At 67.5% G+C, this 56875-nt stretch carries 56 protein-coding genes and 1 pseudogene (2 of these 57 running past the window's edge); 42 read left to right on the top strand and 15 right to left on the bottom strand.

Going from position 1 to position 56875, the window contains the following annotated elements; genetic code table 11:
* Together ACFXIV_RS33005 and ACFXIV_RS33000 are read left to right on the top strand one after the other, a co-directional pair.
* A protein-coding gene (locus ACFXIV_RS33005) for a LacI family DNA-binding transcriptional regulator (RefSeq protein ID WP_379401150.1) crosses the window boundary here: on the top strand, positions 1-411 show its 3' end. Its footprint begins 576 nt before the window's first position; 411 of the gene's 987 nt are visible here — the last part of the coding sequence; its start codon lies off the left edge, out of view; the stop codon is at positions 409-411.
* Between the two features lie 414 nt (positions 412-825).
* Positions 826-1158 carry a hypothetical protein gene (locus ACFXIV_RS33000; RefSeq protein ID WP_379401151.1) on the top strand — a complete coding sequence of 111 codons (333 nt, stop codon included), beginning with the start codon at positions 826-828 and terminating at the stop codon, positions 1156-1158.
* A 196-nt stretch (positions 1159-1354) separates the two neighbouring features.
* Here the strand turns inward: ACFXIV_RS33000 and ACFXIV_RS32995 are convergent, their stop codons facing one another.
* On the bottom strand, positions 1355-2581 hold the full coding sequence (locus ACFXIV_RS32995) for an MFS transporter (RefSeq protein ID WP_379421373.1): 1227 nt from the start codon (positions 2579-2581) through the stop codon (positions 1355-1357).
* Between the two features lie 264 nt (positions 2582-2845).
* Here ACFXIV_RS32995 and ACFXIV_RS32990 point away from each other — a divergent pair, with 264 nt between their 5' ends.
* The 3 genes from ACFXIV_RS32990 to ACFXIV_RS32980 all read left to right on the top strand — a co-directional run bounded on the left by ACFXIV_RS32990 (position 2846) and on the right by ACFXIV_RS32980 (position 6102).
* Positions 2846-4066: a family 1 glycosylhydrolase gene (locus ACFXIV_RS32990; protein ID WP_379401153.1), complete on the top strand. Its 1221-nt coding sequence runs from the start codon at positions 2846-2848 to the stop codon at positions 4064-4066.
* A 534-nt stretch (positions 4067-4600) separates the two neighbouring features.
* Entirely contained in the window at positions 4601-5344 is a 744-nt protein-coding gene (locus ACFXIV_RS32985) for a hypothetical protein (RefSeq protein ID WP_379401154.1), read from the top strand.
* Positions 5341-6102, top strand: coding sequence for a hypothetical protein (locus tag ACFXIV_RS32980; protein ID WP_379401155.1), 762 nt, complete (start codon positions 5341-5343; stop codon positions 6100-6102). The genes ACFXIV_RS32985 and ACFXIV_RS32980 overlap by 4 nt, the downstream gene beginning before the upstream one ends.
* Positions 6103-6288: 186 nt before the next feature.
* Here ACFXIV_RS32980 and ACFXIV_RS32975 read toward each other — a convergent pair whose 3' ends face one another.
* Positions 6289-6846: a helix-turn-helix domain-containing protein gene (locus ACFXIV_RS32975; protein WP_379401156.1), complete on the bottom strand. Its 558-nt coding sequence runs from the start codon at positions 6844-6846 to the stop codon at positions 6289-6291.
* A gap of 76 nt (positions 6847-6922) precedes the next feature.
* On the opposite strand from ACFXIV_RS32975, the gene ACFXIV_RS32970 reads away from it, so the two are divergent.
* From ACFXIV_RS32970 to ACFXIV_RS32945, 6 genes are all read left to right on the top strand, one after another.
* Complete coding sequence (locus tag ACFXIV_RS32970; RefSeq protein WP_379401157.1) at positions 6923-7882, top strand: TauD/TfdA dioxygenase family protein; 960 nt, start codon at positions 6923-6925, stop codon at positions 7880-7882.
* Between the two features lie 529 nt (positions 7883-8411).
* Positions 8412-8789 (top strand): YidH family protein, encoded by a 378-nt coding sequence (locus ACFXIV_RS32965; RefSeq protein WP_379401158.1) that lies wholly within the window; start codon positions 8412-8414, stop codon positions 8787-8789.
* Complete coding sequence (locus ACFXIV_RS32960; protein WP_379401159.1) at positions 8786-9115, top strand: DUF202 domain-containing protein; 330 nt, start codon at positions 8786-8788, stop codon at positions 9113-9115. Before ACFXIV_RS32965 ends, ACFXIV_RS32960 begins: the two co-directional genes overlap by 4 nt.
* 487 nt (positions 9116-9602) lie before the next feature.
* On the top strand, positions 9603-11231 hold the full coding sequence (locus tag ACFXIV_RS32955) for an MFS transporter (RefSeq protein WP_379401160.1): 1629 nt from the start codon (positions 9603-9605) through the stop codon (positions 11229-11231).
* A 44-nt stretch (positions 11232-11275) separates the two neighbouring features.
* A complete protein-coding gene (locus ACFXIV_RS32950; RefSeq protein ID WP_379401161.1) occupies positions 11276-11755 on the top strand; it encodes a hypothetical protein in 480 nt (159 codons plus the stop codon).
* 322 nt (positions 11756-12077) lie between these two features.
* Positions 12078-12527, top strand: a complete 450-nt coding sequence (locus ACFXIV_RS32945) for a GNAT family N-acetyltransferase (RefSeq protein WP_379401162.1) — start codon at positions 12078-12080, stop codon at positions 12525-12527.
* Positions 12528-12668: 141 nt separating this feature from the next.
* Here the strand turns inward: ACFXIV_RS32945 and ACFXIV_RS32940 are convergent, their stop codons facing one another.
* Positions 12669-13184 (bottom strand): hypothetical protein, encoded by a 516-nt coding sequence (locus ACFXIV_RS32940; protein WP_379401163.1) that lies wholly within the window; start codon positions 13182-13184, stop codon positions 12669-12671.
* Positions 13185-13412: 228 nt separating this feature from the next.
* Between ACFXIV_RS32940 and ACFXIV_RS32935 the strand changes: the two are divergent.
* From ACFXIV_RS32935 to ACFXIV_RS32910, 6 genes and pseudogenes are all read left to right on the top strand, one after another.
* Positions 13413-13499: pseudogene (locus ACFXIV_RS32935) on the top strand (hypothetical protein); the annotation flags it as partial.
* A 296-nt stretch (positions 13500-13795) separates the two neighbouring features.
* The gene (gene dprA, locus ACFXIV_RS32930) at positions 13796-14953 is read left to right on the top strand and encodes a DNA-processing protein DprA (RefSeq protein ID WP_379401164.1); all 1158 of its coding nucleotides are present in this window, start codon (positions 13796-13798) and stop codon (positions 14951-14953) included.
* Positions 14937-15515: a zinc ribbon domain-containing protein gene (locus ACFXIV_RS32925; protein WP_379401165.1), complete on the top strand. Its 579-nt coding sequence runs from the start codon at positions 14937-14939 to the stop codon at positions 15513-15515. The genes dprA and ACFXIV_RS32925 overlap by 17 nt, the downstream gene beginning before the upstream one ends.
* 42 nt (positions 15516-15557) lie before the next feature.
* Positions 15558-16481: a tyrosine recombinase XerC gene (locus ACFXIV_RS32920; RefSeq protein ID WP_379401166.1), complete on the top strand. Its 924-nt coding sequence runs from the start codon at positions 15558-15560 to the stop codon at positions 16479-16481.
* 5 nt (positions 16482-16486) lie between these two features.
* Complete coding sequence (locus tag ACFXIV_RS32915) at positions 16487-17278, top strand: N-formylglutamate amidohydrolase (RefSeq protein ID WP_379401167.1); 792 nt, start codon at positions 16487-16489, stop codon at positions 17276-17278.
* 84 nt (positions 17279-17362) lie between these two features.
* Positions 17363-18124: a siderophore-interacting protein gene (locus ACFXIV_RS32910; RefSeq protein WP_379401168.1), complete on the top strand. Its 762-nt coding sequence runs from the start codon at positions 17363-17365 to the stop codon at positions 18122-18124.
* A gap of 166 nt (positions 18125-18290) precedes the next feature.
* Here ACFXIV_RS32910 and ACFXIV_RS32905 read toward each other — a convergent pair whose 3' ends face one another.
* Positions 18291-18455, bottom strand: a complete 165-nt coding sequence (locus tag ACFXIV_RS32905) for a hypothetical protein (protein WP_379401169.1) — start codon at positions 18453-18455, stop codon at positions 18291-18293.
* Between the two features lie 287 nt (positions 18456-18742).
* On the opposite strand from ACFXIV_RS32905, the gene ACFXIV_RS32900 reads away from it, so the two are divergent.
* Positions 18743-19105, top strand: a complete 363-nt coding sequence (locus tag ACFXIV_RS32900; RefSeq protein ID WP_379401170.1) for a hypothetical protein — start codon at positions 18743-18745, stop codon at positions 19103-19105.
* Between the two features lie 11 nt (positions 19106-19116).
* Here the strand turns inward: ACFXIV_RS32900 and ACFXIV_RS32895 are convergent, their stop codons facing one another.
* The 3 genes from ACFXIV_RS32895 to ACFXIV_RS32885 form a co-directional block, all read right to left on the bottom strand.
* The gene (locus ACFXIV_RS32895) at positions 19117-19626 is read right to left on the bottom strand and encodes a DUF1990 family protein (RefSeq protein ID WP_379401171.1); all 510 of its coding nucleotides are present in this window, start codon (positions 19624-19626) and stop codon (positions 19117-19119) included.
* Between the two features lie 2 nt (positions 19627-19628).
* Positions 19629-20330: a M23 family metallopeptidase gene (locus ACFXIV_RS32890; protein ID WP_379401172.1), complete on the bottom strand. Its 702-nt coding sequence runs from the start codon at positions 20328-20330 to the stop codon at positions 19629-19631.
* An 89-nt stretch (positions 20331-20419) separates the two neighbouring features.
* Positions 20420-20923, bottom strand: coding sequence for a GNAT family N-acetyltransferase (locus tag ACFXIV_RS32885; protein ID WP_379401173.1), 504 nt, complete (start codon positions 20921-20923; stop codon positions 20420-20422).
* 256 nt (positions 20924-21179) lie between these two features.
* Between ACFXIV_RS32885 and rpsB the strand changes: the two genes are divergently transcribed.
* On the top strand, positions 21180-22031 hold the full coding sequence (gene rpsB, locus ACFXIV_RS32880; protein ID WP_379401174.1) for a 30S ribosomal protein S2: 852 nt from the start codon (positions 21180-21182) through the stop codon (positions 22029-22031).
* A 108-nt stretch (positions 22032-22139) separates the two neighbouring features.
* Positions 22140-22955, top strand: coding sequence for a translation elongation factor Ts (gene tsf / locus ACFXIV_RS32875; protein WP_379401175.1), 816 nt, complete (start codon positions 22140-22142; stop codon positions 22953-22955).
* Between the two features lie 72 nt (positions 22956-23027).
* Here tsf and ACFXIV_RS32870 read toward each other — a convergent pair whose 3' ends face one another.
* The 4 genes from ACFXIV_RS32870 to ACFXIV_RS32855 all read right to left on the bottom strand — a co-directional run bounded on the left by ACFXIV_RS32870 (position 23028) and on the right by ACFXIV_RS32855 (position 25621).
* Entirely contained in the window at positions 23028-23375 is a 348-nt protein-coding gene (locus ACFXIV_RS32870; RefSeq protein WP_379401176.1) for a hypothetical protein, read from the bottom strand.
* Between the two features lie 292 nt (positions 23376-23667).
* A complete protein-coding gene (locus tag ACFXIV_RS32865) occupies positions 23668-24117 on the bottom strand; it encodes a hypothetical protein (RefSeq protein WP_379401177.1) in 450 nt (149 codons plus the stop codon).
* A gap of 84 nt (positions 24118-24201) precedes the next feature.
* A complete protein-coding gene (locus ACFXIV_RS32860) occupies positions 24202-24726 on the bottom strand; it encodes a cupin domain-containing protein (protein WP_379401178.1) in 525 nt (174 codons plus the stop codon).
* A 10-nt stretch (positions 24727-24736) separates the two neighbouring features.
* Positions 24737-25621: an NmrA/HSCARG family protein gene (locus ACFXIV_RS32855; protein ID WP_379401179.1), complete on the bottom strand. Its 885-nt coding sequence runs from the start codon at positions 25619-25621 to the stop codon at positions 24737-24739.
* Between the two features lie 106 nt (positions 25622-25727).
* On the opposite strand from ACFXIV_RS32855, the gene ACFXIV_RS32850 reads away from it, so the two are divergent.
* From ACFXIV_RS32850 to rlmN, 12 genes are all read left to right on the top strand, one after another.
* Positions 25728-26600, top strand: coding sequence for a helix-turn-helix transcriptional regulator (locus tag ACFXIV_RS32850; protein ID WP_379401180.1), 873 nt, complete (start codon positions 25728-25730; stop codon positions 26598-26600).
* Between the two features lie 158 nt (positions 26601-26758).
* Positions 26759-27493 (top strand): UMP kinase, encoded by a 735-nt coding sequence (pyrH, locus tag ACFXIV_RS32845; protein ID WP_040859803.1) that lies wholly within the window; start codon positions 26759-26761, stop codon positions 27491-27493.
* Between the two features lie 36 nt (positions 27494-27529).
* Entirely contained in the window at positions 27530-28087 is a 558-nt protein-coding gene (gene frr, locus ACFXIV_RS32840) for a ribosome recycling factor (protein ID WP_354837666.1), read from the top strand.
* 90 nt (positions 28088-28177) lie between these two features.
* Positions 28178-29071, top strand: coding sequence for a phosphatidate cytidylyltransferase (locus tag ACFXIV_RS32835; protein ID WP_379401220.1), 894 nt, complete (start codon positions 28178-28180; stop codon positions 29069-29071).
* A gap of 83 nt (positions 29072-29154) precedes the next feature.
* On the top strand, positions 29155-29493 hold the full coding sequence (locus tag ACFXIV_RS32830; RefSeq protein WP_379401182.1) for a CU044_2847 family protein: 339 nt from the start codon (positions 29155-29157) through the stop codon (positions 29491-29493).
* Between the two features lie 6 nt (positions 29494-29499).
* Positions 29500-31380, top strand: coding sequence for a trypsin-like serine peptidase (locus ACFXIV_RS32825; RefSeq protein ID WP_379401183.1), 1881 nt, complete (start codon positions 29500-29502; stop codon positions 31378-31380).
* A gap of 10 nt (positions 31381-31390) precedes the next feature.
* Positions 31391-32407 (top strand): AAA family ATPase, encoded by a 1017-nt coding sequence (locus tag ACFXIV_RS32820; protein WP_379401184.1) that lies wholly within the window; start codon positions 31391-31393, stop codon positions 32405-32407.
* Position 32408: 1 nt separating this feature from the next.
* The gene (locus ACFXIV_RS32815) at positions 32409-34814 is read left to right on the top strand and encodes an SAV_2336 N-terminal domain-related protein (protein ID WP_379401185.1); all 2406 of its coding nucleotides are present in this window, start codon (positions 32409-32411) and stop codon (positions 34812-34814) included.
* Positions 34811-36457 carry a chloride channel protein gene (locus ACFXIV_RS32810; RefSeq protein WP_379401186.1) on the top strand — a complete coding sequence of 549 codons (1647 nt, stop codon included), beginning with the start codon at positions 34811-34813 and terminating at the stop codon, positions 36455-36457. The genes ACFXIV_RS32815 and ACFXIV_RS32810 overlap by 4 nt, the downstream gene beginning before the upstream one ends.
* Positions 36458-36502: 45 nt before the next feature.
* Positions 36503-37741 (top strand): aKG-HExxH-type peptide beta-hydroxylase, encoded by a 1239-nt coding sequence (locus ACFXIV_RS32805; RefSeq protein ID WP_379401187.1) that lies wholly within the window; start codon positions 36503-36505, stop codon positions 37739-37741.
* Between the two features lie 6 nt (positions 37742-37747).
* Entirely contained in the window at positions 37748-40789 is a 3042-nt protein-coding gene (gene fxsT / locus ACFXIV_RS32800) for an FxSxx-COOH system tetratricopeptide repeat protein (protein WP_379401188.1), read from the top strand.
* A 73-nt stretch (positions 40790-40862) separates the two neighbouring features.
* Entirely contained in the window at positions 40863-41972 is a 1110-nt protein-coding gene (rlmN, locus tag ACFXIV_RS32795; RefSeq protein WP_379401189.1) for a 23S rRNA (adenine(2503)-C(2))-methyltransferase RlmN, read from the top strand.
* 245 nt (positions 41973-42217) lie between these two features.
* Here the strand turns inward: rlmN and ACFXIV_RS32790 are convergent, their stop codons facing one another.
* Positions 42218-44377 (bottom strand): glycosyl hydrolase family 65 protein, encoded by a 2160-nt coding sequence (locus ACFXIV_RS32790; RefSeq protein ID WP_379401190.1) that lies wholly within the window; start codon positions 44375-44377, stop codon positions 42218-42220.
* A 431-nt stretch (positions 44378-44808) separates the two neighbouring features.
* Between ACFXIV_RS32790 and ACFXIV_RS32785 the strand changes: the two genes are divergently transcribed.
* From ACFXIV_RS32785 to ACFXIV_RS32760, 6 genes are all read left to right on the top strand, one after another.
* Positions 44809-45024: a hypothetical protein gene (locus ACFXIV_RS32785; protein WP_379401191.1), complete on the top strand. Its 216-nt coding sequence runs from the start codon at positions 44809-44811 to the stop codon at positions 45022-45024.
* A gap of 211 nt (positions 45025-45235) precedes the next feature.
* A complete protein-coding gene (locus ACFXIV_RS32780) occupies positions 45236-45517 on the top strand; it encodes a hypothetical protein (RefSeq protein WP_379401192.1) in 282 nt (93 codons plus the stop codon).
* Complete coding sequence (locus ACFXIV_RS32775) at positions 45514-45618, top strand: SEC-C metal-binding domain-containing protein (RefSeq protein ID WP_379401221.1); 105 nt, start codon at positions 45514-45516, stop codon at positions 45616-45618. The genes ACFXIV_RS32780 and ACFXIV_RS32775 overlap by 4 nt, the downstream gene beginning before the upstream one ends.
* Positions 45619-45801: 183 nt before the next feature.
* Positions 45802-46476: a cupin domain-containing protein gene (locus tag ACFXIV_RS32770; RefSeq protein WP_379401193.1), complete on the top strand. Its 675-nt coding sequence runs from the start codon at positions 45802-45804 to the stop codon at positions 46474-46476.
* A gap of 116 nt (positions 46477-46592) precedes the next feature.
* A complete protein-coding gene (locus ACFXIV_RS32765) occupies positions 46593-47231 on the top strand; it encodes a Uma2 family endonuclease (protein WP_379401194.1) in 639 nt (212 codons plus the stop codon).
* 721 nt (positions 47232-47952) lie between these two features.
* Complete coding sequence (locus ACFXIV_RS32760; protein ID WP_379401195.1) at positions 47953-48198, top strand: hypothetical protein; 246 nt, start codon at positions 47953-47955, stop codon at positions 48196-48198.
* A gap of 293 nt (positions 48199-48491) precedes the next feature.
* Here ACFXIV_RS32760 and ACFXIV_RS32755 read toward each other — a convergent pair whose 3' ends face one another.
* Complete coding sequence (locus ACFXIV_RS32755; RefSeq protein WP_379401196.1) at positions 48492-49271, bottom strand: IclR family transcriptional regulator; 780 nt, start codon at positions 49269-49271, stop codon at positions 48492-48494.
* Positions 49272-50737: 1466 nt separating this feature from the next.
* On the opposite strand from ACFXIV_RS32755, the gene ACFXIV_RS32750 reads away from it, so the two are divergent.
* The 4 genes from ACFXIV_RS32750 to ACFXIV_RS32735 all read left to right on the top strand — a co-directional run bounded on the left by ACFXIV_RS32750 (position 50738) and on the right by ACFXIV_RS32735 (position 56050).
* Positions 50738-50896 carry a hypothetical protein gene (locus ACFXIV_RS32750; RefSeq protein WP_379401197.1) on the top strand — a complete coding sequence of 53 codons (159 nt, stop codon included), beginning with the start codon at positions 50738-50740 and terminating at the stop codon, positions 50894-50896.
* 199 nt (positions 50897-51095) lie between these two features.
* On the top strand, positions 51096-51311 hold the full coding sequence (locus ACFXIV_RS32745) for a hypothetical protein (RefSeq protein ID WP_379401198.1): 216 nt from the start codon (positions 51096-51098) through the stop codon (positions 51309-51311).
* Between the two features lie 47 nt (positions 51312-51358).
* A complete protein-coding gene (locus ACFXIV_RS32740) occupies positions 51359-54844 on the top strand; it encodes a protein kinase (RefSeq protein WP_379401199.1) in 3486 nt (1161 codons plus the stop codon).
* A gap of 42 nt (positions 54845-54886) precedes the next feature.
* Positions 54887-56050: a low temperature requirement protein A gene (locus ACFXIV_RS32735; RefSeq protein ID WP_379401200.1), complete on the top strand. Its 1164-nt coding sequence runs from the start codon at positions 54887-54889 to the stop codon at positions 56048-56050.
* Here ACFXIV_RS32735 and ACFXIV_RS32730 read toward each other — a convergent pair.
* Together ACFXIV_RS32730 and ACFXIV_RS32725 are read right to left on the bottom strand one after the other, a co-directional pair.
* Positions 56047-56475 (bottom strand): hypothetical protein, encoded by a 429-nt coding sequence (locus ACFXIV_RS32730; protein ID WP_379421372.1) that lies wholly within the window; start codon positions 56473-56475, stop codon positions 56047-56049. The two genes, ACFXIV_RS32735 and ACFXIV_RS32730, sit on opposite strands and share 4 nt — an antisense overlap.
* Before the next feature lie 2 nt (positions 56476-56477).
* Positions 56478-56875 carry the 3' portion of a hypothetical protein gene (locus tag ACFXIV_RS32725; RefSeq protein ID WP_379401202.1) on the bottom strand. It continues 946 nt past the right edge of the window, so only the last 398 of its 1344 coding nucleotides appear in the window; its start codon lies beyond the right edge, outside the window; its stop codon occupies positions 56478-56480.

Raw genomic sequence — 56875 nt, 5'->3', positions numbered from 1 at the left:
CGCGCAGCGCGCGCCGCGGTCGCAGAGTTCGGTATGCATCTCGAATCGGTGGTTGCGGTCGATCACCGCGACGGCAGCGCTGAGCGCGCCGTCGAAGCCTGGCGCGCGGCCGGTGTGACCGGTGTGGTCGCCTACAACGACACGGTGGCCGCGGTAGTTCTGGGTGCCGTGGTGCGCGCGGGGCTGCGGGTACCCGCCGAGCTGGCCGTTGTCGGTCACGACAATGCGCCGCTGGCCGAGCTTTTCGTTCCGGCGATCTCGAGCGTCACGGTCGACACCGACAGTCTGGCCCGCTATCTGGCGCGGATGGCCTTGCACGAGGCCGACGGCCGGCCCGCACCGACCGAGGTACCGGACTGGACAGCACAACTGTTTCCGCGCGAATCCACGGTCGCAGCAGGTGGTATTTGAACGATCGGGGCTCAACGCCCAGCCCGCGTTCGTACCGCACCGGCCACGGCCCTATGCGGCGACCTCGCTTCGCAGCGCCTGCACATCAGGCATCGGCATCTCGGCCCGGGCTGGTGCGCCGCTTCGGCTCCGGGGAGGAGGGCGGCGATCAGTGGCATAGATTGGTATTCAACAAATGGAATACCGGCGGTCGAACACGCAGATGAGTCAGGTGTATCGGGCATTATCGCGGATGGCCGAGGAGGGCTGGTCCGTTATGAGGTCGAGGCGCGACCCGGGCCGCAGGATGCGAAGACCTACCATCTGACCGCCGAGGGGATGACGGTCTTTGTGGATTGGCTCACCGGCCCCTACATGCCGCCGACGAAATTCACCGATCCGGAGTTCCGGGCTCGGTTGAGCTTCGCGGGATTCATGACCCAGGAACAGATACTGCAGTTGGTCGAGAACGAGCTTGTCGCACGCCGTGACCAAGTGGCACGCTTCCGCCATCGCGATCGAAGCCTGCCGCAAACCACGGAGTTTCCCATAGACCGTGATCTGGCGATCGCGATGACTGAGCTGCTGCACAGGTGGGGGTCCGACGACATCGATCCCCACATCACTCGCGTGGAGCTGCTGCGGGATCAGCTGCTGGCAGGCCGGTTCCCGGCCAGGGGCAGCGCAGTGGCCGACGAGCTGGGTACGCCGGTCCAGCGAGCCCGATTCCGGGTGGTTCCCGACTCGGCACCGACAGCGAATATTTGAGCTGGACCGTGCTGAGGCGGCTGGCGTGCAATCCCATGTATCGGGGTGTTGCCAGGTGTGCTGTTTCTGAGCCGAGACCAGGTTGGCGAAACTGCAGCCAGGTCGAGTGAGGCCGGGGGCTCAGGAGTTGCAGCGTTTCGGTATCGGCGACCTCGGGCACATGACGTCGCAGCACCTCGCACGCCGAGGCCGGGCGTCAGCGCACCTTGACCGGCAGTACTGCACAGGCTCCGGCCACCCCGATCACCGCGACGGTGACATACAGCGCGGCGTAGCCGCCGAAGCCGCTCACCACGGCCGCGGCCAGCGCCGGGGCGATCGCGTTGGGCAGCGCCGCAGCGATATTGAGCAGACCCAGTCCCTGGGCCGCGCCGGATTGCTGATCGGGCAGCACCTGGGTGGCCAGCGCCTGGTCGACCGAGATGAAGATGCCGAAGCCGATGGACAGCACGGCGAACGAGGCCACGATTCCCGCGGTTGTGGCGGTGACGGCGGGAATCACCGCCGCGGCAGCGACCACCAGGCCACCAGCAAGCACGACGGGTTTGCGGCGGCCGATGCGGTCGGAGATCAGCCCCGACAGTGCGACGGCCAGGACGAATCCGGGTGCGCTCACCATGGCGATCTTGGGCGTGAGGTTGGTGGCTTGGTCGCGGGTTAGTCCGATGTAGTCCTGCAACAGGTAGAGCTGGAACGTGTGGATCATGGCGTAGCCCCCGAACAGCAGGAGTCGGCCCGCGAAGACCCAGCAGAAATCGGGGTGGCGCAACGGATTGATCCACAGCCCCCGCAGCAGGCATCGCGTGGCGCTCCCGCTCACCGAGACAGCGGCCCGGTTGTCGCCCTCGGGATTGCGGAGGATGAAGGCGATCGTGATCGCCAGCAGCAGTACTGCGGTGACCGTGTAGCCGAGCGGGATGCTGGTCGCGAACCGCGACCCGATCACCGGTACGAGTATGCCGCCTGCGATGGTCCCGAGCCCGAACAGCGAGGAGAAGCGGCCGCGCCGTTGGATCGGGACCCGGTCGGGCTGGATCGCCGACAGCGGCCCGGCGAGGGTGTGGAATCCGACGTGCACCAGTACCGCCGAGGCGAGCAGCCACGGCACGGACTGCGCCATGCCGGTCACCACCAGCGCCGGAGCGCCGATGAGCGCGCCGATGAGCAGCCACGGCGCACGCGCGCCGCGACGGGTCCGGGTGCGGTCGGACAAGGCGCCGACCACCGGCTGCACCCCGATGGTGACGATCGCGACGACGGTGTTCACCAGGGCGAGCTGTTCGAGCTTGTGGTCGGGATCTAGCGTCTGGATCTGCAACGCCGTGAAGTAGGCGGTGATGCCGAAGGCGAGCTGCGGCACCGCAGCGGTGAACGGAGCCCAGACGAAGAGCCGGCGCAGCCCCTGGGGTGAGAGTTCCACCATGGCCGGCGCCGCGTCAGCGTCTTGGTTGGTGGGTTGAGCGGGGGCTGGATGGCGCATTCGGGTCCTCGGGATCGGTGCGGGCTTGCCGGAGTGACGGTTGACGTTCCATGTCACTAATGCCATAGTCGAGGCATATTCAACTAGTGGAATACTAGCGCGGGCTAGTAGGATGATAGCGCGGGGAAGCGCAAGGTTCGCAGCGAATCTGCATCCACTGAGATTTGAAATGCCGTTCACCGTAATGGGACTCATCGAGGAGGCGACATGGCGCGACTCGCGCGCGAATTCCTGTGGGGAGCCGCGACCTCACCGCACCAGACCGAGGGCAACAACCTCAACAGCGACTGGTGGCTACAGGAGAACAGCGCCGGGTCGTATCTGCCCGAACGAAGCGGCGACGCCGTGGACAGCTACCACCGCTACCGCGAGGACATGACATTGCTCGCCGACGCCGGGCTCAACGCCTATCGGTTCGGCGTGGAATGGGCCCGCATCGAACCGGAGCCGGGACGGTTCTCGCGCGCGTCGCTCGATCACTATCGGCGCATGATCGATACCGCGATCGAACTGGGTCTCACCCCCGTGGTCACCCTGCACCACTTCACCAATCCGCGGTGGTTCGCCGAGGCGGGCGGCTGGGTCGGTCCCGACGCGGTGGATCGATTCGCCGATTACGTCACCGCGGTGTCGCCCCTGCTCGCCGATGTCGAGTGGGTATGCACCATCAACGAATCCAACATGGTCGCGGTGATGACCGACGTGCGCCGCAGCCTGACCGAGATGGACTCCGAGGTGCTGGCGCGACTGGCCGCGGGCGCGCTGCCCACCCCGAACGAGGAGATCGGCACCACCCTCATCGCGGCGCACCATGCCGCCCGCGAGATCCTGCGGGAAAACACCCGCGCCGCGGTCGGATGGACCGTCGCCCAGCAGGCGTTCACCGCGGACCCCGGCTGCGAAGCGCAACTGGCGGAAGCCAATTGGATCTGGGAGGACATGTACCTCGCCGCGGCCATCGACGACGACTTCGTCGGCACTCAGGCCTACACCTCTCGCAGCGTCGGCCCCGACGGACCCCGCCTGCATCCAAAGCGTATGGACAACACGATCACCGGATGGGCCTACCGCCCCGACGCTCTGGGGCTGGCGGTTCACAACGCCTGGGCCGTCACCAATGGCACCCCAGTGCTGGTCACCGAGAACGGCATCGCCACCGCCGACGACGACCGCCGCATCGCCTACACCAGCGAAGCGCTGAGCCACCTGCACGCTGCCATCGACGACGGCGTGGACGTGCGGGGTTACCTGCACTGGTCCGCGCTCGACAACTACGAATGGGGCCGATGGGACCCCACATTCGGGTTGATCGCTGTCGACCGTGACACCTTCGCGCGCACCCCGAAACCCTCCCTAGCCTGGCTCGGCGGACTGGCCCGAGCGAACCGGCTGCCGGAATCGACGCTACTGCCCCGGCATGACCGCTGACGGCGGCCAGTAAACGGCGGTGGCCCCCGCCCAGCTCGCGCGGGGCCACCACCGTTCGAAGGAAATTCTGCGAGCATGCATCACCGGACAACATTCCCGAGTCCTTGAAGTGCAGTGAGGATAACTACCGCAAATTCGAGGTGAGGGTAGCAATTTCATAATCATCGACACTGGCCGAGTTTCCGCTGAGTGGGAGTATCTCTCTGAGTGGGAGTATCTTTCGCCCCGAAAGCGGGTCTTGACCTCGATAGACGCTGCCAGTTATAACCACATGCTCCCCTTTTGGCATGTGGTTATCCCCATTTGTCGGCACTTCAAATTCCGGTGAGTGGAATAGCTTCGAAAAATCTCTGAGAATTTCCTTAACCAATCACCCGGTGTGACGTAGCCTACAGGTAGCGCGCGCTAGTCATGGACCTGATGTTCGTGATTACGTTCATGCCGATGTTTGCCTCCGCCCGACTGGGCTCGTGACCAGATATCGGCTCTTCTCAGAGAGCAATGAAGTACATGAAGTTTCGACAAGGACTGTGCGTGACCGCTGTGGTTGCAACGATGTCTGTCGCTGCGGCGGCGACCGCGGCCGCCGAGCCGGCTTCCCCCCTGCCCGCTGGAGCGTCCGAGGGCGCGAACGCGGTCACCGAGGCACTGCACTACCGCGCCGTTCGCGATGCCGATGCCGTAGTGGCGTCGGTGGAGACCGGTGGATTCAGCGTCGACCAGATCCTCGGCCAGGCCATCCTGCGTGATGCGGCCGGGACTGCTCGGGACTCAGTGCCGCTGAGTTTCGTCATGGATGGGCAGCGGTACCCCATCGACGCCGCGATTTCGGCGGACGGGCGGCAGCTTCGACTGACGCCGCAGCTGCGCGCCGGGTGGGTCCCGCCGACTGCGCTGCAGCCGATCGCCTCCCCGCTGGAGAACCAGCTCGCGATGAACGACCTACTCAACTCGGTGAGCTTCGGGCTGTCGGCGGGCAGCCTGATCGGCACCATCGTCGGCGCGGTCATCGGAGTCGGTGTCGGACTTGCGGTCGCGGGCGCCTCGTGCGTGGTGTTGTCCATCGGATGCGTGCTGACCGTGCTCCCGATCGTCACCCTGGTCGGTGGTGCTGGAGGGATCGCCGGTCTGGTCCTGGGCGGCGGGCCGGGGCTGATCAACGGAGTGTGGAACTACTACACGACGATGCAGGCCGCCCCCGGGGCCAGTCAGTACGCCGACCAGATTCCCGCGTTCCGTCAGTCCGCGCCCGCGCCGGTGCCGGAGGCCGCCCGATGAGCATTCGCCGACGGGCTTTCACGACGGTGGCCGCCGGTGGCATCGCAATCGCTTGCGCCGTAACCGCACCGCAGGCGATCGCCGATATCGACACCTCCACAGCCAGGGAAACCGAGTTCCGCACCGTGGTCGCCGACGGATTGGCGGTGACCACCATCGACGCCGGAAGTTTCCAGGCCGATCAGGACGGTACGGCGATCACCGTCGTGGACCCGGCTGGGCAACCCGCGGGCCGGATCCCGCTCGCCTTCGCTCTCGACAACCGCAGATACCAGCTGCAGCCTCATATTTCGGCTGATGGCCGGACCTTGTCGTTGCTGCCCGACATCGCCGGCGCCCAGCCGATCGCGTCACCGCTGGAAAACCAGCTCGCCCTCGACGACGGTCAGGGCAAGCTCGGTCTGGCCATAGCGATCGGGCCGATGGCCGGAGCGATCGGAGGCGCCGTGATCGGCGTGGTCGTCGCACTGGCGTCCTGCGTTGTGCTGACCATCGGTTGCCTGCTCACCGGTCTGCCGATCATCGGTGTGTTCGCCGGTGCTGGTGGCCTGGCGGGAACGATCCTGGGCGGCGGCGCGGCGGCGGCCTATGCCGCCTGGAACTACCTCGACACGCTGTCCAAGGCGCCGGGCCAGAGCCAGTACGCCAAGGACGGAGAGGGCGCCAACGCCGCAGGCGTGCCCGACAGCCATCTGCGCATACCCAAACTCGGCACCGGCTCCAGTGGTGGAAGCAGCAGCGGGAGCGGAAAGAGATGACCGCCGCGGTGTGACCGCGTAGCGGAAATCGTCGGGTGTTTCGACGCGCGACACCGGCGAGCGAAACGATCCGAGCGTGCCTGGCCGCTCACGCGAGTAACCAGGCACGCCGCATCCCGCTGCTTTCGGCGAGATGCCTCGAGTACCGGGCCACGCGCTGGCGAAAGGCTCAGCGACGCGACGGTGCTACAGCCCGGAGGTGAGGATCCTGCGTGCGCGCTCGTCGGCGGCCGCCTGCAACTGCTCGAGCGTGAGCTCGTCCAGCCCGGCGGCGCTACGCAGGAACGGCCCGAACAATTGCCAGCCCAGCTCGAGGGCAGCCGCATGCGCGGCCGCCAGAGCTGCGTCGGGCCGTTCGTCGTGATACTGCTGCGCCACCTGAAACAACCGGTTCATCACCGGGAATCGATGCTGCAGCTCACCGGCCGGATATCCGTCGAGCAGACAACGAGCGATCACCGTCCAATGCAGGCTCAATCGGGTATCGGTGGAGGAGAGTTCGCGATCGGCGTGGCCGGCTCCGAGATGATCGAGGACCTCGGCGACGAGTTTGTCCTTCGCGCCGAAATGCCGGAACACCAGGCCGTGATTGACCCCCGCCCGCTCGGCGATGTCGCGAATCGACGTAGCGGTGGGGCCACGCTCGGCGAATAACGCTGTCGCACTGTCGAGGACCGCCGCGACGATGGCCTCCCGGCCTTGCGGGGGCGTCCTTCGGGAAGTTGTTGCCTCGGACGTAGTCACTCGACTACAGTAGCGTATGCCAGGCTGTAGTCGAGTGACTACAGCCATTGCTGGCAATCACGAGGAGGCATGCGAAATGCGCGACACCGTCGTTGTCGACAAGGACCCCGGCGCTGACATCGGACTCAGGCCCGTCCAGATCCCGGGGTCGCCGCTGATCAGCGGACCGTTCACGCATCTGGCCGCTGAGCGTGATCGCCTGGCGGGACTGCGCTGGCAGAACTTCGACGTCCATCAGGTCGGGTCGACGCTGGGCGCCTTCATCAGCGGGATCGACCTCCGCGTCGAACTGGCCGACGAGGTCGTCGCCGACCTGCGCCAGGCATTGCTGGACTACAAGGTGCTGTTCTTCCGGGACCAGCCGATCACACCCGACCAGCACGTGGCTTTCGCACGCCGATTCGGCGATCTCGAAATCCATCCCTTCATCCCCGCCAACACCGGCCAGCCCGAATTGGTCCGATTCGAGAAGAGCGCCCAGGTCGCAGGCTTCGAGAACACCTGGCACCACGATGTGACCTGGCGTGAAACGCCCTCGCGAGGCGCGATCCTGCATGCGATCTCGGTGCCCGCTGTCGGCGGTGACACCTTGTTCTCGGACATGTACGCCGCCTACGACTCGCTGGATTCCGATACTCGCGCCGAGATCGAAGAGCTCACCGCGGTTCACGACTTCACCCGCGCCTTCGGGCATGCCTTGTCCGAGGACCAGCGGGAGCAGATGCGGGCCAAGCATCCCGAGGTTCACCACCCGCTGGTGGCCACCCACCCCGAGACCGGACGCAAGCATCTCTACGTCAACCGGATCTTCGTCGAGCGGATCGCGGGCCTGAGCCCCGACGCGAGCAGCGCGCTGCTGGATCGGTTGTGCCGGCAGGCCGACTACCCAGAGCATCAGGTGCGGCTGCAGTGGGAACCGGACACCATCGCGTTCTGGGACAACCGGGCAGTTCAGCACTACGCGTCGAGCGACTACTGGCCGCAGATTCGTGTGATGGAACGCGCCTCGATCGTCGGGGACCGGCCGAAGCTATGAACTCCTGCGGCGGTACCGCCCGCTTCGGCCGGTGCTGCCGCCCAACCGTGAACGCCGCTGGGCCCGCGTGCGCGGTGTGTGCCCAATGACCAGAGGCACCATGGCCTCGATAGAAGACCTGTCCGTCCGACAGGAAGCCGACGGTCGCCCGAGAGCGTTGTCGCCGTAGGCGACCGCGTGACGCTTGCCCGGCAGGAACAACACCGGTATCCACCGGCGTGCCGTTGGCCCCGAGTCGTGTGGCGAACCCGGCTAACTGTTCGGCGGGCATCAGCTCGTCGCTCGAGCTGAGCAGCATCGGCCGGGGCTTACCCGCACAGGTGTGCCGTGCAGGCGATGCCGCGCGTACGCGGGGCCGCCGGTGACCGCGGGCGCCGGTGTCGTCGTCGGCCCGACATCGTCCACCCAGTCCATGCCGCCAGTGTCGTGAAATGTCATTCCACCAGTGGACTATCGCATTGGATCCAGGATCGCAGAGAAGCGAGCACCAGCCAAAATGCCCATTTCCAACCAGGGCCACCCTTCGACCTTGTGCAGCGCTGATACCGACACCGGGCCGCCACTACCGGTCGCTGACCCCGGCGGCCCGATCGACTACCGGTTCAGCCTGGCTAACGAGCGCACATTCCTGGCGTGGATCCGCACCGCACTGGGACTTCTCGCCGGTGGCGTCGCTGTCCAGACGTTGACCCAGCAGTTGCCCAACGTCGGGCTCAGGCGAGCGATCACTGCGACGTGTGCCGCTCAGGCGGTGCTGATCGCCGCGGCTGCCCACCGGCATTGGCGGCAGGCCGAGACGGCCATGCGCCGCGGGGAAGAACTGCCACCCCCGGCGCTGATGCCGTTCCTCGCCGCGACCGTCGCCGTCGTCGCGATCCTCACCACCACCTCGGTGCTGGTGTCGTGACCGCCCGCGCGCCGCGATGGCCCCCCGACCCCGGGCTTGCCGTCGAACGCACAGCGCTCGCGTGGCGGCGAACCACGCTCTCGGCGGCCGTCGCGCTGGCGGCATCAGTGCACGCGGCCCTCACGACAGCACCGGGCCCGCTCTCGGCTTACGCAACCGCGGCCACCGCGGCGCTGACGGTCGCGGCGATCGCGATCTGCGCCCAGCGACGCACACGGCAACTGCGGCAACGGCAGCCGCGCAGCATCGGTGCGCTCACCGTCGCCGTCGCCGTCGCCACCTTTGCTGCCCTCACCGCGCTCGTAGCTCTGCGTGTGGCGCTGTGAGGGCAGCCTCTGAAGCAGACCTGCAGGGTCGGCCTCGGGGCTGCGCCACTAACCGACTGCGAGCTCACCGAAATTCTCCCGGGCCAACGATGTCGACGCGGATTTGAAGCGGCACACGGGGTCTGGCGACGGCGCACAGGCTCTCGGTCCGCGAATCAGGTTTGCGACAACGCGGGCGCTGGCAGGGGATCTCGGGTAGGCCACGGCGAATATCTCACGTCGACAAGGAATTCAACGCGAACTTGAGGCCGGCGATCGTGTTCTCGGCGCGGGACATGAAGTCGAGCGATTCGAAAAGCGCAAATCCACCCAAAATTATTCCACTTGTGCCATATTCGTCCTACTTAACTTGTGGAGTAGTTGAGTTCGTCGACGATATGAGCGTGCTGAACTTCGCCACTCGCTGCGCACCTATCCCGATAGCCGGGTTACCCGCAGCGTGATGTCACGCGTCTGTCATCTGTTGAATTCCCGAAAGGGGTTGGCAATGTCCACAACTCCCGCCATCGACCCGGCCGGCGCCGCTGATCCGCCGCAATCCCCCGAGGCGACCGGCCAGCCGTCGGGCGTTTCATGGGCCCGGATGCTCACGGCGGTGTTCCTCATCGTCCTGTTCAGCCAGAGCGCCCCGATCCAGACCATGATGGCCGCGACCGCGCTGGAGAAGATCGCGGCCTCGTTCCCCAACAGCGGCACCAATATCGCCTGGACGATCATCATGTCCGGCCTCGTCGGGGCCGCCGCCGCACCACTGATCGGCCGGATCGGTGACGTATCGGGGAAGAAGCCGACCTTGCTGACCTGCGGCGCGCTGTTCGCAGTGGGAAGCGTGGTCTGCGCACTTGCCGGCAGCTGGCCGGTCTTCCTGCTCGGCCGCTTCCTGCAATCATTTGCCGCCGCGAGCGTGGTCCTCGCCTACGGACTCATCCGGGATCTGCTGCCGCGCAAGCACAGGGTTCTTGGCTTCGGCGCGATCGCAGCCGGCTTCGGATTCGCCGCGGCCTTCGCCCCGGTGTTCGGCGGCTGGCTGACTCGAACCCACAGCTGGCAGGCGGCGTTCTGGATATCGCTGGCATTCATCACCGTGATGATCGCACTGGTCGTGGCGTCCGTACCGGATTCGAAACCGATTGCGCGACAGCGCCTCAGCGTCACCGGCGCGGCCCTGCTCACCCTCGGTGCCGCACTGCTGATCGCCTATATCGACCGGGGTCAGGTCTGGGGCTGGACCAAACCCGCGAGCATCGCAGCGCTGGCCGGCGGGCTGGCGTTGCTGGCGGTATTCGTTCTCGCGCAACAGCGGGCGCGCACGCCGCTCATCGATCCGCGTGTGTTGTTCCAGACGCGCTTCCGCCTGCTCCTGGCGGTGGGACTGCTCGCGTCGTGCATGATCGGCGTCCAGACCTACGCGATCACCTACATGGCCCGCACGCCCAGCCCGGACACGATCGAAAACGGTATTGTCACAAACACTCTCGCGAAGGTCGCCCAGGCCAGCGGAGTGCGCCTGCCACACGAAGCCGTGCAGGTTAGCCTCACCCCGGGCTTCAGCTACAGCAGCGGATTCAGTTCACACGACTACGCCTTGCGCATCGCCCTGCTCCAGGGCCTGATCACGATCGCCTTCGCCGTGATCGGCGCAATCCTCGCGCGCAAGGTCGGGGCCAGGCTCCTGTTGACGTCCGCGACAGCATTGTTCGCCATGATCGGCCTCGTCGAGGCCGTCGGACCACACACCTGGGACATCCTCACCCTCACCAACGCAGTCTTCGGACTGGCACTCGGGCTCTACTACACGGCTGCCGCAGTTCTCGTCGCCCAGACGGTCCCGCAGGAGCAGGCGGGCGTCGGCTTCGGTGTGTTCAGCCTGTTCCAGGGTGTGGGCATGGCCATCGGCGGCACCCTGGTCACCACTCTCGCCGCAGCCCACCCGATGTCGGCCAGTGTGCGAATCGCCGGACGCCCGCCGCAGCTCAACGTGATCCCCAAGGTATTCGGTGACCGCGGCTTCGAACTCGGATTCTGGTTCGCCACCGCGACCGCCCTGGCAGCGCTCGTCATCGCGCTCGCCGTGCGCCCTGACCGGACCCCGGCCACCGGCGACCCCGCCGTGTGAGACCAGCCGCCACGGCGAGAAAACCGAAAGCAGAGAAATCACCGATGAGCGTCGATAAGCCGATCGCGTCTCTGCCTGGTCGGCTATCGGCTGTGCTTGGGATCATCGAGGATGAAATGCCAAGAGTCTCTGCGCCTTATCGGATCGACGATGTCGGTGGCAACGAGGAGGGGTTTGACGCCGTACCGGACACGCTGTCACAGGGTGACGCTGAGCTCCTGCTCGGATACCTGCGGTCGGCTGCGTGCATCGTTGCGGCACCGGGCGCGATCGAGGATCCTTTCGAGCCCGGTAATCCGAATGCCCGTGTGCGCATCGGCTGGATGACCGACGGCGAATGGGTGTGGGAACTGGCATGGGAAGACTATGTCGAGTTTCGCCGTGTCGCTCCGCCGATCGACTTCATCGACCACGCCAAGCGGCACGGTTGGGTTGCCCCGGAGGTATCGGAACACCTCTTGTTGGAGATGGCGCGCCAGTTCGGGTTCGATCTCGCGAGCGATTCCGGCATGCTCGACGACTAGAACAGGAGCGGCGTCAGCGCTGTGTGCACGGCAAAGCTGTGGAACGCACTATTCTGCCGCATACCGCGCTGACCGAACCGGCCAGCGCGGGGTGCCGGCGGCTGGAACCCGCTGCGGCGCAGAACGTCCGCTACTGCCGATGACGGGATGTCGGGAAGATGCGAGTTCGACAAATATTCCGGTGCGCAGGTGAAGGAGCATATGGGAGGTTTGCCAGATGTCTCATGATCATGTCGCTGCAGGTGGATGTGGTTCTCGGCCGAGTGTGCGCATAGTGCACTTGAACCGCCGAACATACGAGGCGCTCGCCGATGGAGACCTTGTGGCGGCAAATGCGGCCAGCCCGGTCCCGCTGACGGCTCATTTCGCAGGACCCGATTGGCGACGGCTGTGGGTGATGAGGGGCGCGCAAGTCGAGGAAGAGCCAACCAGCGCAGGGTGGGTCACCGGTGTCATCTGGGACGAACAACAGCAACTTGCCGTGGGCAGGGCGGGCTTTCACGGGCTTCCCGACGCATCGGGGATGGTCGAGATCGGGTATGCCGTCGATCCAGCGTATCGACGACGCGGCTACGCACGCGCAGCGTTGGAGTGCTTGTTGCGGCGTGCTGCTCGCGAACCCCAGGTGAGAACGGTTCGAGTCAGCATCGGCCCCGACAACCTGGCTTCGTATCGGTTGGCATCGCAGTACGGCTTCGTTGAGGTCGGAGAGCAATGGGACAACGAGGATGGTCTGGAGATCGTCTACGAGGTCGCCGCAGATAAGTTGTAGGTCCTTGTAGCACTCGCTCATGCCGCATACCGAGCTGACCGAACCGGCCAGCGCGGGGCATCGGAAGATCAACGGGCAGAACGCCGTACGACCGCCGGCAGTGCGCGCTATTGCCGAAGCGCGTGCGCTACTGTTCTGGCCTTACGGGCCCGGAAACTCAAACCCTCTCATGACGGAACTACTCTGACCGAGCCGCAACGATTGCCTCGTCACGCGGATGAAGTGCTCCTGGGCGAGGTGTTGCTTGTCTCTAGCCGCGGCCCATTCGTCATCGTCGATCGGTGGCCGCTCCCGCTCGAATGTGGTGCGCATAACGGCGCCATCGGCGAGATGGAGTGCTTCGGCAGCCGACACGACTTTCCTTGGTGCGATGAGGCGAAGGCGAGTGAGCACGAGGGCTTGGGCGGAGTATGCCTCATCGGTTCGCGCTTGCATCTCCGTGCATACGCTGGCGTCGTAGCCTTCGACTCGGGCAATGCGCGCATACGCGCCGCGGCTGGCGAAACTGGCGTCCAGGTATTCCACGTAGGCATCGATAAGAGCCTCTCGCAACCACTTTCGGTTCTCGCGACGGCCCGATATGTAGAGAGTCATGCCTGCAAAGGCAGCTGCTAGCGATGCTGCCACTGCACTGATAACCGAAGGCACGACGGACATGCCAACCTCCGACGAGCAAGGGATGGTAACCAATAGATTCGCACGCTTGTGCCGCTTCCCGCGCTGACCGAACCGGCCACGGGGCATCGGAAGATCGATGGGCAGAGCGTCGTATGGCCGGCGGCAGTGCTCGCTCATGCTGATGTGAGATGAGTTGTGGTACAGGCCATCCGGAATGTTATGAGGTATGCCTTAGCTTGGTGAAAGACACCGCCTCGTGTTGCCTGGACCGTCTGTGACTTGCGTGGCGGTGATGTGCCCAGCGCCCAGGACGTCCTGCAGGCATTGAGCTTTCGACAGCGAGGTGGAGCATGAGCGAGACGACGGACAACCCCGATTCGATGCGGCGTACTGATGTACGCCACGAATCCAATTCGGCCGCAGCGGATGTGGCGGCGGGAGCACCGGTCGGGCCTGCCTCTCGAAGTGCTGCCGATGCGACCGACACCGGGCTTGGTCGGTCTGGTTCGGTCTGCATCACCGATTCCGGGTCACGCGCACCCGGTCACGTCAGCGAATTCGGCCGGGGCTCCGGGTGGACGGGGGCGAAGCACGACGCGAAAGGCGCTGTGGGCGGGGCAATTGCGGGTGGGAGTGCGGATGAGCGGCGGTTGGCTTGGGTGTATTTGTCGCGGGTGGTGGAGGGGCCCTGTGCGGCGTTGTCGGCGTTGATCGGGTCGGTGGGGGTGGTGGAGGCGGCGCGGGCGGTGCGGGAGTGTGCATTGCCCGAGGTGTTGCGGGGGCCTACGGAGCTGCGGCGGGGGATCGACCGGGCGGAAAGGGATTTGGCGTATATCGAGCGGTTGGGTGGGCGGGTGGTGACGCCGGACGATGCGGAGTGGCCGGCCTGGCGGATGCTCGGGCTGGGGCAGTTGGATCCGGCGCAGGATGCGGATGCGGCTGTGCCGCTGGTGTTGTGGGTGCGGGGGCCGCGGTCGCTGCTGGAGACCACCGAGCGGGCGATCGCGGTGGTGGGGGCGCGGTGCAGCACCGGGTACGGGAATCATGCGACCGGCGAGATCGCCGGTGAGCTCGCGGCGCGGGGGTGGACGATCGTGTCCGGGGCAGCGTTCGGGATCGATGGGATGGCACACCGGGCCGCGCTGGCCGTCGGCGGTATGACGATCGCCGTGCTCGCCTGCGGTCCGGATCGGCCGTATCCCGTGCAGCACGATCAGCTGCTGGCCGAGATCGTCGATACCGGTCTGGTCGTCACCGAGTACCCACCCGGTACCTCCGCGCGCAAACACCATTTCCTGGCCCGCAATCGGCTGATAGCGGCATTCGCGGACGGTGTCGTGGTGGTGGAGGCCGGGATGCGCAGCGGGGCGCGCAACACGGTGAAATGGTGCCGCCGGCTGGGCCGGCCCGCGATGGCCGTTCCAGGCCCGGTCACCTCGGCCGCCTCGGTCGGCTGCCACCGCATGATCCGCGAGGGCGAAGCCTTCATCGTCACCCGCGCCGAGGACATCCTCGACGAAGCCGGGCCGCTGCGCCTGTCCCTGCCGGGCGCGGTCCCACCCAGCCCGGAGGACAATCTCTCCGGCGACGAGGCCCTGGTCTTCGCCGCCCTCCCCAGCACCGGTTCCCGCCTCCCTCGAGGCTTGGCCGCCGACACCGGCCTCCCATTGCCCGCGGTCCGTGCCACTCTGTCCGCACTGGAGATCGCGGGCTTGGTCGCCTGCGATGGCAACGGCTGGTACCGCACGAACCCTCCCACGACCTCAACTACCACCGCGATCGTCGCCGCCCATGAACAACATCGGTGATTGCTGTGATCCAGCTGGTTCGGATCTGCAAAAGGCGGTGGGCGACGGCACTGAGCTATCTGGTGTTTGTCGTGTGTCGTGTTGTTCGGTGCGTGCTGCTGTTCGGAAAGAGCTGAGAACGAGTTGGTGGATCTTGTTGGTGTGTCGGCTATTCGGGCTGTTGTGTCGTGCCGGGGATGCCGGGTTTTGCGAGTTGCGCCGCCAGCTCGGCTACAAGATCCGCCGTCATGGGGGCAAGCTGGTGGTGGCGGATCGGTTCTATCCCAGTTCCAAGACCTGCTCGTCGTGTGGGTTGGTGAAAGCCGAACTGGCCCTGTCCGAGCGGGTGTTCGTGTGCGATCGGTGCGGTCTCGTGCTGGATCGTGATCTCAACGCCGCCAGGAACTTGGCGGTGTTGGCGTCCACGCAGGGTTGCGGCGGGACGATAAACATGCCCGATGGAAACCATGTCAGACCCGGTTCGCCGGGCAGTGGTATCGCCACGGGAAGACCCGAAACTGCGGTTGCGGGCCAACCCTGTCCGAGCAATCGGGTGGGCCACGCAGGACGACACTCTGCGTGAACGGTGCTTGATATGTGACGGGATTCGGGTCAGCGTGGACGGATGAGTGAGCTGCCCGAGGATTTGGAAGCATTGCTGGCCGAGTACGGGCGGCACTTGCGGTTGGGGCGGAATCGGTCGGAGCATACGGCGCGGGCGTATGTGGGCGATGCGCGCGGGTTGCTGGAGCATTTGCTGGGGCGGGCGGTGGATTCCGGTGTGGGGGAGGTGGATCTGGCGTTGCTGCGGTCGTGGCTGGCGGCGCAGGCGGCGGCGGGCGCGGCGCGGACCACCATGGCGCGGCGGGCCTCGTCGGCTCGGACGTTCACGGCCTGGCTGACACACACGGGGCGGCTGGCGGTGGATCCGGGGCCGCGGCTGGGGTCGGCGCGGGCGCATCGGGTGCTGCCGTCGGTGCTGGGGCGCGAGCAGGCGCAGGCGGCCATGGCGGCGGCGGAATCAGGTGCGGCGCAGCATGATCCGATGGCCTTGCGGGATCGGCTGATTGTCGAGATGCTGTACGCGACCGGGGTCCGGGTGAGCGAGCTGTGCGGGCTCGACATCGAGGATGTGGATCGGGAACGGCGGCTGGTGCGCGTGCTGGGCAAGGGGAACAAGGAGCGGGCGGTGCCGTTCGGCGTGCCCGCCGAGCAGGCACTGGACGGCTGGCTGCGGTTCGGCCGGGCCGCCTTCGCCACCCCGGAGTCGGGGCGTGCGCTGCTGTTGGGCCGGCGGGGGCGCCGGATCGACCAGCGGCAGGCCAGAACGGTTGTGCACGAGGTGGTTTCCGCCATTCCGGGTGCACCAGATATGGGCCCGCACGGTTTCCGTCATACCGCCGCGACCCATCTGCTCGAGGGCGGGGCCGATTTGCGGGTGGTGCAGGAGATTTTGGGTCACGCCAGCATGGCCACCACACAGCTGTACACCCACGTGTCGATCGATCGGCTCAAGAAGGTGCACGACCAAGCCCACCCGCGCGCCTGATCGGCATGCGAATCCCCGACTCGGCCGAACTGCTGCCTGGTGCTGCCGATTCGCCTGTGGTGCTGCATGTTCCGCACTCCGCCCGCACGATTCCCGCCGCTGTCCGCGCGGAGCTGCTGCTCGATGACGCGGCGCTCGACCGTGAGCTCGACGCCATCACCGACGCCCATACCGCGCGGCTGGCCGGCGCGGCCGCGCGCCTGTCGCCCACCCGGCCATGGCAATTCGTGAACCGGCTGTCCCGGCTGGTCGTCGATCCGGAGCGTTTCCCGGACGAGCGCGAGGAGATGCTCGCGGTCGGCATGGGCGCGGTGTACACCGCCACCACGGACCGGATGCCGTTGCGGGCGGGCGATTTCGATCCCGCACCTTTGCTGGACCGCTATTTCTACCCCTATGCGCAGGCCATGACGGATCTGGTCGCCGATCGGCTGTCGGCGACCGGCCGTGCGGTGATCATCGACGTCCACTCCTACCCGGCTCGGCCCCTGCCCTATGAGCTGCACGGCGACGCACCACGTCCGCCGATCTGCCTGGGCGCGAATGCCTTTCACACGCCGCCCGAACTGCTCACCCATGCGGCGGGGGCCTTCGTGGACTTCGGTGGCGTCGGCGTCAACAGCCCGTTCGCGGGAACCTATGTGCCGCTGGACTTCTACGGCACCGAACCCCGCGTCACCGCGCTGATGGTGGAGATCCGCCGCGACCTGTACCTGTCCGAACCCGCCGGCCCGCCCGGTCCCGGAATCGATCGCCTGGCCGCCGCACTGGCCGCGCTCATTGCCGATATCCGGTGACCGACGGCCTATCGAAATACTATCGACGACCTATCGGAATTCATGCTAGCGTCACTTAGGTAATCCTAATTATGGAGGTGTCCTTTGGCACGCACACGCATCACGCTGGTGGTCCAGAACACGATCCGACTGACCGATCACCTGATCCGCGTCCGGCTGGGCGGCCCCGGCTTCGCGTCCTTCCAGCCCAACGACCGCACCGACGCCTACGTCAAACTGGTCTTCCCCGGTGCCGACGGCGACACTGTGCGCACCTACACCGTGCGCGGGGTGGATCGCGCGGCGCAGGAGCTCGCCATCGACTTCGTCTACCACGGCGACGAGGGCGTCGCCGGACCGTGGGCCGCCGCCGCCCAGCCGGGCGACACCATCGACCTGATGGGCCCGGGCGGCGCCTACGCCCCGCGTTCCGACGCCGACTGGCATCTGCTGGCCGGCGACGAATCCGCACTCCCCGCCATTGCCGCGGCCTGCGAGTCGCTGCCCGCCGACGCGGTCGGGCAAGTATTCGTGGAGGTCGCGGATCCCGCCGACGAGCTCGCCTTCGCACACCCGGAGGGCGTGGAGCTGACCTGGATTCACCGCGGCGAAAACGAACCGGGAGTGCGCCTCGCCACCGCCGTCCACTCCGCCCCCTGGCGTGACGGCCAGGTGCACGTCTTCATCCACGGTGAAGCACAGGCCGTCATGCACGACCTCCGCCCCTACATCCGCAAGGACCGCGGCGTCCCCGCCGACTGGGCATCCATCTCCGGTTACTGGCGGCGCGGCCGCACCGAGGAGGGCTTCCGCCGCTGGAAGTCCGAACTCGCCGAACGCGAAAAGGCCACCCCCGCAGCCCTTTAGCCGATCCACTCCTCCCGGCTCGGGTGTCCCCTGCGGCCCGCCGCATGCATTTGCGGCGGGCTCCTCGGGCACATCCCCAGCGTTCCCCGCAGCACATAACCGAGATCAACAATGCCGCTGTCGCAAGGCGCACAGCACGACGACGCGCGGCTCGCTGCGGGATGGGTCAGACGAATCCCATGTCGACGAGGTCGAATCTGTTGGGGCGGACCACATGCAGCTGCCCAGATCCGCCGACGACTCGGCACCAGCTTTCGACTGTCAGTTCCGGTGTCGCGCCCGGCTGGGACAGCTTGATGCTGAAGCCGCCGTACATTCCGGGCACGGTCATCCACATGAGCGGGGTTTCGGCCTCGGCGAGTGGACCGTGCTGGGGCAGTCGTAGCCGGGTTTCCGAGACGAAATCGTAGGTGCGGCCGGTGATTACGGCGTCAGCACGTATTCGAGTTGGTCGAGGTGTGGTTGCTGGACCGAGTGGCGGGGCTGTGGTGTGAGGATCGCCTCCAGGTGCATGTGTCCCCGCCGTGCCAGGCGCCCCCTCGGACAATGTGTTTCGGTCCCGGACGCCCCACCACCGCAGCGCCATACCCGAAACCGTAGCGGGTAGCGTCGATGATCATGACGAACCCATCCTCACTGCGTGAACGTCTGCGCGCCGCGCTGCCCGTGGCGATGAAGGCTCGCGATCGCAATGCCACCGCGGCGCTTCGTTCGGCGCTGGGCGCTATCGACAATGCTGAAGCTGTGGACGGTTCCGATGTTCGTGCCGGGGCCATCGAGTCCAGTGCTGTGGGGCTGGGCGCGGCTGAACGTGCCCGCCGGGACCTCAGTGAATCCGATATCGCCGGTATCGTGCGCGCTGAGATCGACGACCGTCTCACTGCCGCAGGGGAATACGATGCGCTCTCCGGTGGGGCGGACCGTGCCGCCTTGCTGCGCGCCGAGGCCGCTGCCCTCTCGGCTCACCTCGCGGATGGCTGAGGCCGTGCGCTTCAGCGTGGCCGGATGGTTCCGATGTAGCGGTGTGCGAACCAGCGTTGGATGAGTCGCACGATCGGGCCGCCGAGCCGGGTGTACCAGGCGCCCGGTTTCGAGAACGCGGCAATGAGCCCGTGGACCGAGCCGTCGGCGGGGTCGTATTCGACGCAGAACAACTCCTCACCGCTCTCGGGGTGGCCGGGGAGCGTCCCATAGGCGAAACCGCGCCGATCCGGCTCGTCGAGGACGTAGACGACCCGGCACGGCGCACTCACGCCGATCGGCCCCAGCCCGAGCCGCACGGTCAGCTCGGTTCCCGGCTCGGCTACCGGCGTGGTCGCGTTCTGGAAGATCCCGGTACCGCGCTGCATCCCGTACCCGAGAATGTGTTCGGCCGCCTGCTCGAACAGCGCTCGGCCCGAACCGATGTGCCTGCGTAGCCGGAAGGTGTCGTAGCCCGGCGGAAATTCAGCCGCGGTCGCGCCGACATCGGAGTAGGTGAAGGGCGCGGGTTTCTGCGACATGGTCACCATCCTCGCTCGGTTTCGAAGTTCACGTCCATCCGGCCGGGACGGCCCGGAATGTCGCCGGTGAGGGGCTTGAGCCGGATCGGAGTGCGGTGGAGCAGCCCGAGCGGATCGAGGTATTCGCCGTCCCGCCGCGCACCCCAGTGCAGGCATGGAGAGCAAGGTGGGTGTCCGGCCTCCAGCATCCCGATCGGTGTGCCGCGAGTCAGCCTGCGGCCCACGGGAATTGCCGCGGAGACGGGCTCGTAGGTCGTTCGGAGCCCGCCGGGATGGTCGATGGAGACAACCGGTTTGTCGGCCACGATTCCCGCGAAGACGACGATGCCGTCCCCGGCCGCGAGCACCACCTGCCCCCGATCGCCCGCCAAATCCACCCCCCGATGCCCCGGCAGCCAATCGTGTTCGGGCTTGTCGAAGGCGCGCACGACCCCTGGCCGCGGCCGCAGCGGCCAGTCGAAATCGCCGACGGGCGCAGGTGAACCGCCGGCAGCAGGCATGGCGGCGCACAGCCCGATCAAGCTCGTCGCGCACGCTCCGGCCACGACCCGGACGACCGTGCCGTATGGACCATGCCCACGCGATGCGAGCCGAAATCTGGTGTGCAGTCCGGGGGAAACGCCCGCGCCGGTGGCATTCGAAGCCGTCATGGACGGTACTGCTGAGACGTCGGCGTGCTGGGTGGGAGGCGGTGTTTCGGGCATGGGAATCAGCCTGCGCCGTGGTGGGGGCGGTGGGCGAGAGGGTGCGCGGCGAGTGTGGATGACACGACCGGTTGTGGACAGCGTGAATGTCAGTTGCTGGGTCGGGTCAGGGCGTAGTGGATCATCGGGCCGAGTACGCCCTGGACGGTTTCGTAGGGACGCATTCCCAGGCGCTCGACAACGGCTCGTGAGGCGGTGTTGCCTTCGTCGATTTCGGCGAGGACTCGATCCAGCCCGAGCGTGTCGAAGGCGTAGTCCAGGACCGCGGCTGCGGCCTCAACTGCCAGGCCGCGGCCCCAGCGGGCCGGGGTCAGGCTGTAGACGATCTCCAGGTCGGGGCCGCCGCCGAGTCCACGCAATCCAGCGGTGCCGAGCAGTGACCCGCCGTTCCTTTCTCGGAGCGCCCAGAGCCCGAAATTCACGGTGGCGAAACTATTTTCGGAATTCGTGATGATCCGGGTGACCTCATCGACGGAGAGCATTTCGCCGTCGAAGAGGAATTCGCGGACGAGCGGGTCATGCCACAGCGCCACGAGTTCGTCGCGATCGCTCGCGCACACCGGTGTGAGCGCCAGTCGCCCGGTTTGCAGCATTGCCCCACCGTAGGCCGCTGACCTGCGATTGCGCACCGAGTAACGCACACCCCTCGGGCCCGATTTCGGTCTGACGCCTCTGCTGCGTAAACTGATCCAGCGGTTTGCGTTAACGCAGACCGACTTCGCGCGCCCACAGTGAGTGTCGCCGGCTGGTCCCCCTGATTCGTTTTCGGAGGGTTCCGGTGGCCGTGAGCGCCAGGGCAGGGATCGCCGATTCCTGTGTCAACCAGCAACGAGAGGAAGTTACGGAGCCATGGCTGTCGTAACAATGAAGCAGCTGCTCGATAGCGGCGCGCACTTCGGTCACCAGACCCGCCGGTGGAACCCGAAGATGAAGCGGTTCATCTTCACCGACCGCAACGGCATCTACATCATCGACCTGCAGCAGACGCTGACCTACATCGACAAGGCCTACGAGTTCGTCAAGGAGACCGTGGCCCACGGCGGCACCGTTCTCTTCGTCGGCACCAAGAAGCAGGCCCAGGAGTCGATCGCCTCCGAGGCGACCCGCGTCGGCATGCCCTACGTGAACCAGCGCTGGCTGGGCGGCATGCTCACCAACTTCTCGACCGTCCACAAGCGGCTGCAGCGCCTGAAGGAGCTGGAGTCGATGGAGCAGACCGGCGGTTTCGAGGGTCGCACCAAGAAGGAAATCCTCATGCTGACGCGTGAGAAGAACAAGCTGGAGCGCACCCTGGGCGGCATCCGGGACATGGCCAAGGTTCCCTCGGCCATCTGGGTTGTCGACACCAACAAGGAGCACATCGCCGTCGGTGAGGCTCGCAAGCTGAACATCCCGGTCATCGCGATCCTGGACACCAACTGCGACCCGGACCTGGTCGACTACCCGATCCCGGGCAACGACGACGCGATCCGCTCGGCCGCGCTGCTGACCAAGGTCGTCGCCTCCGCCGTCGCCGAGGGCGTGCAGGCTCGTGCCGCGCGTGCCACCGGCGATGCGAAGCCCGAGGCCGGCGCCGGCGAGCCGCTCGCCGAGTGGGAGCAGGAGCTGCTGGCTCAGGCCACCCCGGCCGCCGAACCGGAGACCGCGGCCGAGGCCGAGCTGAAGGAAGAGCCGGCCCCCAAGAGCCCGGCCGACTTCTGATTTCCAGCCGCGAGGCATCTGTTCACCTTGCCGACCGCTCATGTTCCATGACGGTCGGCAAGGTGTGACCCCCACAGACTTTCACTCACAAAGGGAGGCTCGCCCGAGATGGCGAACTACACCGCCGCCGATGTGAAGCGGCTCCGCGAGCTCACCGGCTCCGGCATGATGGACTGCAAGAAGGCGCTCGAGGAGAACGCGGGCGACTTCGACAAGGCCGTCGAGTTCCTGCGTATCAAGGGCGCCAAGGATGTCGGCAAGCGCGCCGAGCGCGCCACCGCCGAGGGCCTGGTCGTCGCGCAGGACGGCGTCTTGATCGAGATCAACTCCGAGACCGACTTCGTGGCCAAGAACCAGGAGTTCCAGGACGTCGCGAACGCCATCGTGGCTGCCGCCGCGAAGGCTCGCCCGGCCGACCTGGACGCCCTGAAGGCCGTTGAGGTCGACGGCAAGACCGCCGACCAGGTGCTGCAGGAGCTGGCCGCCAAGATCGGCGAGAAGCTCGAGCTGCGCCGCGTCGCCACCTTCGACGGCACCACCACCGTCTACCTGCACAAGCGCGCCACCGACCTGCCGCCCGCCGTCGGCGTTCTGGTCGAGTACACCGGCACCGACGCCGACGCCGCCCGTGCGGCCGGCATGCAGGTCGCGGCCCTCAAGGCCAAGTACCTGACCCGCGAGGACGTCCCGGCCGAGCTCGTCGCCAAGGAGCGCGAGATCGCCGAGGCGACCGCCAAGGAGGAGGGCAAGCCGGAGGCCGCCCTGCCGAAGATCGTCGAGGGTCGCGTCAACGGCTTCTACAAGGACGTCGTCCTGCTGGAGCAGGCGTCGGTCACCGACTCCAAGAAGACCGTCAAGCAGCAGCTGGACGACGCCGGTGTCACCATCACCCGCTTCGTCCGCTTCGAGGTCGGCCAGGCGTAATCGCCTGAAGCATCGAAAAGGCCCCTCGCCCATCGGTTTCCGATGAGCGAGGGGCCTTCTCGTATCGCCGCGCTACCTGGCGCAGTTCCCCCAGCCGCCGCCGGAGGAGCCGTTGATCAGCAGCAATCCCAGCTGCCCCAGCCCGCTGCTGCCCTGACCGCACGGAAGGCTGTAGCCCGAGGCGGAGAGGAGCAGCTCTGCCAGGGTCCCGGTGCCGACCGGGGCGGAGCTGAAGGGATAGATCAACTGCTGGCTGCCGGTCACCCCGCTGCCACTCGAGGTACCCGCGATATCGGAGGTGCTCGGGGGCGCGGCCGGCTCGAGGGTGATGTCGGCTGTGGCGGGGCCCGCGGCGGCGATGGCCCCGGCGATTGCGAGGGTGGCCAGTCCGGCCCGGATGGCGACGTTGCGTGTGTTCACGATTTCTCCTTGTGATTCTGAATGTGATTCTGAATGCCCTACTGCGCCGGGAACGGAATCCGGTTCAGCCGCAGAGTCCGTGGCAGGGGTCCCACGATGGCGGAGCGAGCAGTTCCCCGAGATAACCGAGGAAATTGCTGCTGCCGGAGGGGAGAGTCGGGCTGCTGCTCCCGCTGTCGGTGCCGGTTCGGCGGGCGTGCGGGGTACCTCGGACGAGACCTGCCCGCGCAGCCGATGACGCCCATCGCGAGTGCGAGAGCCGCGAATCCTGTTCGGGCAGTGTGGTTTCTGATCACGACGCGCACCCCGCGCCCATATACCAGGTCCCGGTCGTCAGGCTCATCAGCAGCGCGACCGTGCTGGCGAGAACGCTGTTCGTGTGGGGGTTGGACAGGCTCGTGCACGGGACGTAGTCCAGGGCTTTCAGGATCGTCTCCGCGACGGTGCTGTTGCCCATCGGTGCGGAACTGAAGGGATTGACGAGCTGCTGGCTTCCGGTCGCCGAGCCGGAGGCCGAACCGGAACTGGTTCCGCCGCTGGTTCCGTTCTCCTTCTGGCCGCTTCCGGTCACGGGATTGAAATTGCCGCTGCCGGTGGAGGAGTCGGCGATGGCGGACGGGCTGGAGGACGAGGGGGGCTCGAGGGGGATGTCGGCCGCGGCCGGGCCCGCGGCGGTCGCGAGGGTCGCTGCGAGGGCGAGGGCTGCCAGTCCGGTCCCGACCGTGCGGGTCTTGGTGTCCACGCGCCGAAGATATGTGAAACAGCTTCATTTGAAACAGGATTGAGCGCCCCCTGTTCCTTGGGCAATGCTTCCCGGGGCCGGGCGTCAGGTGGGTCGGTTCTGTAGTGCCGTCAGCTGGTGGATGTCGTGCTTCAGACGTAGCTCGGAGATAGCCTCCGTGGTTGCCGAACCGGACAGTAGCAGGTCGCTCAGCTCGGCGAGGTACTTTTCGTGCCCGGCCGGCGTGACCATGAAAAGCATTCTGGCGGTGGTGGTTCCGGGATTGTGGAAGGCGTGGGGGCAGCCGGCGGGCACGTACATGAAGCTGCCCGGACCGCCGCGGTAGACGGGCGTGCCGTCGGCGGCCTGCCAGGTGAGCCAGTCGCCCACGGCCTCGGCCTCGGGGTGGAAGGCCAGCAGGTCCAGTTCGCCGTCGACGATGTAGAAGATCTCCTCAGCGTGCCCGTGCCAGTGCGCGCCGACGTCGAAACCGGGCGGAACCTCGGCCTCGAAGGCGGACCAGGCATCGGAGTGGTCGGCCCCGACCTTGAGCGTCATGGTGGGCTGCACCTGCTCACCCACGCCGGGTGGCAGCAGCAGGCCGTCGGCGGCCAGTAGTCCGTCGGTCATGGTGTGCTCCTCAGAGGGTCCAGTCGGTGGCGGTCAGCCAGGCGTCGAGGGTCATCAGGTCGGGGAGGGCCGCGCGCAGGGCGGGCACGTCGATGGCCGGGGCGGGGCGGGAGTTGAAGAAGGCGAACATCTTTCCCACCTGCTCGTCGAATGCGCGGATCTGTTCGACGGGGACCTGGACGGTCCGCGGGAGCAATCCGGCTGCGCGCGCGAGGGTTTCGGCGATCTGCGTGGGCGTCGGGCTGTCGCCGGCGAGGGTCAGGGTGCGGCCCAGGAACTCGACGGGGCGGTCGAAGGCCAGGGCGGCGAAGCGGCCGATATCGCGGATGGCGATGAGCGGCATGGGCAGGTCCGACGGGACCGGCAGGGCGAGGACCAGGTGGTCTCCGTCGCGGGCCGGCCGGTTGTAGGTGGCGAAATTGTCCATGAACGACACCGGCCGCAGCACGGTCGCGGGCAGTCCGAGGGCGCGGATGTGGTCCTCGATGTGCTCCTTGGCGTCGTAGTACTCGATGCCGGAGCCCGCTCCGACCCCGTGCAGCGAGCTGTAGACCAGGTGCGCGACACCGGCTTTGGCGGCCAGGTCCGCCACCGCTTTCCCGCGCCGCTCCTCGTCAGCGACGGCGGCCAGGCTGATGTGGACGCCGTCCATCATGGTCAGCATGAGGAACACGCCGTGTGCGCCGTCCATGGCCGTCCGCAGCGATTCCTCGTCGTCCAGGTCGCCGACGGTGAGCTCGGCCCCCGCGTCTCGCAGCCGGCGGGCCTGCGGTGTGTCCGGATTCCGGACGAAGGCCCGGACCGGCCGGCCCCGCTCCAGTAGTGCGGTGGCGGTGGCGCTGCCTTGCCGCCCGGTTGCTCCGATCACCAGTACCGGTCCGTTGTCCGCGCTCATCTCCAGCTCCCGTCGCGTCGATCTCGATTCGACGGTAGGAAGCCGCGTGCGCGCCTGTCCTGGTGGCGATAATGCTAGGCAGGTCTCTGTACAGGGGGACGGCCGAATGGTAAGTGGCAAAGGCACTTCCGGCTCGCATCACGTCTCCGCCCGGCACGCGCAGCTGGGCGAGTTCCTGCGGGCGCAGCGGGCGCGGTTGCAGCCGGGGGACGTGGGCCTGGTGCCGTACGGCGATCCCGCGCGGCGGCGCACGCCCGGATTGCGGCGGGAGGAGGTCGCCGAACTGTCGGGGGTGGGGGTGACCTGGTACACGTGGCTGGAGCAGGGGCGCGAGGTGGCGGCCAGCCGGCAGGTCATCGACGCCCTGGCCCGCACCCTCCGGCTGGATCCCGATCAGCATCGTCACCTGCGGTTTCTGGCCGGTCTCGCGGAGCCGGAGGACGCCGAGCCCGAGGCCGACCGGTCTCGGCTGCAGCGCCTGGTGGACGCGGTCATGCCCAGTCCGGCCAGCGTGTACGACGCCGGATTCGACTATCTGGTCTGGAATCGGGCCTATGTACTGGTCCGCGACGATCCCCTCGCCCTGCCGCCGGAACGCCGCAATCTGCTCTGGATGATGTTCACCGAGAACGCGAACCGCATGCGCATGGCCCATTGGGAGCGTGCGGCGCGCGCTCTGGTCAGTCAGGTGCGCGATGCCGTCGGCCGTCGCCCCGACGATCCCCGGCTGGCCGCCTTGGTGTCGGAATTGTCCGTTGTGAGCCCGGACTTCCGTCGCTGGTGGTCGGAGTATCCGGTGCGCCGATTCCGGCCCGCCACCATTACCGTGCGCCATCCGCGGGCCGGGCCGATCGAACTCGAAGTATTCCAATTGCGCCCGGTCGAGTACCCGAACCTGCTGATGGTGGTGCAGGCGCCCGCCACGCCGGTCGCCGCCGGGCGAATAGCCGCGGTCCTGGCGGCCGGGCAAATCGGGTAAAAGTTACGAATCGGTAGGCCGTATCGAGGGTCGGGTCACGCTCGCCACCGGTCGTGAGGCAGGATGGATGGAGCTTTCAAGCCGTCCCGTGCAACTCGTCGGCCGGGATGGTCTTTTCACGTGCGTGCGCACGCTCGACCGCCGAGACAAGGAGACCGATGACGGACCCGGATACCGCCCCCGATCGCAAGGGATACCGCCGAGTGCTCCTCAAGCTCGGTGGCGAGATGTTCGGCGGTGGTCGGGTGGGTCTCGATCCCGATGTGGTGCAGGCGGTCGCGGAGCAGATCGCCGAGGTCGTCGAGACCGGTGTCCAGGTGGCGGTCGTCATCGGCGGCGGCAACTTCTTCCGCGGCGCCGAGCTCGAGGAGCGCGGCATGGAGCGGGCCCGCTCGGACTACATGGGCATGCTCGGTACCGTCATGAATTCCCTTGCGCTGCAGGACTTCCTGCAGAAGCAGGGCATCGACACCCGGGTGCAGACCGCCATCACCATGGGGCAGGTCGCCGAACCGTACCTGCCGCTGCGGGCCAAGCGGCACCTGGAGAAGGGCCGCGTCGTGATCTTCGGCGCGGGCATGGGCATGCCCTACTTCTCCACCGACACCACCGCCGCCCAGCGCGCGCTGGAGATCGGCGCCGAGGTGGTCCTGATGGCCAAGGCCGTGGACGGCGTCTTCACCGCTGATCCGCGGGAGGACCCCGACGCCACCATGTTCACCGAGATCACCCACAAGGAGGCGTTGGAACGCGGCCTGAAGGTCGCCGATGCCACCGCTTTCAGCCTGTGTATGGACAACCAGATGCCCATGCTGGTGTTCAATCTGTTGACCAAGGGAAATATCGCCCGTGCGGTCGCCGGTGAGAAGATCGGCACGCTGGTCCGGTCATGACCGAGACAAGAACGATGACGCAGTGGAGGAATCGCCGTGATTGAAGAAGCGCTCTTCGACGCCGAGGAAAAAATGGAGAAGGCCGTCTCGGTAGTGAAGGACGATCTGGGCTCCATTCGGACCGGGCGCGCGAATCCCGGCATGTTCTCGCGAGTGGTGGTCGACTACTACGGTTCGCCGACGCCGATCACCCAGATGGCCTCCATCACGGTGCCCGAGCCGCGCATGCTCGTCATCAAGCCCTACGAGCAGTCCCAGCTGCAGCCGATCGAGACCGCGATCCGCAACTCGGACCTCGGGGTGAACCCGACCAACAATGGCGACATCATTCGCGTCAACGTCCCGCAGCTCACCGAGGAGCGCCGGCGGGAAATGGTCAAGCAGGCCAAGTCCAAGGGCGAGGACGCCAAGATCTCGATCCGCAATGTCCGCCGCAAGGCGATGGACGAGCTCGGCCGCATCCAGAAGGACGGCGAGGCGGGCGAGGACGAGGTCGGCCGCGCCGAGAAGGAACTCGACAAGACCACGCAGAAGTACGTCGCACACGTCGACGAACTGGTGAAGCACAAGGAAGCTGAGCTGCTCGAGGTCTAGGACGGCCGACGCCGGCCGGGGGCAGGGACGAACGGACGACAAGTGAGCGACGGGACAATCGTGGCCGAAGAGACTGCCGCCACCGGCGAGATGCCGGAGGACGCCGGCGCACCGCCGGCGGGCGTGGAGTCGGCAGGGCCGGGGAATGACGAGGGGAAGCCGCCGGCGTCGAAGGCGGGTCGCAACCTGCCGGCGGCGCTGGCGGTCGGATTCGGGCTGGGGTTGTCCCTCATCGCGATTCTGCTGTGGGCGCCCAAGGTGCTGATCGGCGTGATCGCGGTGGCGATCGCGGTGGCCACCTGGGAGGTGGCCAAGCGGCTGCGCGAGGCCGATGTGCTGGTGCCCCGGATTCCGCTGCTGGTCGGCGGGCAGGCGGTGGTGTGGCTGGCCTGGCCGTCCGGGCCGCAGGGGGTGCTGGGCGCCTTCGGCGCGACCGCGCTGACGATCATGGTGTGGCGGCTGTTCGACCACGGCCTGCGGGCCACGCCGCGAAACTACCTGCGCGACACCGCCATCGCGGTGTTCGTGCTGGCCTGGATTCCGCTGCTGGCGGCCTTCGCGGTGCTGATGCTGCAGGAGGACGAGGGCAACCTGCGGGTGCTCACCTTCATGATCCTGGTGGTCTGCTCGGACGTGGGCGGCTATGTGGCCGGTGTGCTGTTCGGCAAGCACCCGATGGTGCCGCACATCAGCCCGAAGAAGTCCTGGGAGGGCTTCGGCGGATCGCTGGTGTTCTGCGTGATCGGCGGCCTGCTCACGGTGACGCTGCTGCTGCAGGCGAACTCGATGATCGGCGTGCTGCTCGGCGTGGGCCTGGTGCTGGTGGCGACCAGCGGGGACCTGATCGAATCGCAGGTCAAGCGGGAGCTCGGCATCAAGGACATGGGCACGCTGCTGCCCGGCCACGGCGGGATCATGGATCGCCTGGATTCCATGCTGCCGTCGGCCTTCGTGGCCTGGCTGGTACTCACCGCGCTGCTCTGACGCGTTGAAACGGTTGCTGCTCAGAATGTTTCGGTGGTTCAATGCAGGGGCGCTGACGCGGCAGCGGTGACAGGGGGGCGACCATGGGCGACATCAAGCAGATCGAACTGCCCGACGGCACGGTCATCCATGCCCGGGTCATCTCCGATGAGGACGACCAGGCCGGTGGTGACGCCGGCCTCGGCGACTACTTCAAACTCGAGAAGTTCGGTGACACCGTCAAGGGTGTGGCCGCCTCGGTGCGCCAGAGCGTTTCCGGTCTGCGGGCCGACAAGGTCTCGGTCGAATTCGGGCTGGAGCTGTCCGTCGATGCCCACGGTGTGATGGCCGTGCTGGCCTCCGGCGGTGCGAAGGCGTCGGTGAAGATCAAGCTCGACTGGGAGCTGGATGCGCGCGATGCGGGGGACCAGGCGGCAGGGTGATGCCGGGTGCCAGATGACACAGCCGAACTGCTGAAAGGCGCGACCGCCGAGGTGGTTCCGGTGCCGCGGCGGCGGGATGGGAAGTCGCTCGGCACGGCGTTCCGGGTGGCTCCCGGCTTCGCGATCACCGCCGCGCATGTGGCTCGCACCGAGGGTGCGCGGGTCGAGCTCCGCTTCACCGGTGGGACCTGCGCGGCCGAGGTCGTGGTCGCCCACCCGGCACCACAGGACAGCACTCGGTGGGACTTCGACGATATCGCGGTGCTGCGCATCCTCGAGCCCGACGCGGTGCGGGCAGTCCCCTGCGTGCTCATGGCCGAACCGGTGCCGGAGCCCGGGGACAAGCTGCTCATCTGCGCCTACAACCCGGGCTATGTCGCGGACTTCGTCGAGAACTATCGCGATTGCGTTGTGCGGGAACCGCATCCGCCGAAGTTCTGCACCATCGACGGGACTCGTGCGGTGATCCAGGGCATGTCGGGCGGACCGGTGTGGTCGGTCCGGCACGGCGGGGTGTTCGGGTTGGTGAAGGGGAGCGAGAACTACAACGCACCCCAGGGCGGCGCGGTGGCCCTGCTGCTGGACGGCCTGCGGCGGCTGTGCCCACCGGAGCTCTATCAGGAGATCATCACCTCGCACGACCGGTATCACAGCGCGAATCAGCTGTGGTCGGACCGGTTGTCCGGTCGTTCCGCCGCACTGCGCCGCTGGATGATCGATCTGCACGGCCTGCTCGCGCAGATTCCGGCGGGCCCCGGCCGGCTGGCCCCCGAGGAGTTGGTCAGCCACCTCTTCCGCGACTTCGTCCGGCCGCGTGAGGTGAATCGCCTTGCGACACTGCGCGATCTGGTCGAATTTCTGGGGACCGAGTTCCCGCGGCCCAATGAGGCCCTGGCCCGCTTCTGCATCCTGGTTTCCCGGCTGCTGCCGGGACTCGACAAGGCCGTTCTCGAGGGACTGCAGCGCATCAAGGGGCGCATACTCACGCCCGCGGCACTCGAGGCGCTGGAACAGTATCTGGTGGCGCAGCTGCCCGAGGCCGCGGTGCGCACAACGCTTTTCGGCGTGATTCAGCCCAGCGAAGAGCCGAAGGTCGAGGGGCGGCCCGCATCCTTTCGCTACGAGGTGCACCAGAGATTCGACGACCAGGAAATCCTGCAGATCGAGGACGCACAATCCGATGAGCCCGGCGAATTCGATCTGGTCAAACAGGAATTGAAGTCGGCGCTCGATCGCCAGTTGAGCAAAACCCGGGCAGCGACGCACGGGGTCGAAATCGTCGTCGCGCTGCCCGACGAATTTCTCACCGAGGAACCCCTGTATGAATGGCGGCGCCCGGATGCGCGTCCGTTCAGCAAATACGTGATGCGATTGCGCCGCAGCAGTACCTGGGAAAAGGACGACGAGAAGATCGTCGAAGTCGAGGAGCGTTATCGGCGGCTGCTGCGGCAGGCGTCCGACGGGGTGGTCTGGATCTGCTGTGCCGACCCGCGCGCCCAGGATCTGGGTCTGCTGCAGGAGCTGTTCGTCTACGACGAGGACGATCTGGCGCCGCACGACAGTCTCGCGATCACCGAACCGCCGACCGTGCACGCCCTGGAGGCGTCCCGGAGCAACGCCCTGCCGGTGACGGTCTGGCGCACCGAACGCTGCCCCGATCACCCGGTGGGGGGCGCGCCGTGCGGCGGGTTCCGATTCCACGCGAAGCTGACCGCGTGGCTGCAGAGCGAACCGCCGGCGGACTGGCACGCCGCGGTGTGGCGCGAACAGCGCCGGCCGCAGCCCTCGGCCCAGCGAGATCAGTTCTGGCGCAAGATCGTTTTCCTGTTCGACAAGCCGGGGGAGAGCCGTCGCCGGCCGCCGCTGGCGGGTCCGCGGATGGCATGAGGGAGTGGGGATGACAGCATCCAATTGGCATGTGTTCCATGGTTCGGGGGAGCCGCGGCCCGACGGCTGGGACGCCGTGCCGCCGCCCATGCTGGCGCGCACCTTCACCGGCGCGCCGCTGGTGCCGCCGCCCCGGGAGCGGGCGGATCAGCCCGACCAGATCCGGCGCAAGCTCGGCGCGGGCGACATCGGCGCGCACCAGTTGCGGCCCGACGATCTGGATGTCATCAACGCCGCGCTGCTGTGCCGCAGACCGTTGCTGGTCACGGGCGCACCGGGATTGGGGAAATCCTCGCTGGCCTATCTCATCGCCCGCGAGCTGGCGCTGGGGCCGGTGCTGACCTGGCCGATCACCAGCCGCAGCACGCTGCGCGAGGGGCTCTACCACTACGATGCCCTGCGGCGCTTCGAGGAGGCGCAGCTGCCGGACGCGGGGCGGGTGGAGCTGGCCGACTACATCACGCTCGGACCGCTGGGCACCGCGCTGCTGCCGTACCGGCGGCCGCGGGTGCTGCTGATCGACGAAATCGACAAGGCCGATGTCGATCTGCCCAACGACCTGCTGCACGTCTTCGAGAACGGCGAGTACCAGATCGACGAATTGCGCCGAATTCGGGCGCAGCGCGAGACAGTTGACGTTTTCACCCACGAGGGCCGGGAACAAGTCTCGATTTCCGAGGGTTTCGTGCAGTGCAACGCATTCCCGATCGTGATCTTGACGAGCAATGGGGAGCGCGAATTCCCGCCCGCCTTCCTGCGTCGCTGCCTGCAACTCCAGTTGGCGAAACCCGAACGCGCGCAATTGGAGCGCGTGGTCGCCGCGCATCTGGGAGACTCGGTGGTGCGGGAATATGACGAGATTATCGAGACTTTCATCAGACGACGGGATGATCTGGGAACACTACCGACCGATCGGCTTTTGATCGCTCTGCATGTTCTCACCCGGGCCGCCGGCGACGATCTGAACCAGGAGGGACGGAAACGGCTGGCGGAGCGTCTGATGCAGCCGACGGAGAGCGGGGGCTGAGGTGGGAAGCCTGTCCGAACTGCTGGAGGCTCTGCGCGGGTTGGAGATGGACCCCGACCAGGTCGCCGAAGCGCTCTGGCTCGCCAAGCACATCGAGGATCGGCCCGCGGCCACGACACCGCCGCTACCGCCGGCGGCCGAAGTGCCTGAGTTCGAGCCCATTTCGCCGATTTCGGCCCTATCACCGCCGGACCTGCCGGTGGCGCCCCGGGCCGCGCCTGCCGCGACACCCGGCCGCACCTACGGCTGGCCCTTCCGCGCGGAGATCGAGGTCTCCGCACCCGCACCGCTGGATTCGGAACTGCGGCTGCTGAGCGAATTCCGCCCACTCGGACAACGAATCCCGGATCCCGACCAGCGCGAGTTCGACGAGGACGCGACGGTGCAGCGCAGCGCGAGCACGGGCGTGGCCTGGCCGGTCACCCGCCCGGCGCTGGTGCGCCGGCGCGAGGCCGCGCTGGTGTTCGACCGGCATCCGTCCATGGTCGCCTGGGGCGGCCTGGCCCGCGCGGTGCGAGAGATGGTGGAGAAGGTCGGTTTTCGCCAGGTGCGGGTCTGGTATCTGGACGAGGACGCGGCGGGCGCGCTCCGATTGGCCACGGGCGCACGGGAACCCGCGGACCGGGCGCTGTCGGAGCTCTACGATGCCTCGGGCAGCCGGGTGATCATGGTCTTCAGCGCCTGCCTGGGTGACGCGTGGCAGTGGGGCACGGCCGCTGCCGAACTGCAGCAGCTGGCCAAGGTGTCCCCGGTGGCGGTCATCCAGCCGCTGCCCAGCAGCATCTGGAGTAGGACCGGTCTGAACTGGGAGCAGGGCCGAATAACTGCGGTGATCCCCAACTGTCCCTCGCCGCTGCGCGTGGTCGCGCCGGCGGGTTCCGGCCCGATGCCCGTCCCGGTGCTGGAGATGACCCCGGGCTGGATCGCGCCCTGGACCGACCTGCTGACCGGCCGCCGCCGGGCCGCCGGTTTCCCGCTGCTGAGCCGCCCGGTGAGCGACCCGGACCGCTCGCACACGCTCGCCGCCCGGCAGAACGCTGAACTCGGGGATCGTCCGCTCGAACGGGTGCGCCGCTTCCGTTCGGCCTCCTCACCGGACGCCTTCCGCCTGGCCGCCAGCCTGGCGCAGGTGCCGCTGCTGCTGCCGATCATGCGGCTGGTGCAGCGGGCGGTGCTGCCCGGCACCCGAGCGAGCGTGCTGGCCGAGGTGCTGGCGGGCGGCCTGATCGAGGAGGCCACCGAGACCTCCGCGCCGCCCTACACCATTCCCGAGGACAGCCGGGTGTTCGTCTTCCGGCAGGAGGTCGCGGCCATCCTGCGGGACGCCCTGCCGCGCAGCGAGGCGACCGGGGTGCTGAATGCCGTCTCGCAATTCATCGAGACGCATTACGACGTGCCCGGAAAAGTCTTCCGGGCCACCGTTTCCGAGCCGTCCTCCGGCGGTGGTGCGCCTTTCGCCTATCTGTCACCGGAAACCCTGCGGCGCATTGCCCCGAGCTTTCCCGATCCGCCCAGCGAACCGCCCGACGAGGACGACCGCCGCCGCTATGACGCGGTGCTCAGTGATGCCGTGGCGACGGTCGCGCTGGATGATCCGGATCTCGTGCTTACCCGCTGCCGGTACGCGCTGGCCTCGGTCCCGATGGGTTATCCGCCGCGAATCACGGTGCTGCACAGCATGACAATGCTCTTGCGTGTCCGCTGGGAGCGTTTCGGCGACACCTCGGACCTGGACGAGGCGATCGCGGTGGCGAAAACCGCGCTCACCGAAATGCCCGACGCGGAGGACGATCCGGAATTCGTGGCCGAACTCGGCGGGTTGCTGTTCCGGCGGTATTCCGCGGTCGGCGGGGTGGACTTTCTGATCGATTCCACCCGGGTGCTCCGCATCGTGGCGGAGGCCGTGGACCCGTACGGCCGGCTCGGTGTCCAGGTTTCCGAACAACTCGGTGACGCCCTGGTGCTGCGCTGCGAGGTGGCCGCCGAACCGCTGTACGCATGGGAGGCGATCGATCGATACCGGGCGGCCGTCGAGGGCGTCGACGAGTCGCGTGGGCCGGTGCTGTTGCTCAAACTGGCGCGCGCACGACTGGACGTCGTGGTGTTGTCCGCGTATCCGGACAGCACGGTGGCGGAGCAGCTGCTCGAAGACTTCCGTTATGCCGCACCAGAATTGACGAATGCCGGCACCGAACTGAACGAGGCGGCGCGCGAATTCGTGCGGCGGGTGGAGTCGGGCGCGGCTACCGGGCGGTTGGAAACCACCTTGATGTACCGGCTGGCCGGGATTGTGCGGGCGGCCCTGCCGGGCCTGATGGACTCGCCGGCCGAGCCCGGATCGGCACTGTCGGCAGTGCGGGCACTGCTGGAACTGGCACCGCCGGAAGCGGAGTCCAGCGGTCGATGACGGAGGTCGGCACCCGACGGCGATCACGCTGGGGCATTCGCGTCGCGGCGCTGCTGATGGTGGCGGTGGCGGCCGGGCTCGGCGCGGTCGCGCTGCGCGGCGCGCTGGAATTCGCCACCCCGCGGCTGCTGGGCGCGGTCCTCGCGTTGCATCCTGTCGAGGGTGGGCTGTGGGAGCCGACGCAGGTCCTCGCCCATGACCGCCGCGTGGCTCTGCTGCCCGTCATGGTCGCGGCCGGAATGGTGCTGGCCGTGCTGTTTTCGCGGTGCAACGGAACCTCGGTCGATCGCACCGACCGGACCCCGGTCAATGGCACCGATGGCGTGATCGCCGCGATCAACGGGCGGGATCTGGCCGGTCTGGATACCCGTGGCGCGGTGGTGAAGCTGGCCGGGACCACCGTCACGCTGGGCGCGGGCGGGTCCGGCGGGACCGAGGGGCCGGTGGTGCAGGTGTCGGCATCGCTGGCGGCGGTGGTGGCGCGGCGGCTGCGATTATCGGAGGGGGAGAGCGGGCTGCTCGTGGCGGCCGCGATGGGGGCGGGTGTCGCCGCGCTGTTCCAGGCGCCGATCGGGGGCGCTCTGCTGGCCGGGGAACTGTTGCGCAGGCGCGGAATCGATTGGACGGCACTGATTGTCGCGATTCCCGCTGCCTTCATCGCCTTCGGTGTCTTCGTCTCGGTGTACGGTTATCGGCCTTTGTTCGGTGCCGCGCAACTCGGCGGTGTCGGGAGCTGGACCTCCCTGGCCTTGCTGGCAGCCACCGGGCTGAGCTGCGGCCTGCTGGCCCATGTGTACGTGTGGACCTTCGGGAGCACCGGGCGGGTGCTGGCTCCGCTGCGCCGGTGGCCGGTAGTTGCCGCAGCCGTGGGCGGCGCCGCAGTGGGTGCCGTTGGCATCGTTGTTCCCATGACCCTCGGGACCGGCTACGGCTCGGTGGCCGCCGAACTGTCGGAGGTCCGGGTCGCGGCAATTCCCCTGGGGGTCTTGGCGATTCTGCCGCTGGTCAAGATTGCCGCCACCGCCGTGACGTTGCAGTGGGGCGGCGTGGGCGGCGTCTTCGGACCGGCGATGGTGATCGGCGCCTCGGCCGGGGCGCTGTGCTGGCGGCTCGCGGTGGCCGCCGGCGCGCACCCGGGCCCGGTCGCGCTGTTCGCCCTGACCGGTCTGGCGGCCACCCTCGGTCCCGCGGTGCGCGCGCCCTGGGCCGCGCTCTTCCTCGCCACCGAGGCGAGCGGAAACCTGCTGCCGCCCCTCGGCATGCTCATCGCTGTCGCCGTGGCCTACCGGTGCGCGGGCGGCGCCACGCTGTTCCCGAGTCAGTTGAATGCTCAATTTCCAAGGCGCTACCGGCAATTGGAGGTTTCGGTTATGTTGAAATCAGCCGCCGGTGTCAACAGAAGGTGGGCGGATCGCATGTTCGGTGGGGTCTGGTCGCGACACCGGAAACGGTCGGATCCGCCCGGGGGAGGATGTGCGATGGAGCCTGAGACGGCGCGTGGTGTTCCCGATTTGTCCGATATTTCGCTGGATGTGCTGGCTCGTTCCGATCGGCCGGATATCGGGCAGGCACTGCGGATCGCCCTGGCGCGCAGGGCATCCGCCGGGATCATCTTCGCCGGGCACAGCGCGGGTGGCGCATGAAGGAGCGCAGCGCGGGTGGCGCATGACTGCGCGGCGGATCGGGTCATGAGGTCCCGATTGAGCTGCGGCACAGAGCAGCTGGCGACCCTGACGGTACCGGCGGATCAGATCGACGCCCTGGCACGGCTGTCCGACGAGCCGGGCACCCTGGGCCTGCTGCAGCGATCCCGGCTCAGCCGGAACCTGGCCTTCCTGGCCGCCATCGTCCGCGCACCCGTGTCCGATGACTCTGTGCGCACCGCATTCGAGCTACTGGCCGAGATACAGCGCAAGCACCCCGACGCGGTGCGGGATACCCTGCAGCACCCGCGATTCGGGGCCTGGGCCGCGGTGTGCGCCGCGGCGCTCGCGGCCGACGGGGCGGACGGGGTCGCCGATGCGGTGCCCGCCGCACACCTGGCCTCGTTCGCCGCGGCGGCCGCGATCCGGACGGGGACGCCGTTCGACCTGTGGTTGCCGGCGAGCGGGGACACCGTCGTGGTGCCGGGACTGGGCTGCTGGACCGGCCCGGCCGCGGACCCGGCCCGGGTGCGTTCCACCGGTTCGACGACGCCACCCGAGATCGGACAGCCGTGGATGTCGGTGCGGCGGTTGGCCGCTCGCCTCCCGGACGGTGTGGTCACCGTGGAGTTCGACGACCTGCCGCCGACACCCGCCGCCTGGCCGGACCTCGCGCCCGCTGATCCGCGGCGTCGCTGGCAGCCCTGCCCGGAATCCGAATTCGACGGCTGGCAGCGATTGTTCGAACCCGCGCTGAAGCTGCTCTGGCAGACCGTGCCCGAGCTGGCCGGACCGCTGTGCCGGGGCATGCGGGCGATCATGCCGCGGTCGCAGGGCGCGTCCAGCTTCGTCAGCTCCACGCTGGCCGACTCCTTCGGCGCGGCCGCCATGGTGCGGCCGCCGGACGAGCTGGCCGCCGCGACCGCACTGCTGCACGAATTCCAGCACTCGAAGCTGTGCGCGCTGATGGAGGTCGTGCCACTCATCGCCGTCGAGGGCGCGGCCGACCTGCCCTCGCCGTGGCGGCGGGAGCCGCGGCCGGCCAGCGCTGTGCTGCACGGCATCTATGCGCATCTGGCGGTGGCGCGACTGCATGCGCGGGCGTCCCGGCCCGAGGGCTACCACGTCGACGGCGTCCTGGTGCGTGAGCAGACCCTCGACGCCTGCGACACCCTGCTGCACTCGGATCGGTTGACCCCGACCGGTCACCGCTTCGTCCAGCTCATGCGACACACCGCACTTCACGACGGCCGCACCGCGGCCACGAACCGGCGAACGGAGTAGAGACCCTTGGCATCGATTCCGCCGCAACCGATTCCGGCCGACCAGCCGATCGTGGTTGTGCATGCGCCCGAGGACGCGGTCTGGGGGCTGTGGATTCAGCAGGTGTGCGCGGGCGTCGGCCTCGATGTCCGCACCCGGCGGCTGAACGGGACCGATCCCGCCGAGCCGGCCGGCACGGTGGTGCTGGTGGTCAGCGTGAACTTCGTCCGGGCGGCCGGGTTCTCGCAGCAGGATTGGGCGCGGCTTGCCGATCGGGCGGGCGTGCTCGCCGTCCTGGTCGGCGCCGCCGACGTGCCCGCCGACGCGGACCGCATACCGGTGGTCAACCTCCGCGTGCTGCCCAGTGCGCAGCAGGCGCGGGCGCGAGTCCTGAACGCGCTCGGCCACACGGCGTCCGCCACCGTGCCGGAGACGCTGCGGCAGGCCGGCCGATTGCAGGTGCGCTACCCCCGGGAGCAGATGTACCCCGGGTATCAATCCATGACCATGCCCCAGTACCAGGCGGATTGGTTCTTCGGCCGCGAGCAGGAGATGGAGGACATCCGCGCCCGGCTGGACGCCGAGAACGTCGTGGTGCTGACCGGCCGGCCCGGCAGCGGCAAGACCTGGCTGGCCGCCGCGTACGTGCACCGCTTTCGGTCGCAATACGATCTGATCGCCTGGATCCCCGGTGAGAACGGCGCGGTGCTGCGCGCCGAGCTGGGCAAGCTGGCCGAGCCGCTCGGCCTGCCGGACTCGCTGCCGCGGGAGACCCTGCACCTGGATGTGGTGCAGGCGCTGCGCACCCTAAGCAAGCGCTACCTGATCATCTACGACAATGTGACGCCGGACCGGTACCGGGCCGCTGGCGAGCGGTTTCCCTTGCCGCGCAAGCCCGCACGCCTGTCCGAGGTGATCCCGTGGGACGGTCCCGGCCATGTGCTGCTGACGTCGAAGGCCCGCGATTGGGATGAGCCGCAGCCGATCACGGTGCCGCGCTTCTCGGAGCAGGAGGGCATCGACTTCCTGCAGCGGCACGTCCGGGCGCTCCCGGACGATCTGGCCAAGGGATTGAGCGCGGCCGTCGACGGCAGCCCGGTGCTGCTGAACGCGCTCGCGCACCGCGGGGCGGGCGGCGCCGACGTCATCGACGAGACCTTCGTGCGCTCGGTGGCCGACAAACCGTTCCCGTTGCTGGCGGATGGGTTGTACCGGCAGGCGGCGCTGATCTTCGGCGGCGTGGTGCAACCGCTGATCGAATCCCCGGTGGGCAGTGACGAATGGGCCGCCGGCCGGCTGCTGCAATTGCTCACCGCGTTCCAGGAGGGGCAGCCGATCCCGTTGGCGCTGTTGATCTCCCAGCTACCGGGCACCGAGCGGCGACCGGGGCGCAGGCTGCCCGCGCCACTGCGGGACGCGCTGATCACCGAACATCGCCGCCGGAACGTGCTCACCCTCGCGACCCGGGATTCGGTGGCCGACGTCTGCCGTGATCCGTTCACCGATCGGGGCCAGGCGTTGAAGATCCACGCCGTGCCGTGGCACGGCATCCGGGACTATCTGGGCGCACCCGTCGTCGAGGAGAACCGGCACGTCGTGCACGGCATGCTGTGCGATGCCGACCCGCAGCGCACGGATCTGCCCGCGCTCTGGCAGCGGTACCTGTGGCTGTGGCAGCAGCTCGACTGCTCCGAGGCGCTGACCTGCCGGCAGGTGGCGGATCCGCAGGGCACCTGTGCGCAGCTGCCCGCGCTGATCCAGCACGTGGTGGACGCGCTCGGGGTGCAGGGCGAATTGACCGCCGCCGCGGGGCTCGGCCTGCGGGCCGCGGAAAGCTACTCGGAGCTGCTGGGTCCCGACCACATCGGCGTGGTCCGCATCCGGGTCGTCACCGGAAATGCCCTGTGGCAGCTGGGCCGTTCGGCCGAGGCCCGCGATGTGGCGGCGGCGGCCCGGGCCGGTGTGGAACGGCAGCGCGAGCGGTATCCGGAGGAACACGTGTGGTCCAGCGATCTGCTGGCCGCCTGCATGCGCACGGCGGGGGACTGGGCCGGAGCGGTCGAGGTCAACGAGGAGTCGTTCCGATGGGCGCGAGATCATCTGGGCGACAGTCATATCGAGACCATTCGTGCCGAGCACAATCTCGCCGTGGCCTACCGGATGGTCGGCCGCTTCGCCGATGCCATGGACGCCGATGTCGCGAACTACGACCGGTTCCGTAACGATCCGCTACTGGCCTCCGAAGCGGTCCTGAAGTTGCACTGCGTCAACAATGTTGCGCGCAACCACCGCGAGCTGGGTGACGTCGAGGCGTCCGTGGTGCTGCAGGAGCAGGTGCTGCGGGATTTCGTCGAACTGTTCGAGAATCCGCGGCAGCAGCACATCCTGCGGGCTCGCAAGAACCTCGCCGTGTCCTACCGCAAGTCCGGGCGGTACGCGCAGGCGCTGGAGATGCAGTGCGCGGCGCTGGCCGACCATGTCGAGGTGTACGGGGAGGAGCATCCCGAATCCGTCGCCGCCCGAACGAATGTCGCCAATGACTACCGGATGACCGGGGATCTCGGTGCGGCGCTGCGGTACGCGGCCGAGGCGTACCGGATCTGCCGGACGGTGCGGCCGGATCATCCGTACACCGCCGCGTGCGCGGTCAACCACGCGGCGGCGCTGCGGGCGCTCGGGCGGTACGACGAAGCGCTGCAGGCGGATCTGGAAGGGGTGCGGATCTTCCTGGACCGGCTGGGGCCCGATCATCCGTACACCCTCGCCGCCAAGACCGACGTGGCCTCGGATCTGGCGGGACTGGGACGCCGGGCGGAGGCCGCCGAACTCGGGGCCGACACCCTGGCGCGGCTGCGGCGGGCGCGCGGCGGCTGGCATCCCTACACCCTGCAGTGCGCGCTCAACCTCAGCCTGGATTGGCGTGCGCAGGGCCGCATCGAGGCCGCTGACGACCTGGAACAGGACACCCTGGAGGCCTACGCGGCCACCCTCGGCCCCGATCATCCGGAATCGCGGGCGGCCGCCGCCCGGATGCGGGGCGCCTGCGACGTGGAGCCGCCGCCCATGTGACGGCGCTTACTGTGAGGAACGCGATTCCCCCGGACGGCGTCGGCCCGCCGGGGGATGGGACACTGGAACGGTTATGACTACCCCCTTGCCCCTCGTTTTCGACGCCCCTCGTCGCGGCATGCCGCCGCGGCATCTCGCCGACCTCGATTCGCAGGAGCGCAAGACGGTGGTCGAGGAGCTCGGCCTGCCGAAGTTCCGCGCCGATCAGATCGCGCGCCAGTACTACGGACGGCTGGTCGCCGACCCGGCCCAGATGACCGATCTGCCGGAGGCCATGCGGTCCACCGTCGCCGAGGCGCTGTTCCCGCCGCTACTCACCGAGGTCCGGCACATCGAATGTGACGACGGGACCACCCGCAAATCCCTGTGGCGGGCGAACGACGGCACGCTGCTCGAATCGGTGCTGATGCGCTATCCCGACCGCAACACCCTGTGCATCTCGTCGCAGGCGGGTTGCGGCATGGCGTGCCCCTTCTGCGCCACCGGCCAGGGCGGCCTGAACCGCAACCTGTCCACCGCCGAAATCGTCGATCAGGTCCGCGCCGCCGCGGCCGCCCTGCGCGACGGCGAGGTCGCCGGCGGCCCCGGCCGCCTGTCCAACATCGTGTTCATGGGCATGGGCGAGCCGCTGGCCAACTACAAGCGCGTGGTCAACGCGGTCCGCCGTATCACCTCTCCCGCCCCCGACGGCCTCGGCATCTCCCAGCGCAATGTGGTCGTCTCCACGGTGGGTCTGGCTCCGGCGATCCGCAAGCTGGCCGACGAGGGCCTGTCGGTGACTCTTGCGGTCTCCCTGCACACTCCGGACGACGAACTCCGAGACACATTGGTGCCGGTCAACAATCGCTGGCCGGTGGCTGAAGTCCTCGACGCCGCACGCTATTACGCTGACAAGTCCGGTCGCAGAGTGTCGATCGAGTACGCCCTGATCCGCGATATCAACGATCACCCGTGGCGGGCGGACATGCTCGGTAAGAAGCTGCACCAGGCGTTGGGTTCGCGTGTGCATGTGAATCTGATTCCGTTGAATCCCACGCCGGGGAGCAAGTGGGATGCGAGTCCGAAACCTGTTGAGCGGGAGTTCGTTCGGCGGGTGCAGGCTCAGGGTGTGCCCTGCACGGTGCGGGATACGCGCGGGCAGGAGATCGCGGCGGCGTGCGGCCAACTCGCCGCCGAGGGATAGCAATCAAGGCTTGCGAGATCGCGGCGGGCAAGACATGCCGGACCGGCAAATGGTCGATCGTGCGCCCGGGTAGGCGGTAAATCGCCCGGGTCTCGGCAGTGGAATCGCCGTGCGCTCGGCGGCACTGTCCGTCCTGCCAGGAAGGGACCCCGAGAGACAACAGGCATAGTGGCAGCCCTGCACGGGTATTCCGCCTGCTGTCTCTGCGGGGACGCGTTGCTCGGTTCGAGGCGGCTGTTCGAGTGTTATCGGTCGGCTCGTCGTGTTGGCAGGGTCAACGGCGCCGCCGAGGTGACAGTGTGTGTGCCGGTGGGTGTTTCGAGGGTGATCGGATCACCGGCGGTCACTTCGACAGTGGAGATTTCGGGTTGGATCCGCAGGGTGAGGGTGCTGCCTCGGATGGAGAGGTTCCTGATGGTGAGACCGTCCGGGAACCCGCTGGGCAGCATGGGGTCCAGGCGTGGGCCGGTGTCGGTCCAGCGTAATCCGGAGGGGGCGTACAGCATTGCTTGCAGGAATCCCGCTGCGCCGGTGACGAAGATCCACGCGGGTTGTCCGATGGTGTTGGCGCCGGAGCGGTCCCCGCGCGCCTCGGATTGGAAATGGTAGGGCTCGCGGACATACGGCTGGACAGACCGGTCGAGGAATTCCTGAGTGCGGCCCGGATCAAATTGTGCGGCGATGATGGCTCCGATGCTGTTGCTCATGTTCGGGCCGTCGGGATCGGTGCGGTCGAAGTAGTAGCGGTAGGTGTCGACCGCCGAGTATCCCGGTGCGGTGTAGGAGAACGGGTAGCTCAGCAGCACGGTGTCGGCTTGTTTGATCGGTGTGCCTTGATATCCGAGGTATTCCGCAGGAACGCCGGGAGCGATGTCGGGAGGCATGGCCATGTTCGCGGCGATGTCGGCCCAGCGCGGGTCCACGGGAAGCCCGGACAGTTGTGCGGCAGAAGCGGCAGTACGCATGGTGTTGACCACACCGGCGTTCGTGACGGCATTGTCGATGGAGACGGCGACATACTCGTCGGGCCCACCGACCGGTGCGTAATGGTAGTGGCCGTCGAGCAGTTTCGGGCCGACGCGCACGGTGAGGTAGTCGGCGATCGCGGTGATCACCGGCGCGCCACCGGTGCACAGCCATGCCAGATCCGCGGTGGCCAGGTAGTACTGCCATTGGGCGAGCACGATGTCGTTGGCCAGATGTTCTTCGCTCAGCCCGCACACCACCGGGCTCCCGCAGCGCTGTGCGGGACCATCGTTCCACGGATACACCGCACCGGGCAGCCCGTAGGCGTGTGCGTTGGCGCGGGCCTGCGGTAGCGCGGCGACCCGGAAGTCGACAATGGTGCGCGCCAACGCCGGGTAGAGGGCAAGCAGCATGGGAAAGACGAAGGTGTCGGCGTCCCAGAAGGTCATGCCCGCGTAATCGGTGGAGGACAGGCCCGCCGGTTGCACCGACCAGTGTTGGCCTTCGCGCACGCTGGACAACACCGAGTACAGCGCGGCCCGGAGCCAGAGGCGGTAATCCTCGCGTCCGGGAACCTCGATCGCGGGCTGCCACAGGGTGTTCCATGCGGCGACGTGATCGTTGTGCTCGGCCGCGTAGCCGCGTTCGAAGCCGCGCTGGGATGCCGCGGTGGCGATCGCCCGAGGGTCGGGGCCGTCGTCGGAGGAGGCGATGCCGACGTACTTGGTGAAGGTGTAGGGGTGACCGGCGGTCATCGAGGCGGTGAACCCCAGTCCGGCGGTGTTGGCCGCCGCCGGGATCGAGGTGGCAATCAGGTTGTCGGGGGTGTCGATAGTGGAGACCAGATAGGCTGTGCTGTCGGTGTTTTCGGCGCGTACGCCGACGGTGCTCTGTTTGCTCGCTGCGTCGCTCGAGGCCGTGACCGGGGTGACTCGGCGGGCTGCGGCGCCGTCGATGAGATCGGTGATGTCGAGCTGCCCGGAGTAGTGCGGGGTGACGGTGAGCTTTTGAATCGCTAGGTTCGGTTCGGACCGGGAGATGAAGGTCTCGAACTCCAGATCCACGTGGTGCTCGGGGCTCGGCGACCAGGTCGCCTTGGTGGTGGCGGTCGCGTCGCGGTAGTTCAGACGCTGACTATAGGTGCCGACCGTCGCCGGATCGACATCTGCTTGATAGGTATTCCCGTCGGCGGACACGGTCAGCCCCGACCACGCCGGCAGCGCCGTCAATGCCTGGGTGGCTTGAAAGGAGGGGGCATCCGCGTAGAACCCGGCCAGATAGGTGCCCGTGTAGCGCGGCTCCTGCAATGGATACGAGGTGACGACTCCCTCGCCGTAGCCTTGGTACCCGGCCCCGCTGGGTGGGATCATCGCACCGATGCGGCCGTTGCCCAGAAACGGCGCCGCACGGAAATCGTTCGGAGAGAATACCTCCGCCATCGCCGACCACCCCTCGGAACCATCGACCGTTTCGGCGAACACTCGGCCGGAGAGCATCGTCGAGGCGAGTGCCGCACACATGAGCGCGGCTGTCGCGGCCCGGCCCATCCGCATACGCCTCCGTCGGGCCGAGGCAGACCGAGCCGTCGGCACTGTCTTCACGCTCACGTCCATGAACCATCCTTGTCTCGGGATTGTTTCGTGAACCTTGTGTCCAGCGGGAGTGTTGAAACTTTGCAATCCCGAAAGGACCAGCGACGCGACCACCATACCCAGCGGTCGGACGGTAGCAGCGCTGCGGCGCACCATCCCGCGTTCGCATGGAAGCGACGGTTCGGCCCGCTGCGACTGTGCTACCGGATAGTGCAGCCGAACAAGGCCAGTTGTCGTGCTTCGCTAGTGTGGATGCTCCCGTGAGACGGGAGAGTGTGATGCCCGCCGGCCTGTCGAAGTCCGAACGTGAGGAATATCGGGCGCTGCAGCGTGAACACGATCGGCTACTTGCCGAGGCCAATCGATTGCGCGCCGAATTGTCCGCCGCCGCGGAGGATTTGGGTCGGCATGCCGAGCCTCCGGAGGACATCGCCCGCCAACTGGAGCAAGATGCGGCTGTGGCTCCGGACGAGCGGGCGCAGTTTGCTGACTGAGGCGGCTGACCATTGGGCCATGGCCGGTGATATCGAGCGCGCTCGGCGACTGTATCGGCAGGCGATCGCCGACGGGGGCGCCGTCGTTGGGACGCCCGTCTGTGGTACGCGAGCTTTCTGCTCGAAAGCGGTTCGGAGCCAATGGGATTGCGTTTGCTCGACACCATCTTCGACGAGGGGCCGCGGGATTGGGTCGCCTTCGAAGTGGCAGGTGAGCTCTTCGAGGGGCGCGGTGCGGAATGTCGCTGTGTCGATGTTCTACCTGCCGGAGGACGAGTTCGCCCGCGCCGTCGAATCGTGGCCGAAACCGCGAGACCAGTACGGCAGACACGCCCGACATCGATGGGAAGTGGAACACCGGCTTCGGGAATTGGACGGTGAATACTCGGTGCTGATCACCGTCGCTACGGCGGCCGGTCTCGCCGAGTACGGCGCTCGCGTAAACGAGGATCCGGCGCTGGGGTCCACTCGCTCCGCCTTTGCCGCTGGCTGAGCCGCAACGGTCAGGGTCGGTCGGGGCCACCGGCGAGAAACGAGTCGTGCTGGTGCGGGTCGGCGCAGAAGTACAAGAAGTATTGCGGCAGGCCAGGATAGCGGCGTCGAGACTCTCGGCGCCGACGGAGGACACAGAGTGAATCAGCGGCGTATACCTCACCTGAGCGTGTCGTCGCGTGGTCGCGATCCCCTGCAGGTAGGCCGAAGATAATTGCTGTATCCATGCTGGTTGCGGCGGCGTAGCGTCATGGGCGGGGCGGCTGATCGATGAAGGTGAGCGCCATGACGAAATTTGTACAAACGATCGAGTTCACGACCACGCGGCTGGACGAATTCAACAAGAATCTCGATGAGTGGCTCACGGCGACGCAGGGGAAGCGGGCCGCGACCCACAGCATGGAGACCAGGGATCGCGATCGGGACAACACGTATATGCAGATTGTCGAGTTCCCGTCCTACGAACAGGCGATGGCGAACTCCGCCATGCCCGAGACCACCGGGTTTGCCGAATCGCTCGCCGAACTCTGCGACGGGCCCGCGCTGTTCCGCAACCTCGACCTGGTTCGCGAGGACGAGATGCTCCCGCACGAAGAGCTGAGCTTGCAGGTCAGAAGCTTCGACACTCCTGACGAAACGCGACTGTTCGAGTCGGGTAGCGGCCGATTCGAAGTCATCGAAGCAGGATCCGGATCGGTCGGCCGCGGTGTCTTCCAGCCCGGCTGGCGCTGGTCCACCCACGTCAAGCCGATCGCCGGCACGGACAGCTGCCAGGCGACCCACATCGGATACTGCGCGTCCGGACGGATGCGGATCCGGATGGACGACGGCACCGAACGCGAGATCGGCGCGGGCGATTTCATGATCTGCCCACCCGGACACGACGCCTGGACCGTCGGCGACGAACCATGCGTCCTCATCGACTGGGCAGCAGCCGCCGACTACGCCCGTCGCCACTGATCCACACACCCGCCCCCGCTCGGCATCCCGGCGGGGGCGGAATCGCAGGCTGACCCGCCGCAGCGCGAAGGTCCGATGGCCGAGGGCATTCGGCACGATCCCGCTAGGCTGACAGCATGAGTGAGGCCGTCGACTGGTCGTGGCTGCGTACGACGATCCCCGTCGTCGATATGTCCATGTACTTGGATATGCCCGAGGACGTGGCGCGCACTGTGGAGATCCGTGATGGCATGATCGTCCATTGCGAATCGCCGTCGCCGAATCATGTTGCGATCAGCGACAACATCAAGGCAGCCTTGCGCGAGGCGGTGGCCGAGCGTCCCGAGGGTGCGCCGTCTCTGCGCGCCAGCGGTGAACTGGACATGCTGGTTTCCGATGTGCCTTTCCATTACAAGCGGCCGGATGCGATGGTGTACCGCTGTATCGACGAGCCGCGCGGCAAATGGAAAACCAAACCGACAGCCGCGGACACTCTGCTGGTTGTCGAAGTCGTGTCACCGAATACGATCTCGGCCGATCTGGTGGAAAAGCGGGCGGAGTACGCGCGCCTGGGCATCCAGCATTACTGGATCGTTCGCATGGTTCAGGACGACGGTCCCGTGACGTCGATCGAGATGCTGCGACTCGCCGCTGACGGCACCTATATCCGGGAAACCACGGCGCTGCGAGCTCGCGGCGATGCGATGGCCGTGGACGTACTGGACCCGCTCGATGTCACGATCAGCTGGAATCAACTCGATCTCGGCTTGGACTGATCCACTTCGTTCCAGCAGCGCCAACGCGGCTGATCGCCGCCGAGGGTTGATGCTCCGCACTGCAGGATGGGTTGTACGCACCCGGGGAATTCCTCCGGATTATCGCGGCGCCGGTACGGCGACTCCGGATAGGCTGGCGCGATACGGAATTGGGGCTGGGGTCGTGGTGCGTGATCAGACGACCGGACATTTGCGGTGAGGGGCGCCAATGGCGGACCCGGTGTTCGAGTGCATCGCACACACGGAGGTTGACCAGTGCCTAACGCTGCTGAGCTGCACCATCACCGTCGGGCCGAAAACTACCTCGGCCGCGGTAGTTTCAATCCGGCTACTCAGCTGCTAGGTAGTGGTACTCGAGCACGAGCAGCCCTACGAGGGCTCTGCCCGGTCCCGCCGCGTGACCCTGCCAACCGATAACACGGCGCGAACTTCGCTCGAATAGCGCGCTGTCGTGATAGTCCACGGCGGGGAGATCGCTTTGGAAACTGCTCTTCGTCGTATGGAATTCACTGTGCACCTGCCAGGCGCGAGGGCACGGCAGCCCCTCGGATACCCGATCTGCCGCCACGAAGCGTCGAGTCCGCTATGTGCGCCGTCCGCCTTCACAGCGCGCACCTAGCTCATGCCAACGCCCGTCCCATGCTGCGAGGTGACGATCTTGGCGTTGACCGAAACCGCGGACCGACATGCGGATTCGCATACCGATACAGGAGGACTGCAGATGGCTCTTTCGAAGCTCGCGCGGATCGCTACGGCAGGGGCGGTCACCGTCGCACTGCTCGGCATCGGCACTGGTATGGCGAGCGCCGATCCCGGCCCGGCTCAGCCGGGCGGCGCGGCTCCCGCCCAGCAGTGCCCGCCTCCGCCCGGCGACCAGCACGGTCCGCCTCCGCAGGATGGCCAGGGTCAGCCGCCTCAGGGCGGCCAGCCGATCGGTCAGCCTCCGCAGTGCCCGTCCGCCAATTGATACCGACCTGTACGGCACCGGGGAATCCCAGTGTCGTACAGGGAGTGTCGTGCACAGACGCTCAGCCGACCGGGTCGGCTGAGCGTCTGTGCACAGCGGCGTCCTCTACCTTGGCGTGGCGGGCAAGCTGACCGTGAATTCGGTTCGGCCCGGCGCACTTTCGAAAGTTATCGTGCCGTGGTGCGCCTTGACCACGGCGGCAACCATGGTTGGGTGAGATCGACTGGGGCGTGGTCGATTTCGCGGCCGGCTGGTCGATGGGGGAGAACTCGAACGTCGGGTTTCGCGCATGCTCAGAGCTGAGTATTGCTTTCCGCCACCGAACCCACGGCTGACAGTGCTCGTCCGATCAGGTGCGCTGTAATCCGTGTCAGCGCGTAGACATTACTCGGATCCTTGCCGTCGGTCGGCGGCATGGTGGAAAGGGCCGCCACCACAGTGCCGGCGTCCGACCAAATCGGAACAGAGATCGTGTTCGGGTCCGCTAGGCCGCTGTAGTGTGCGATGCCCCGCCTCCGTATCTCATCGAGCTGCTCGCGGAGAGGCCGGGTGGCGGTGACCGCGCCGGGTGGTGCGTACGGGTGCAGAGGCTTCGAAAACACCTCCCGCTGCAGCGTATTCGGCGCATACGCCAGAAGCACCAGTCCGGCCGCAGACCTGTGCAATGGAAGTCGCTCGGCTGCGCGCGGCACGGCCGAGAAGACGCCAGGCGCCGACACCCTTTCGATGAACAGGACTTCCCGCTCCTGACGGACGGCCAAGCCCACATTGCGGCCGACCTGGGCGCTGAGCCGAGTCATGTACGGGATCGCGAGGGCACGCAAATCGTGGAACGGGGCTCTCCGGTTAGCCAGCTCCCAGACTCGCGGGCCGATGTCGACGCGCCGACTCATGTCTCGTCGCAGCCAGTCACGTTCAACCAGTTCGGATACGGTGCGCGAGACGGTTGGCAACGGCAGCCCGGTGCGTTGGGACAGTTCCGAGATGGACAACGGGGAGTCATTATCGGCGACGGCCTCCACCAGTCTGACCACACGGGAGAGGACGGATTCGCCGTTGGAGAATCGAGCCACAGCCACTACCTTCACCTGATTTGGGCGTGCGGGAACCATCCCGACCTGGACGATTGACCAGTATGGTCGGTGCTGCTGTCCCTCAGCTGTCCGTAACCTATGTGCGAGCTGTGTAGGTCTGCTTGTCCACGAGTGTTGAAGTCGGTCAGGCCGTGCGCTATGGACCTTCGCGGTCTGTGATGCCTTCCATAAGCCATGGCGATCGGTCCATGCATCAATCACGCTATGGTGGCGATGCTTGTGAGTTCGTCATCTCGGATCGGATCGAGTCGTGTCGACTCCGGTCCCAGGGGTGCAGCTCCACGGCAGTGCCGACGCCGATTTCGCCCAGCGTCGTTGGGGGAGTTCCGCTCTCGCTCGCCAGCTACCGAGGTGCAGTGTGCGTGCCGCCGAGATGCCGGGAGGGAGGGGGAGGACCTCGGTCGGCACGCACGGCCCGCGGGGGACGACGCTCCAGCGTAGTGATGACGGACACTGTGGAGCGTCACGGGCGCCTTCATTCTGTAATCGGTGCCCGTCGCGCCGCCAGACGACTTTCATTCAATGCAAGCCTTCTGATGATTCCCTTTGCAACACAAGGAACTTCAGGCAAGGGCTGCAGTGATTAGTATGGTCGAGGGTGTGTCACCGGGCTCGTAGCGGTGGCGGTCGCTCACGGGCAGGTCACCTGCGCGGGTGCTTGGCGTGAATCCGAAATACCGGAGACCTCACCTATAGTTCCACAATTCCCCCGAAGCGCATTCGCAACAGCGAGCGCCTTCGGGACCGTTGTGCGGGACAGACTCGATACCTGTCCCGCACAACACGACACTCGGGTCAATCCGATGAGCAGACACCGTTCGCACTACCGGTCACCACCACGACCAGCAGCGGGAGCCATGTGCCGATTGGCGGCAGCCAGCTACCCGTCAAGGGCAGCAAGAAGCGGAACATAGGAAACTCCTGTTGTACTTTGTCTTTCGACATGCTGACGACCTGTCTCCCACGCGGGAGGGAGGCAGGATCGAGCTAGTTTCGGTCAACTGGCCGGGGGCACCACGGCTGATCCCGCGGAGGCAAGCCGCTCTGCGGCGAGCTCCCAGGCACCGGGCACTGCGACCCGATCGTCGGCGGCTGCCCCGGATCAGCGCCTGCGGTCATGCACCAACCCCCAACAGCCCCAGTGAAATACCACAGGCAGCGACAGCCCGGGCCGATCTCCACGTCAGCCTCAACCATGACCTCCTTGTCGTCGAATCTGGATCCGGAAGCGTCGGCCCACCGGGACGACCGCGCCATCGTCGATGCCGAACCTCTGTCAACGATCAGTCGGAGTTAAGTGCGAGCTGTGAAAACCCTTCCTACCGAATAAGTTACAGCTCGACCTTCGACTGGGGACTGCACGGACCGGGCAGCCGTCGGGCCCGGACGAGGCCTTCGGCACCGCGAGGCTGGAGATACCGAACCGCTACGCTTTCCCCAAACCGATGGTCGACCACGAGCTGATCGATCAGCTACTACAGGCGGCGGGCTTCGCGCCCGCCTATCCCGATGTGCCGGTGCGTGATCCGCGCTGGCAACCGGTCACCACGGCCATAGACCGGCTGCTGCGCGCGCACGAGCCCTATCCGGCGCTGGTTCGGTGACCGCCTGATCCGCACCGGGCCGCTGGCCGCCCGCTTCGACGCCGCCATCGACATCACGCTCGAGGAACTCCGCATCGAGCTCTTCTATCCCCTCGACCCCGAGTCCGCGGACTTCTTCCGGCCGCTCTGAACCACCGAGGGGGTGCGAAGTCGCCGAACCGCCGCGCTGCCGCACGGACCGTCCTCACCATTGACGACCATGACAACGAAGCGGAATCGAAGTGCCTCGGCGGCAACGCCCTTGAAGCGCGCGGCCGCGGCCGCGCGGTTGAACATCGCGGTCGGGGACCTGCCGGAACTGGGTTGCGGCTGGACCGTCGGGGAGGTGCTGCGGCTGCGGCGGGAACGGCCCGACTGGCTGACCGATGCGCGGCGCAGATTCACGCGGCCGGAGATCGGCGCGCGGCGGCGGTGATCGGCTTATGCTCGGGGTGACTGGCTCGTTTTCGTATCGGGGTCGCTGTGCCGCATGTCGATCCGTTTTCCACGCGCCGCGAAGAGACTCTCGGGTTCGCGGCGGAACTGGCGGCTGCCGGGTTCGGGGAGCCGGTCGAGGTGGGGCGCGGGGGATTCGGCGTGGTGTACCGCTGTTTTCAGCACGCGCTGGGGCGCACCGTCGCCATCAAGGTACTGACCGCGGACCTGGAATCCGACAGCCTGGAACGGTTTGTGCGCGAGCAGCTCGCCATGGGGAAGCTGTCGGGGCATCCGAACATCGTGACCGTGTTCGAGGTCGGGTCCACCGATACCGGGCGGCCGTACATCGTGATGCCGTTCCATGCGCACGGGTCGCTCGATACCCGGATACAGCAGGGTGGGCCGGTCGAATGGCCGGAGGTGCTGCATCTCGGGGTTCGGCTGTCGGGGGCGTTGGAGACGGCGCATCGGCGGGGACTGCTGCACCGGGATGTGAAGCCCGGGAACATCCTGCTCACCGAGTACGGGGAGCCGCAGCTCGCCGATTTCGGAATCGCACGGGTGACAGGCGGATTCGAGACCGCGGCGGGCACGATCACCGGGTCGCCCGCCTACACCGCGCCGGAGGTGCTGCAGGGGCAGGCCCCGGATGTGACCGCCGACGTCTACAGCCTGGCCGCGACCCTGTTCTGCGCGGCCACCGGGCACGCGGTGTTCGAACGGCGCAGCGGGGAACAGCTGGTCGCACAGTTCGTGCGGATCACCAGGCATCCGATGCCGGACCTGACCGGGGAGGGCCTGCCCGCCGACCTCACCGGGGCGATCGAGGCGGCCATGTCGCGCGAGCGCTCCCAACGCCCCGGCTCCGCCGCCGAATTCGGTGCGGCGCTGCGGGATATCCAGCAACGGCACGGGCTGCCACCCGACGACATACCGATTCCGGCGCCCGCCGCGGAACCGCCACCGCCGACGGACCGGGCCCGGACCGTCGGCCGCACCACCCCGCCCCAGGCCGGGCGCCGGCGCTCCCGCATCACCACCGCCACGCCGCCGGTCCCGGCCACCCGGCTGCGCCCGCCCACCCTCACCCGGGTCCTGGTGGACCGCCCGCGCCTGCTCGACGCACTGCGCTCCGGTAGCGACCGGCGGCTCGCGGTCATCCACGGCCCCACCGGTTTCGGCAAGACCACCCTTGCCGCGCAATGGTGTGCGGCGGTCACCGTCGCCGGGGGATCGGTGGCCTGGCTGACCGTCGACAACGACGACGACAATGTGGTGTGGTTCCTCGCCCACTTGATCGAAGCGGTGCGCGCGGTCCGGCCCGCCCTGGCGCGCGAACTGGGCGAACTGCTCGAGGAATACGGCGACGAGGCCGGGCGCTTCGTACTGACCTCGCTCATCAACGACATCGACCAGCGCGGCGAGCCGCTGACCGTGGTCATCGACGACTGGCATCGCGTGAGCGACCCGAATACCCAGGCCGCGCTGCGCTTCCTGATCGAGAGCTGCAGTCCGGTGCTGCGCATGCTGGTGACCAGTCGCCACCAGACCGGCCTGCCCATGAGCTCCATGCGCGCCCGCGACGAACTGGTGGAAATCGACACCGCCGCACTGCGATTCACCACCGGCGAGGCCTATGCCCTGCTGGTCGAGCTGGGCGGGCTGGAACTGGACCGCGACGACGTGGCGGACCTCACCGAATCCACCGGCGGCTGGGTCGCGGCACTGCAACTGGCGGCGCTGTCGCTGCGCGGCAGTGACGATCCCGGGCAGCTGATCGGACAGCTCACCGGACGTCACCACGCCATCGGCGAATTCCTCGCCGAGAACGTGCTGGAGGCCCTCGAACCCGGCGTACTCGACTTCATGGTGGCGACCTCGGTCACCGAACGCACCTGCGGCGAGCTGGCCGCCACGCTCACCGGCGTGCCCGACGGGCAGGCCCTGCTGGAACGGATCGAGCAGCAGGACCTGTTCCTGCGCCGGGTCGACGGCGGCCCGTGGTTCCGCTACCACCAGCTGTTCCAGGACTTCCTGCGGCAGCGGCTCGAACACGATCGGCCCGCGGAGATCGACCGCCTGCATCGCGCGGCCTCGGAGTGGTTCGCCGGGCACCGGCACGTGAGCGAGGCGGTCGACCACGCCCTGCTGGCCGGTGACGAGCAGCGTGCGGTCGAAATCGTGGAGCGCGACGGCATGTCGCTGCTCGAATACGGCCAGATGTCCAGCCTCATCGGCCTGGTGAACAAGCTGCCGCCGGCCGTCATCGAATCCCATCCGCGGCTGCAACTGGATCTGGCGTGGGCGAACATCCTGCTGCACCGGGCCGGTCCGGCCGAACGCGCGCTGTCCCTGGCGGAACAGACGCTCGAGCGCGGCGGTCTCGACCCGCGGACCACGACCCGGCTGCGCGCCGAAGCGGGTGTGGTGCACGCGGTGGTGACCGTCCGCGCGGATGTGCTGACCGGCGTGGAGGATTGGCTCGCACCGTGTTTCGCCATGGCCGACGAGCTCTCACCGTATGTGGTGGCCATCGGCGCCAACTGCGCGAGTTTCGCCGCGGGTTACCGCCACGACTTCGAGGAGGCGATCCGCATCCAGGAGTGGTCGGCCCCGTACATGCGCCGAAACAAGGGCTCCTACAACAATGTTCACGGGCTGTGCTTTCTGGGCCTGGCCGCCAGCCTGCAACTCGACATCCCGCGCGCCGAGGAGTACTTCCGCAGCGCCCTGAAGATCGCCAAGCAATCCGGTGGCAGCCACTCCTACGGGGCCCGCCTGGCCGGATCGCTGCTCGGTGAACTGCTCTACGAGCGTGGTGAGGTCGCCGAGGCGGAGCGCCTGCTCGACGAGGGCTACAAACTCGGCGCCGACGCCGGTGTCGTCGACTTCAAACTGGCCCGCTACGTGGTCGGCGCCCGGGTGAAGGCGCTGCGCGGCGACCGCGCCGCAGCCATCCGCCGCCTGAACGAGGGTGCGCGCGTAGCCGATTCGATGTCGCTGCCCCGCCTGCGCGCCGAGGTCGAGAACGAGCGGCTGCGCCTGGGCCTGCCGCCGCACCCCGACTTCGGCCCGCTCGCGGTGGTCGACCACGCCCACCGCCGCACCCCGATCGACCCCATCGACGAATTCACCGTCCTGTACGAGGAATTCACCGCCATCCGACTGCTGCTGGCCGGATCCGCCACCGAATCCCGGGAACTGGCCCGCACCTGGGCCCAGGAATGGGTCGACGAGCTCGAAGCCGTCCGCCGCCCGCGCGAACTCCTGAAGGCCCGCCGTCTGCTGGTCGCCTGCCTCGCCGCCACCGGCCGCACCGACGCCGCCAAGACCCTGCTCGCCACCGTCACCGCCCAGTGCGCCGAACACGGCTCGGTCCGCTACATCCTCGACGGCGGCCCCCACGTCGTCGCCACCCTTGCCGCCCTCGCCGCCGACCAGGCCGCCGGCCGCTGGCGCCCCGACTGGCCCGAGGTCCAACCCGCTTTCCTCCGCGCCCTGACGGAAGCCGATGCTGCCCAGACGATCTAGAGTGAACCCGCTGGATGTGGAGCTAGGCAGGGATTTACAGGTGTGACGGAACCTCTACACGAGGCGCACGAGCGGGCCAGTTGGGCCGAGTTGTTCTTCGATCTGGTACTGGTGTTCGCGGTGACGCAGGCCGCGCACGTGGCGGTGGCGGGGCAGAGCTGGGGCGCGGTCGGGCAGACGGTGCTGCTGCTGGGAATCATGTGGTGGTCGTGGGTGGGGACCACGCTGGCCGTGCACGGGGTGGAGGACTCGAACCAGCAGCGGATATTCCTGTTCGCCTGCGGATTGTGCATGTTCGTCATCGCGATCACCGCGCCACACGCGTTCACCGGGCACGCGCAACCGCTGCTGCTGGCCGGCGCGCACCTGGCACTGCGGCTGCTGCTGTGGGGCGAGATGCAGCACAAGCGGGCGTTCTCGTCGGCGGGGACCTTCGGGAACTGGCTCAATCCGTTCACGGTGACCCTGGCGGCGGCGGTGCTCCTGGTGGCGGCCGCACTCGCGCCCGCGGGCGGAATGCGCAACGGGCTCTGGATCATCGCGGTGGCGCTGGCCTTCGGCGGTCCGGCACTGCTGGCGCGCCGCCTGGAGAAGGTCCAGTTCGGTGCGACCCATCTGCCCGAACGCTTCGCCACCTTCGTCATCATCGCGCTCGGCGAGACCGTCGCCTCGGTGGGTTCCCAAGCGGCGGAAGCACATCTGGGCGTGGTGGCCTGGATCGCGGTGGTGCTGATCTTCGTGCTCGGCTGCGGCCTGTGGTGGCTGTACTTCGCCTACGGCTTCGCCGCGGTCGAGCATTCGCTGCGCACCAACCAGGTGCGCGGCACGGTCGTGCGGGATGTGCTCAGCTACGGGCACCTGCTGCTGGTGATCGGCCTGGTGCTGGTGGCGGTGGGCGCGCGCACCATGGTCGAGCATCCGACCGCGGTGGCGCACAGCGTGACCGGATATCTGCTGCCGCTGGGCGCCACCCTGTACGTGACCACCTTCCTGTTCACCCGCTGGCGCATGTTCGGCGCGGCCACCCTCGGCCGGTTCGTCACCGCGCTGGCGCTGGCGGTCCTGACCGCCGCCGCGCCGCTGCTGCCGCAGATCGCGACGCTGGCCGCGGCGACCGCGATCCTGGCCGGCCTCAACGCCTTCGAGTACTGGGTGGTGTCGACGGGACGGCCACTGCTGCTCATGCGCCGCTCCCGGGTGAGCTAGCCGACCGGAACGATAGTGGCGTCGATGGTGTGGATGAGACCGTCACTGATCGCGAAGGTTTCGGTGATGTCCACCGTCACCAGCCGCACCCCCGCGACGCCGGAATCCAGCAGATACCGCGCGGTCACCACACCGTCCGCCTCGGTCAGGCGCAGGTTGTAGAAGCGCTGCACGAGCGAATACTGCGGCCCGTGCTCGAGGTCGTAGGTGAGCTGCGGCCCCGAAAAGCCGGTCTGCAGGCCCGCTTCGAACCGCGTCGCATCCGGCGCGAACGGCACCGCCCGCGCGTCGTGGCTGATCAGCGCGTCGAGATAGGCGAACGCGATGGCGGTGTCGCGGGTGTGCATGGGTGCCGCGCCCGCGCTTCCGGAGGCGACACCGACCGCGGCCGCCGCGCTCGCCGTCAACACTGCAACATGTCTCATTTTCATCCGCTGATGCTGGCTCGAGAGGCCGTGCCGCGCAAGCGTTTCCAGCCCGCTGTCAGGCGCTCGCCCAGGCGTGGCCGGACGGGTTCCGCGCCGAGCCAGTCGGCGATATCGCTGATCACCGCCGGATCGACATGTTGCGGTCGCAGGTAGCCGCTGGGTGTGGATGGTCCGGTACCGGAGCAGAGCATGTGGTCGACCGTGGGGTGGACACGAATGGTGACATCGGGTCGCCCGGCCAGCCCGGCCTCCCACAGCGGCAGGTCCTCGTCGGCGGTGACCTGATAGTCGCGGCCACCCTGGATGAGCAGGATGGGTCTGTCCAGCGCGGCGGCGGTGGCGACCTGGTCGTAGTCCCGCAGGTCCAGCCAATACGATGCGGGCCAGTTGAACAGCA

The organism is Nocardia sp. NPDC059236, assembly GCF_042754085.1.
Lineage (GTDB): Bacteria > Actinomycetota > Actinomycetes > Mycobacteriales > Mycobacteriaceae > Nocardia.
The sequence above is the reverse complement of the archived record's forward strand: the minus strand, read 5'-3'. Positions and strand labels throughout refer to the sequence as shown.

Coding starts and splice junctions, on each gene's coding strand:
- ACFXIV_RS33000 (WP_379401151.1), top strand. CDS start 826: ATGACCCAGGAACAGATACTGCAGTTGGTCGAGAACGAGCTTGTCGCA.
- ACFXIV_RS32890 (WP_379401172.1), bottom strand. CDS start 20,330: ATGCCCGAAACACCGCCTCCCACCCAGCACGCCGACGTCTCAGCAGTA.
- ACFXIV_RS32900 (WP_379401170.1), top strand. CDS start 18,743: ATGACGAACCCATCCTCACTGCGTGAACGTCTGCGCGCCGCGCTGCCC.
- ACFXIV_RS32750 (WP_379401197.1), top strand. CDS start 50,738: ATGGTCGACCACGAGCTGATCGATCAGCTACTACAGGCGGCGGGCTTC.
- ACFXIV_RS32885 (WP_379401173.1), bottom strand. CDS start 20,923: ATGCTGCAAACCGGGCGACTGGCGCTCACACCGGTGTGCGCGAGCGAT.
- ACFXIV_RS32950 (WP_379401161.1), top strand. CDS start 11,276: ATGAGCGTCGATAAGCCGATCGCGTCTCTGCCTGGTCGGCTATCGGCT.
- ACFXIV_RS32835 (WP_379401220.1), top strand. CDS start 28,178: ATGCCGGAGGACGCCGGCGCACCGCCGGCGGGCGTGGAGTCGGCAGGG.
- ACFXIV_RS32745 (WP_379401198.1), top strand. CDS start 51,096: ATGACAACGAAGCGGAATCGAAGTGCCTCGGCGGCAACGCCCTTGAAG.
- ACFXIV_RS32920 (WP_379401166.1), top strand. CDS start 15,558: ATGAGTGAGCTGCCCGAGGATTTGGAAGCATTGCTGGCCGAGTACGGG.
- ACFXIV_RS32790 (WP_379401190.1), bottom strand. CDS start 44,377: ATGGCGGAGGTATTCTCTCCGAACGATTTCCGTGCGGCGCCGTTTCTG.
- ACFXIV_RS32915 (WP_379401167.1), top strand. CDS start 16,487: ATGCGAATCCCCGACTCGGCCGAACTGCTGCCTGGTGCTGCCGATTCG.
- ACFXIV_RS32925 (WP_379401165.1), top strand. CDS start 14,937: ATGAACAACATCGGTGATTGCTGTGATCCAGCTGGTTCGGATCTGCAA.
- ACFXIV_RS32850 (WP_379401180.1), top strand. CDS start 25,728: ATGGTAAGTGGCAAAGGCACTTCCGGCTCGCATCACGTCTCCGCCCGG.
- ACFXIV_RS32905 (WP_379401169.1), bottom strand. CDS start 18,455: ATGACCGTGCCCGGAATGTACGGCGGCTTCAGCATCAAGCTGTCCCAG.
- ACFXIV_RS32995 (WP_379421373.1), bottom strand. CDS start 2,581: ATGGTGGAACTCTCACCCCAGGGGCTGCGCCGGCTCTTCGTCTGGGCT.
- ACFXIV_RS32805 (WP_379401187.1), top strand. CDS start 36,503: ATGAGGTCCCGATTGAGCTGCGGCACAGAGCAGCTGGCGACCCTGACG.
- rpsB (WP_379401174.1), top strand. CDS start 21,180: ATGGCTGTCGTAACAATGAAGCAGCTGCTCGATAGCGGCGCGCACTTC.
- ACFXIV_RS32860 (WP_379401178.1), bottom strand. CDS start 24,726: ATGACCGACGGACTACTGGCCGCCGACGGCCTGCTGCTGCCACCCGGC.
- pyrH (WP_040859803.1), top strand. CDS start 26,759: ATGACGGACCCGGATACCGCCCCCGATCGCAAGGGATACCGCCGAGTG.
- ACFXIV_RS32980 (WP_379401155.1), top strand. CDS start 5,341: ATGAGCATTCGCCGACGGGCTTTCACGACGGTGGCCGCCGGTGGCATC.
- ACFXIV_RS32895 (WP_379401171.1), bottom strand. CDS start 19,626: ATGTCGCAGAAACCCGCGCCCTTCACCTACTCCGATGTCGGCGCGACC.
- ACFXIV_RS32855 (WP_379401179.1), bottom strand. CDS start 25,621: ATGAGCGCGGACAACGGACCGGTACTGGTGATCGGAGCAACCGGGCGG.
- ACFXIV_RS32730 (WP_379421372.1), bottom strand. CDS start 56,475: ATGAGACATGTTGCAGTGTTGACGGCGAGCGCGGCGGCCGCGGTCGGT.
- ACFXIV_RS32970 (WP_379401157.1), top strand. CDS start 6,923: ATGCGCGACACCGTCGTTGTCGACAAGGACCCCGGCGCTGACATCGGA.
- ACFXIV_RS32955 (WP_379401160.1), top strand. CDS start 9,603: ATGTCCACAACTCCCGCCATCGACCCGGCCGGCGCCGCTGATCCGCCG.
- tsf (WP_379401175.1), top strand. CDS start 22,140: ATGGCGAACTACACCGCCGCCGATGTGAAGCGGCTCCGCGAGCTCACC.
- ACFXIV_RS32765 (WP_379401194.1), top strand. CDS start 46,593: ATGAGTGAGGCCGTCGACTGGTCGTGGCTGCGTACGACGATCCCCGTC.
- ACFXIV_RS32810 (WP_379401186.1), top strand. CDS start 34,811: ATGACGGAGGTCGGCACCCGACGGCGATCACGCTGGGGCATTCGCGTC.
- ACFXIV_RS32760 (WP_379401195.1), top strand. CDS start 47,953: ATGGCTCTTTCGAAGCTCGCGCGGATCGCTACGGCAGGGGCGGTCACC.
- ACFXIV_RS32830 (WP_379401182.1), top strand. CDS start 29,155: ATGGGCGACATCAAGCAGATCGAACTGCCCGACGGCACGGTCATCCAT.
- ACFXIV_RS32785 (WP_379401191.1), top strand. CDS start 44,809: ATGCCCGCCGGCCTGTCGAAGTCCGAACGTGAGGAATATCGGGCGCTG.
- ACFXIV_RS32770 (WP_379401193.1), top strand. CDS start 45,802: ATGACGAAATTTGTACAAACGATCGAGTTCACGACCACGCGGCTGGAC.
- rlmN (WP_379401189.1), top strand. CDS start 40,863: ATGACTACCCCCTTGCCCCTCGTTTTCGACGCCCCTCGTCGCGGCATG.
- ACFXIV_RS32990 (WP_379401153.1), top strand. CDS start 2,846: ATGGCGCGACTCGCGCGCGAATTCCTGTGGGGAGCCGCGACCTCACCG.
- ACFXIV_RS32820 (WP_379401184.1), top strand. CDS start 31,391: ATGACAGCATCCAATTGGCATGTGTTCCATGGTTCGGGGGAGCCGCGG.
- ACFXIV_RS32940 (WP_379401163.1), bottom strand. CDS start 13,184: ATGTCCGTCGTGCCTTCGGTTATCAGTGCAGTGGCAGCATCGCTAGCA.